The sequence below is a fragment of the Streptomyces sp. NPDC002032 genome (assembly GCF_042890765.1).
GTDB lineage: Bacteria > Actinomycetota > Actinomycetes > Streptomycetales > Streptomycetaceae > Streptomyces.
Genome location: NZ_JBIASM010000019.1, coordinates 1 through 54943, shown reverse-complemented (window position 1 = coordinate 54943; position 54943 = coordinate 1). Strand labels below are relative to the sequence as shown.

Here is a 54943-nt window from a genome sequence, read left to right as displayed (position 1 = left end):
ACGCGGGGGTCGCCCGCGCGCAGCACCACCGTCAGGACGCCGGGGCGGCCCATGTCCTCGCCCTGGTGGAGGGTGAGGACGGCCTCGTCGGGGACCAGGCCGAGCTCCCGCGCGTACGCCCCGAAGGCGGCCGCGGCCGCTCCGGTGGCGGCGTCCTCGACGACGCCGCCGACGGGGAAGGGGTTGCGCACGTGGAAGAGCTCCGGGCCGGCCCGCCACACGAGCTGGAGGGTGGTGAGGTCCAGCCGCCGCATCAGCGCCTCCAGCCGGCCGAAGTCGTAGTCGAGGGCGGCCAGCCGCTCCCGGCTGCCGGCGCCGAGCACCAGGTGCCGGGCCCCGGCGTAGGCGATGCGGGGCGCCAGGGCGGGGTCCAGGTCGGCGGCGGGCCAGCGCAGCGCGGCCAGGGCCTCGGCGAGGTCGGCCCCGGAGATCTCCTCGCTGTGCGGGGCGACGCTGGTCAGGGTGGCGCGCAGGACGCCGTCGTCCGCGGCCACCGTGACCGGTACGGGACCGGCCGGGGTCGCGAAGAGGAGCTCGCCGGGGCCGATCCGCTCGGCCAGCGCCACGGAGGCGGCGACGGTGGCGTGCCCGCAGAAGGTGACCTCCGCCTTGGGGCTGAAGAACCGCAGGGTGAAGGACCGCCCGGGGATTCCGCCCAACTCCGCCGGCGGGGCGGTCAGGAAGGCCGTCTCGCTGTAGCCCAGCTCCGCCGCGACGGCCAGCATCGCGGGGTCGTCCAGGGCGCTCGCGTCGAGGACGACGCCGGCGGGGTTGCCGCCTTCGGGGTCGCGGGAGAAGGCGGTGTAGCGCAGCACGGCGGGGCGGGCGTCAGTGGTCATGCCCGGCACAACCGGGGTGCCGCCGACGGCATTCCCCCGGGCCGCCCCGGGCCGCCCCGGCGACCCGCGCACGCGGCCGGGCCGGCCACGGCCTCGGACCCAGACCCGGCCACGGCCTCGGACCCGGCCACGGCCCCGGACCCCGGACCCGGCCCCGGACCCGGCCTCGGGGCCGGCCTCGGACCCGACCCGGCCACGGCCTCGGACCCCGGACCCGGACCCAGCCCCGGCCCCGGCCCCGGCCGCGCTCTCAGCCGCGCCCGATGTACGGCATCGACGTGGCCATCACCGTCGCGAACTGGACGTTGGCCTCCAGCGGCAGCTGCGCCATGTGCAGGACCGTGCGCGCGACGTCGGCGGCGTCCATGACCGGCTCCACCGCCAGTTGCCCGTTGGCCTGGAGGATCCCCGTCTGCATGCGCTCGGTCATCTCGGTGGCCGCGTTGCCGATGTCGATCTGGCCGCAGGCGATCCGGTACGGGCGCCCGTCGAGCGACAGGGACTTCGTCAGGCCCGTCATGGCGTGCTTGGTCGCGGTGTAGGCGATGGAGTTCGGCCGGGGCACGTGGGCCGAGATGGAGCCGTTGTTGATGATCCGGCCGCCCTGCGGGTCCTGGGCCTTCATCGCCCGGAAGGCCGCCTGCGCGCAGAGGAAGGACCCGGTCAGGTTGACGTCGACGACCTGCCGCCAGGCCTCGGGGGTGATGTCCTCCAGCGCGACCCCGGCCGGGCCGAAGGTGCCGGCGTTGTTGAAGAGCAGGTCGAGCCGCCCGTAGCGCGCGCGGACGGCGGCGAAGAGCGCGGCCACCTCGTCGGCGTCGCTCACGTCCGCCCGTACGGGCAGCACGTCCGCGCCCTCCCCGGCGGCCGCGGCGGTCTCCTCCAGGGGCCCGGTCCGCCGTCCGGCCACGGCCACCGACCAGCCGGCCCCGGCGAGGGCGAGGGCCACGGAACGGCCGATCCCGGAGCCGGCTCCCGTCACAACAGCGATCTTCTTCAGAGGAGCGTTCATGGGGCCGCAGGCTACGTCACGGCGCAGATCCGTCCGCGGACGTTCCGACAGCTGAGAGCATGGGTCGGTCAGGGGTGCGTAAAGCAGATGAAAAGACTGGAGATCCGATGTCGGAGAGAGGCCCCTCGACGGCCCCCTCGCAGGGCCCCGGGCCCGATTCCCCCTCCCCCTCCCCTATCCCCGCTCCCGATTCCGCCCCGGCCGTCCCCCTGACGGCCGCACGCCGCACCGGCCTGCTCGTCACCTTCATCCTGGGCGGGCTCACCGCCCTCCCCCCGCTGTCCATGGACATGTACCTGCCGGCCCTGCCAGAGGTCACGAACGCCCTGCACAGCCCCGCCGCGACCATCCAGCTCACCCTCACCGCCTGCCTCGCCGGCATGGCCCTGGGGCAGCTCGTGATCGGTCCGATGAGCGACAAGTGGGGGCGCCGCCGGCCGCTGCTCGCGGGCATGGCCGTCTACGTCCTCGCCACCGCCATCTGCGCCCTGGCCCCGACCGCCGAGCTGCTGATCGCCTTCCGGCTGCTCCAGGGCCTGGCCGGGGCGGCCGCGATCGTCATCGCGCGGGCCGTCGTGCGCGACCTGTACGACGGGGTCGAGATGGCCCGCTTCTTCTCCTCCCTGATGCTCATATCCGGGGTCGCCCCGATCATCGCCCCGCTCATCGGCGGCCAGGTGCTGCGCTTCGCGGACTGGCGGGGGGTCTTCGTCGTGCTCACGGCCGTCGGCCTCGCGCTCACCCTGGTGGTGTGGCGCGGTCTCGGGGAGACGCTGCCGCCCGAGCGCCGGCACACCGGCGGCGTGGGCTCCGCGCTGCGGACCATGCGGGGGCTACTGGGCGACCGGGTCTTCGCCGGGTACATGCTGGCGGGCGGCTTCTCCTTCGCCGTGCTGTTCTCCTACATCTCCGCGTCCCCGTTCGTGGTGCAGGAGATCTACGGGGCCTCCCCGCAGGCCTTCAGCCTGCTGTTCGGCCTCAATTCCGTCGGGCTGATCATCGTCGGGCAGGTCAACGGCAAGCTGCTGGTCGGCCGGGTCAGCCTGGACCGGGTCCTCGCGGCCGGTCTCGCCGTCATCACGGCGGCGTCCGTCGCCCTGCTGCTGATGTCCTCCGGGGTGTTCGGCGAGGCCGGGCTGGTCCCCGTCGCCGCCGGGCTGTTCGTCCTGATGTCGGCGATGGGCCTGGTCCTGCCGAACACCAACGCGCAGGCCCTGATGCGCACCCCGCACGCCGCCGGTTCGGCGTCCGCGCTGCTGGGCACCTCCTCCTTCCTGGTCGGAGCGGTGGCCTCGCCGCTGGTCGGGATCGCGGGAGAGCACACGGCGGTGCCGATGGCAGTGGTCCAGCTGAGCTGCTCCCTCCTCGCGGTGGGCTGCTTCCTCGGCATGTGCCGCCCCTGGCTCCCCCGGGAGCCGCAGCCCAAGTGACCGGGGCGGCCCGAGCCGCGGCCGGCGGCCGCTGCCGCCCGCGGCCCGAGCCGGGGCCGGGCCGCCGTAAACTTCGCTGGTGAACGCCACCGCCCCCACCACCGCCGAGACCCTCCGCAGCGCCCTCGCCGGGCTGCTCGACGGGCTCCCGCCGAAGCAGGCCACGGCCGCCGTCGAGCGGCTGATCGCCAACTACCGGGGCACCATCCCCACCGACGCCCCCGTCCTGCGCGACCGCTCCGACGTGGCGGCGTACGCGGCCTACCGGATGCCGGCCACCTTCGAGGCCGTCCGCTCCGCCCTCGACGGGCTCGCCGCGGCCGCGCCGGACTGGGTGCCGGGCTCGCACGTGGACGTCGGCGGCGGCACGGGCGCGGCGGCCTGGGCGGCCTGTGCCACCTGGGACGGCCCCCGCACCACGGCCGTACTGGACTGGGCGGAGCCGGCGCTGGCCCTCGGCCGGGAGCTGGCGGGCCGTGCGCACGCGGAGGCGCTGCGCGGGGCGCAGTGGCGCCGGGCGGTCATCGGCACCGGGATCAGCCTCCCGGACGCGGACCTGGTGACGGTCTCGTACGTGCTCGGCGAGCTGACGCCGCAGGCCCGCCGCGCGGTGGTCGCCGAGTCGGCCCGCGCCGGGCAGGCCGTGGTGCTGATCGAGCCGGGCACCCCGGAGGGCTACCTGCGCATCCGCGAGGCCCGCGACCAGCTGATCGAGGCCGGGCTGAAGGTCGCCGCGCCCTGCCCGCACGACGGGACCTGCCCGATCGAGCCCGGCAAGGACTGGTGTCACTTCTCGGCGCGGGTCAGCCGTTCCTCCCTGCACCGGCAGGTCAAGGGCGGCTCCCTGCCGTACGAGGACGAGAAGTTCAGCTACGTGGCCGCCACCCGGTTCCCGGTGACGCCGGTCCCCTCCCGGATCACGCGGAGGCCGCAGATCCGGAAGGGGCTCGTCCAGCTGGAGCTGTGCGGTCCGCAGGACGAGGGCCTGACGCGGGCCACCGTCACCAAGCGCCACGGTGACCTCTACAAGGCCGCCCGCGACGCGGACTGGGGTCGCCAGTGGCCGCCCGCGGAGGCCCCGTAGAGCGGGCCCGCTAGGGGCGCAGCTCCTGGGTGCAGCACTTCACGCTGCCGCCGCCCTTGAGCAGTTCGCCCAGGTCCATCGGCACCGGTTCGAAGCCGCGCTCGCGCAGCGGCTCCAGGAGCCCGGACGCGGCCTGCGGGAGCAGCACGTGCCGCCCGTCGGAGACCGAGTTCAGGCCGAAGGCCGCCGCGTCGCCGGAATCCACGAGCAGGGCGTCGGGGAAGAGCCTGCGCAGGACGGCCTGGCTGCCCGGCGAGAAGGCCGGCGGGTGGTACATGATCTCGTCGCCGTCGAGCACGCACAGCGCCGTGTCCAGGTGGTAGTACCGCGGGTCCACCAGGTCGAGTCCGATGACGGGGCGGCCGAAGAACTCCTGCGCCTCGTCGTGGGAGAGCGGGCTGGAGCGGAAGCCCCGGCCGGCCAGGATGTAGGTGGCGGTGACGGCGAAGTCGCCCTCGCCCTCGTTGACGTGGGACGGTTCGTGGATGTCGGTGAAGCCGTGGTCCCGGAACCAGTCGAGGTGGATCTCCGCCTCGGCGGTGCGTTCCGGGTAGGCGAACCGGGCCCCGAGGACCCGGCCGTCCACGACGAGGGCGCCGTTGGCGGCATAGACCATGTCGGGCAGGTCCGGGTGCGGCACGAGGGTCTCGACGGTGTGGCCGAGGGAGCGGTAGCGGTCTCTCAGGTCCTCCCACTGGGCTTGGGCGAGGGGCAGGTCCACCGGTTTCGTGGGATCCATCCACGGGTTGATGGAGTACGTGACCTTGAAGTGTGCCGGTGGGCACATCAGGTAGCGCCGGGGTGTGGCGTCTCTGCGCAAAGAAGGCTCCTCACGACTCGTCTGTGAAGAGAATCGTCTCTCCTCGACGGGAACCGCGCAGTGAACTGACCGGGTGGTTCAGCGGATGACTGGAAGACGAGACGTCTCGCATTGGTACGTTGGGCCCCATGAGCAAGCCCCTCGACACCGCGTCCTCCCAGGCCAAGGCCCCCGACGCCACCCGCCGCAGCGACCGTTCGCGGCGCGCCATCCTCGACGCCGCGCTCGCCCTGGTGGGCGAGGTCGGCTACAACAAGCTGACCATCGAGGCCATCGCCGCCCGCGCGGGCGTCGGCAAGCAGACCATCTACCGCTGGTGGCCCTCGAAGGCGGCCGTCCTGCTGGACGCCTCGCTGGCGCTGGCCGGGGAGGCGCCGGAGGGCGGCGCGTGGGCCTTCCCCGACACCGGGGACCTGGCGGCCGACCTCAAGACGGTCCTGCGGGCCACGGTGGACGAGTTCGCCGACGAACGGTACGCGGCCCCCGCGCGGGCGCTCGCCGCCGCCGGGGCGACCGACCCCGAGCTGGGGGCCCGCTTCACCGAACGGCTCCTCGAACCGCAGCTCGCCCTCTACGAAACCCGGCTGCGCGGCGCGCGGGACGCCAGCCTGCTCCCGGCGGACACCGACCTGCGCCTGGTGGTGGAGATGCTGGTGGGCCCGCTGACGTACCGGTGGCTGATGCGCACCGGACCGCTCGCGCACGCGCACGCGGACGCCCTGGTCGACGCGGTGCTGCACGGGGTGGGATACGTCACCGGCCGGCGGCCGCCGGCCGGGGCCTGACCCGGCGGCCGGGAACGTATGGCCGAATTCTATCGTTATGGGGGCACCCCTTTCGGGGGGTGCGGTCACCCGGGACCCAGGATGGTGGGACCATGTGAAGGTCTTCCGGGACAACGGTTCAAGGTGAGGGGATAGATGGGGTCTGAGTCCGGCCGCGTCAAACGCGGCGAGCAGAGCAGGATCTCCCAGTGGCTGCGCCGCCGCCCGAAACCCGCTCCCGAAGACCCCGCCGCGGCACGGGAGGAGCTCCTGCTGGCCGTGGCCGCCGCCGGACTCCCCATCGCCCCCGCCGCCCATCCCGTCGGCTACCGGTGTTCGTGCGACCGCGTCGGCTGTCCCACCCCCGCGCGCCACCCGGTCTCGTTCGCCTGGCAGACCCAGTCGACCACCGACCGCGCGCAGATCGAGCGCTGGACCCGCGACCAGCCCCAGGCCAACTTCATCACCGCCACCGGCATGGTCCACGACGTCCTGGACGTCCCGCTGGAAGCCGGCTGCAGCGCGCTGGAGCGGCTGCTCGCCGCCGGCATCGAGGTCGGACCGGTCGCCGAGTCGGGCGGCACGGACGACCAGGCGCGGATGCTCTTCTTCACGGCGACCCGGGGAACGCCCGAGGACGAGGACGAGTGGTGGCCCTGTGAACTGGACTGCCACCCCGAGACGATGGACGAGCACCCCGGCCTGCGCTGGCACTGCCGCGGCAGCTACGTGCTCCTCCCGCCGGCGGCCCTCCCGGGCGACTTCGCGGTGAGCTGGCTGCGGGACGTCAGCCAGCCGCTGCCGGACCCGCTGACCCTGCTGGAAACCCTCACGGACGCCTGCGCGGCCTACGCGGGCACCGCCGCCCGGACCCCGGCGGCCGTCGCCTGGCCCCTGGGCCGCTGACCCCCGCCGCCGCCCCGCGCCCCGGTCAGCCGGGAGCGCGGGCGGCGCGCCGGGCGGGCCCTCAGTGGATCTGGCTGACCACCACGTCCAGCGACCAGGCCTTCGCCGGCTTGGCCGGGGCTTCGGCCTCGACCGTGTAGCCGAGGTCGCGCAGGGCCGTCAGCAGTTCCGCAGGAGAGCCCGGGACCGCGCCGGCCAGCAGCAGGTCCCGTACCAGCCGGCCCTTGGTGGCCTTGTTGAAGTGGCTGACCACCGACCGCTTCTCGACGCCGTCGACGACCTGCGCGTGCAGCACCCGTACCGTCGCCGTCCGGCCCGCCGTCTCCCCCTTCGGCTTCCACGCGGAGGCGTACGCCGAGGACCGCAGGTCCAGCACCAGCCCGTCCCCCGCCGCCTGCGGCATCACCGAGGCCATCGGGGTGCGCCAGTAGGCGCCCAGCGCGCCGAGCCCGGGCAGCTTGACCCCCATCGAGCAGCGGTACGACGGGATCCGGTCCGTCACCCGCACCGCACCCCACAGCCCCGAGAACACCAGCAGCGACCGATCGGCGAGCGCCCGCGCCGCAGCGGGCAACTCCGCCAGGCCGAGGGCGTCGTAGAGCACCCCGGTGTAGACCTCCCCCGCCGGGCGGGCCACCGCGCCGCGCAGGGCCGCGTTCTTGGCGACCTCGCCGCGCAGCCCCTCGCTCAGCCCCAGCACCTCGCGCGCCTTCAGCTCGTCCCCGGAGCACAGCTCGACGAGTTCCTCCAGTACGGCGGCCCGCGCCCCGGCCAGCCCCGGCAGCGACAGGGACCCCGGCTCCAGCGGTGCGCCGGAGCCGCCGGCGGCCTTTCCCTCGGAGGGCGGCAGCAGCACGAGCACGGTGGTTCTCCTTCGACAAGACGCGGCGCAGGGGGTGCGGCCCCCCGGCCAGGGTAGACGGCTCGCCGTGCCGCCACGGCCCGCCGGTCATACGCTCGACCCATGCCACGCCGCCTCCTGCACATGACCGGCGCGGACGGCGGCGCCCTCCGGGCCGCGCTGTCCGCCCTGCGCACCCGTCTCGGCGTGCCGGGGGCGTTCCCTCCCGGGGTGCTCGCCGAGGCCGAGCGGGCCGCCGCCGCCCCGCGCCTCCCGGAGCTCGACGCCACCGACGTCCCGCTGTTCACCATCGACCCCCCGGGCTCCGTCGACCTCGACCAGGCCATGCACCTGGCGAAGCGGCCGGGCGGCGGCTACCGCGTGCACTACGCCATCGCCGACGTCGCCGCCTTCGTCACCCCCGGCGGCGCCCTCGACGCCGAGGCCCACCGCCGGGTCACCACCCTCTACTTCCCCGACGAACGCGTCCCCCTGCACCCGGCCGTGCTGTCCGAGGACGCCGCCAGCCTGCTGCCCGACCGGACCCGGCCCGCCCTGCTGTGGCGCCTCGACCTGGACTCCGACGGCCGCGTCGGGGCCGCCGAGGTCCGCCGGGCGCTGGTCCGCAGCCGGGCGAGGCTCGACTACGAGGGGGTCCAGAAGGCCATCGACTCCGCCACCGCCGATCCCGCCCTGGCCCTGCTCAAGGAGATCGGGACGCTGCGCGAGGCACTGGAGACCGAGCGCGGCGGGATCTCCCTGAACGTCCCCGAACAGGAGGTCGTCGAGCGGGAGGACGACTCGTACGCCCTCGTCTACCGGGCCCCGCTGCCCGCCGACGGCTGGAACGCCCAGATCTCCCTGATGACCGGCATGGCCGCCGCCGATCTGATGATCGCCTCCGGCACCGGCATCCTGCGCACCCTGCCCGCCGCCCCCGACGGCGCGGTCGGCCGGCTGCGGCGCACGGCCACCGCCCTGCGGATCGACTGGCCGCACCACGTCCCGTACGCGCGGCTCGTGCGCTCCCTCGACCCGCGCCTGCCCGCCCACGCCGCCTTCCTCCAGGAGTGCACAGCCCTGCTGCGCGGCGCCGGGTACACGGTCTTCAGCGGCGGCCACACCCCGGACCCGGCGCTGCACGCGGCGGTCGCGGCCCCGTACGCCCACTGCACGGCGCCGCTGCGCCGCCTCGTCGACCGGTACACCGGCGAGCTGTGCCTCGCCGCCGTCGCCGGGGCCGCGCCGCCCGAGTGGGTGACGGCCGCGCTGGAGGCGCTGCCGCGCGAGATGGCGGAGGGGACCCGGCTGGCGAACACCGTGGAGCGGGAGTGCGTGGACCTGGTGGAGGCGGCCCTGCTCCAGGGCCGGGTCGGGGAGACCTTCGAGGCGACGGTCGTCGACGTCAGGGAACAGGACCCGACGGTGGGCACCGTCCACCTGGAGGAGCCGGCGGTCGTCGGCCGCATCGAATCCCCCTCGCGGAACCTGCCACTGGGCGACCGCATCCGGGTCCGCCTCACGCACGCCGACCCGGGCACCTCCAAGATCCTCTTCGCCCCGGCCTGAGCCCGCCGGAGCCCTGGTCACCCGCCCCGGCGCCTGTCATCATCTGCGCAGCGACACCCGGGGAGGCGGTGCGCATGGGGCACACCGGCACGCCCGCGCGGCCGGCGTCCGCCGCGCCGGACGGGGCCGCGGGAGCCACGGGAGCCACCGGGGCCGACGGGGCCCGGCGCCGGCCCGCCGCCGAGCTGCGCCCGCACGTCGTCGGCTACACCGGCTTCCACACCCGCTTCCCGGCCCCCCGCCGCCGCCTGGAGCTGCCCACCGGCTACGTCACCCTCGTCTTCGCCTTCGGCGAGGGCCTGTGGGTGACCCGCACCGGCGAGCTCGCCGGAGCCCGGCCGCGCCCCGCGCCCGTCTCCCGCGCCCTCGTCGCCGGGCCCCGCACCGTCCCGGCGATCGGGGTGCACGCGGGCGCGGTGCACGGGCTGGAGGTGAACATGAGCCCGCTCGGCGCGTACCGGCTCTTCGGGGTGCCGATGGCGCACTTCGAGGAGAGCCTGGTGGACCTCGCCGACGTGCTCGGGCCCGCCGGGCGGCACCTGCCCGAGCGGCTGCGGGCGCTGGACGGCTGGGACGCGCGCTTCGACCTCCTCGACTCCGTCCTCGCCGCCCGCCTGGACCGGGGCCCGGCCGTCACCCCGGGCGTGCGGGGCGCGCTGGCCCTGCTGTGGGCGGACACCGGCCCCGGCTCGCTGGCGCGCGCCACCGCCGCCACCGGCTGGAGCCCCCGCCACCTGCGCGCCCGCTTCCGGGAGGAGGTCGGGCTGGCGCCCAAGGCGGTGGCCCGGGTGTTCCGGCTCCAGCACGCCCTGCGCGCGCTCGCGGCCGGTACGGCGCCCGCCGAGGTGGCGGCCGCCTGCGGCTACCACGACCAGGCGCACTTCGGCCGGGACGTGAAGGCCATGACGGGCCTGCCGCCCGCCCGGTTCGCGGCCCTGCGCGGCGGCCTGCCGCCGGGCTCGGCGCTGGACCGGATGCCGGACCGGATCACCAGCGTGCTGCTCCCGCCGGAGCCGGGCCGGCCCGGCTGAGGCCGGGGGGGCCGGCCGTGGCCGCCGATTTCTGCAAGACAGGCCGGTCCGCGCTTGTCACGCTCGGCGTACGACTCCTCCTCCCCCCGGAGAGTCCCCACGCAGTGCGGCAGCCCGCCACGGGGGTGCGGGTTGCCGTACCGCTGCGGCACGGCGGAACGCTTACACAGTGCGGGTAACATGGCCACCACGACAGACGAGTCGGCCGGGCGGCCGCGTCGGGATCCTCGGATCCCGCCGAGGAACGTCCGGGCTCCACAGGGCAGGGTGGTGGCTAACGGCCACCCGGGGTGACCCGCGGGACAGTGCCACAGAAAACAGACCGCCGGGGACTTCGGTTCCCGGTAAGGGTGAAACGGTGGTGTAAGAGACCACCAGCGCCTGAGGTGACTCAGGCGGCTAGGTAAACCCCACCCGGAGCAAGGTCAAGAGGATCCGTCCCCGGACGGGTCTGCGCGGACGATCGAGGGCTGCCCGCCCGATGTCCGCGGGTAGACCGCACGAGGCCGGCGGCAACGCCGGCCCTAGATGGATGGCCGTCTCCCCGGCGACCGCGAGGTCTCCGGGCGACAGAACCCGGCGTACAGGCCGGCTCGTCTGCCGTTCCGTACGACGCGAAGGCCCCCGCCGCCCGATGGGCTGCGGGGGCCTTCGCACGTCCGGGCTAGCGCAGGTGCGAGGTGTCGTTGAGGAGCCGGAGCGAGGCGTTCCCGTCGGCGTAGTAGGCCACCGCCGACAGGGAGGCCGCGGACAGCTCCATCTTGAACAGGGCCTCGGGCGGCGCGCCCAGCGCGAGGCGTACCAGCGTCTTGACCGGGGTCACGTGCGTGACCAGCAGTACGGTGCGGCCCGCGTGGGCGCTCAGCAGCCGGTCGCGCGCCGCGCTGACCCGGCGGGTGACGGCGCTGAAGCTCTCGCCGCCGCCGGTGGGGGCCGCCCGCGGGGAGTCCAGCCAGGCCTGGAGGTCGTCCGGGAAGCGCTCGCGCACCTCGGCGAAGGTCAGGCCCTCCCAGGCGCCGAAGTCCGTCTCGCGCAGGCCCTCCTCGATCGCCACGGGCAGCCCGAGACGGTCCGCGACGGCCTGGGCGGTCTCGCGGCAGCGGCGCAGCGGGGAGCTGACGACGGCCTGTACGGTGCCCCGCGCGGCCAGCGCCCCGGCGACGGCGGCGGCCTGGCGGCGGCCGGCCGGGGACAGCTCGGGGTCGGTGCCGCCACTGCCGGAGAAACGCTTCTGCGGGGTGAGCGCGGTCTCCCCGTGCCGCAGCAGCACGAAGGTGGCGGGCGCCCCCATGTCGGGACCCCATCCACTGCCCCCGGCGGGAGCGGCGGCGGCCGCCAAGCCGGCGGCGGCCCGCAGCTCGGCACCGCCAGTGTCGCGGGCGTCGGCGGTGTCGCGGGCGCCGCCGGTCGCGCGGGCGCCGCCGGTCGCGCGGGTGCCGCCGGTCGCGCGGGTGCCGCCGGTCGCGCGGGTGTCGGCGGTGGCGCGGGCGCCGCCCGTGGCGCCCGTCGCGCTCGTGCCGCCCGCGCCGCCGGAGGCGCCGGTGGCGCCCGTGCCGCCGGTGGCGCCCGTGCCGCCGGTGGCGCCCGTGCCGCCGGTGGCGCCGGTGGCGCCGGTGGCGCCGAACAGCGTGTCGGCGGGGCGGCCGGTGTCGCGAATGCCGCCCGTGGCGCCGAACAGCGTGTCGGTGGGGGCGGGGGCGGGCGGTGCGGGCGCGGGGGTTCCCGTAGCGCCGCCGGAGGCAAGGGCGGCGCGGACCGCCGCCGCGCCCTTCGCCGCGTCGCCGGGCGGGCCGGACGGTGCGAAGACGGCCGTGGACCGCGAGGCCTCCCACCGCTCGCCGCGCTTGCCCGCGTCCATCGCCTCGTTCGCGAGCCGGTCCGCGTGCTTGTTGCGCTCGCGCGGGATCCACTCGTAGCTGACCTGCGCCCGCGGCAGGACCTTCGCCGCCGCCGCCGCGAGCGGCTTCATGTCCGGGTGCTTGATCTTCCAGCGGCCCGACATCTGCTCCACCACGAGCTTGGAGTCCATGCGGACCAGCACCACCGCGTCAGGAGCCAGGGCGCGGGCCGCTTCCAGGCCCGCGATGAGGCCCTTGTACTCGGCGACGTTGTTCGTCGCGACGCCGATGAACTCGGCGCTTTCGGCCAGGGTCTCCCCCGTCGCCGGGTCGAGGACGACCGCGCCGTAGCCGGCGGGGCCCGGGTTGCCCCGGGATCCGCCGTCCGCCTCCACGACGAAACGCGGCATCAGATGCCCGAGTCCGCCGTACGGACCAGGATGCGGCCGCAGTTCTCGTGGCGGACGACCTGGTTGCGGGCCGCGGCCTTGATCTCGTTGACCTCGGCCATGTCCAGCTCCAGCCGGCAGCCCTCGCAGCGGCGCTGGTACAGGCGCGCGGCGCCGACCCCGCCCTGCTTGACGCGGATCTTCTCGTACAGGGCCATCAGGTCGGCCGGCATGGAGCCGACGATGACCTCGCGGTCCTTGCCGATCTTCGCGACCTCGGTGTCGATCTCACCGGTGGCGGCGTCGCGGCGCGCGGTGGCGTCGACGAGCTTGGCCTCCAGCGCGGCGACCCGCTCGGTCAGCTCGGTGACGCGCTCCTGCGCGGCCTCCAGGCGCTCCATGACCTCCAGGACCACGTCCTCCAGGTCACCCTGGCGCTTGGCGAGGGAGACGACCTCGCTCTGCAGGTTGGCCAGGTCCCGCGCCGAGATGCCGACGCCGGTGTCCAGGCGCTGCTGGTCACGGGCCGCGCGCTGGCGGACCTGGTCGACGTCCTGCTCCGCCTTGGTCTGCTCGCGGGCGGCGTCGCTGGCCTGCGTCTGCGCGGCGACGAGCAGGTCGCGCTGCTGGCTGAGGTCCTTGGTCAGGGAGTCGACCTCGGTGTGCTCGGGGAGCGACTTGCGCTTGTGGGCGAGCTGAGACAGCCGGACGTCCAGGGCCTGGATGTCGAGAAGTCGGATCTGGTCGGCGGGCTCGGCGTTCAGTTGGGGGCTCCAGAGGTAGAGGGGGAGGTGACGGACGGCGCGTGCGCCGTCCACGGGTCGGTGACCGTGCGCGAGACGTGGGTCCGCAGACCCCAGCCGTGGCGCTCGGAGATCGCGTCGAGCTGCGCGGCGGCCTGCTCGCACCAGGGCCACTCGGTGGCCCAGTGGGCGGCGTCGACGAGGGCGAGCGGGTTCTGCTCGCGGGCCTCGGACGCCGGGTGGTGGCGCAGGTCTGCGGTCAGGTAGGCGTCCACGCCCGCCGCCCGGACCTGCGCGAAGAGGCTGTCGCCGGAGCCGCCGCTGACGGCGACGGTGTGGATCAGCGCGTCGGGGTCGCCCGCGACCCGGATGCCCTGGGCGGTCGGCGGGAGCCAGGCGGCGGCCCGGGCGGCGAACTCGCGCAGGGTCTCGGGCCGGTCCAGCTCGCAGATCCGGCCGAGGCCGCGACGGCCCGCCGGGTCGGTGGGGTCGGGCACCAGCGGGCCGGTGACGCGCAGGTCGAGGGCGCCGGCGAGGGCGTCGGAGACGCCGGGGTCGGCGGTGTCGGCGTTGGTGTGGGCGACGTGCAGCGCGATGTCGTTCTTGATCAGCGTGTGCACGGCGCGGCCCTTGAAGGTCCCGGCCGCGACGGTGGTGGTGCCGCGCAGGTAGAGGGGGTGGTGGGTGACGAGCAGGTCGGCACCCAGCTTCACGGCCTCGTCGACGATCTCCTGGACCGGGTCCACGGCGAACAGCACCCGGGAGACCTCGGCGTCGGGGTCGCCGCAGACGGTGCCGACGGCGTCCCACTCCTCGGCCCGCGAGGGGGGCCACAGAGCGTCCAGCGCGGCGATGACTTCAGAGAGACGGGGCACAGGCCAAGGCTACCGTCCCTTTCTCAGGCGCTCCTTCGCCCGCTGCCCCTCCCCGCTGCCCGGGAGCCCCGGGCGGGCCGTGGGGGGTTCCGGCGCGGGAGGTGCGCGGACCTCGGGCGGCCCCCACCACCCTCTGACCCCAAACGCCCCGGTATGCCACAGCACAATCGCACCTCCCTCCACCGGCGAATCAACAGGTGGCCACCCTTACGTGTGAAGCGTGCCGAGTCGTGCGGGACGGGGGAGGGCCCGAAAACTAGCTTCCTCATCCGGAGGTGACGGCCCGGATGACTGTCTGCGCCATCGAGATCACGACGACCGCCCGCTTCACGATCGCCGCCGACGGGGCGTATGCCGCACGGCTGGCCGGGGAGGGGCAGGCCCGCTACCCCGAACGCTGGACGCTGGGGGGACCCGAGCCGTACGCGGTGCCGTTGCCGCTCGGGCAGCCCGAGGAGGCCGACAGCGAGGTGCTGCCGCTGGCCGACGGGCGGGTGCTGATCCACCGCCGGGTCGCCGACCGGCACGCCTTCGCCCTGCTCTACCCCTCGGGCGCTGCCGGCGGCCCGCGCACCGGGGAGCTCCCGCTCGGCTCGGTCGCCGCCGAGGAGGGCGTACGGGTGCGCCTGCTGCCGCCCTCCCCCGACGGGCACGGGGCCTTCGCCCTGGCCGTGGGGCCCGGGCGGAGCACCCTGTGGCAGGTGGCCGGGATCCCGGGCGGACCGCGCCGGGCGGCCACGCTGCCGGGCCGCTGCTCCGGCGGCGTGTGGCTGGACCGGGTCGGCCGGCTGCTGGCCCTGGACCACGAGCTGGACGGGCGCACCAAGGCCGTCGCCGTGGACCTGGCGCGGGGCGGCGAGGTCAGCCCGCTGCTCCAGATCGCCGAGGACAGCGACGACCGGCTGCTGCTCGCCGCCCCCGACAGCGGGCTGCTGCTGATCCGCTCCGACGCCCCGGGCGAGCCCCGGCTCGGCTGGGGGGTGCTGGGCAGCACCCGCCCGGTCCGCTTCCCGGAGTGCCTGCGCATCGAGGACGCGCACCCGTTCGCGGTGCAGCCCGGCCAGGCGCTGATGCCGGAGACCTGCGGGGTGGCGCTGCGGGTCGGCGAGAGCGGCCTGGCCCTGTGGCGCCCCGGAGACCGGTACGTGTTCCGGCTCGGCACTCCGGTGGGCTGGCTCGGGACCGGCCTGTGGAGCGCAGAGGGCCGCCTGCACCTCCCGTACACCACCCCGGAGGTGCCGTGCGGGCTGGTCGGCCTGACCCCGCCGGCCGCCCCGCCCCCGCAGGCGCGCCCGTGGCCGCCCGCCGGCCAGGCCCCCGCGGGCCGGGACCCCGCAGGCGCGGACCCGGCCGGTCCGGATCCGTGCCTGCGGGCGGAGCCGGCCCTGCGCCCGGTGCCGCTGCAACAAGCCCCGCTGGGCTGAGCCCTGAGCGGGGGGTGATAGGCAGGCGGGGTGATCACCTCCCCCGCCCCCGGCGCGACGACCCGGCCCTTCGACGCGGTCCTGTGCGACCTGGACAACGTCATCCGCTTCTACGACTCCTCCCGGGTCGGCGCCCTCGAACGCGCCGCCGGGCTCCGTGAGGGGACCACGGCCGAGGTGGCCTTCGCCCCCGCGCTCGACGGCCCCCTGATGCTCGGCCGCATCACCCCCGGCCAGTGGGCCCGGAAGGTGGCCGACGCGCTGCGCAGCACCACCCGGGTGTCCGGAGAGCGGGCGCGGGAGCTGGCGGGCGCGCTGGCCGGGACCCCCTTCGCGGCCGACGCCGAGGTGGTCTCGGTCCTGCGGGCCGCGCGGGCGTCCGGGATGACCCTGGTGCTGGTCACCAACGCCACCCTGGACCTGGAGGCGGACCTGGCGGAGATGGGGCTCACCGATCTCGCCGACCACGTCGTCAGCAGCGCCCTGGTGGGTGTGGCCAAGCCGGACCGGGAGATCTACGAGATCGCCGTCAAGCGGGCGGGCGCGGACCCCGGGCGCTGCCTGTTCGTGGACGACCAGCGGGAGAACGTCGAGGCGGCGCGGGCCCTCGGGATGACGGGCGTGCACTACGGCGGACCCGACGACCTGCGCGCGGCCCTCGGCTTCCCCGGGTAGCCGCCGCGGGCGTCCGGCGGCCGGGGGCTCCCCGGGCCGTCGGCCGCCTCAGCCCCCTCAGCCTCCCCGGCCGCCTCAGGGCGCGGACGTCCAGCCCTGGGCGTGGAGCCGTTCGAATCCGTCCAGGAGAAGGTCCAGCGCGAACTCGAACTCGAAGCGGTCGTCGCAGCCCTGGCCGATGACCGTCCGCCGGTCGTGGGCCACCGCCCCGGCCAGCTCGGTGACGTGGGGATACCGGCGGGCCATCGCCTCGTACGCGGCCCGCCGCGCCCGTTCGTCCTGCGGCGGTGCGCTCGCCGAGGCGTCGAACAGCTCCTCGGTGAAGCCCAGCACGCGGCTGCCGAGGGCGTGCATCACGTGGTGGGTGAGGTCGAGGGAGAAGCCCCCGGCACGGAAGATGCCGATCACCGAGTCCAGGTAGGCCAGTACGGCCGGCGTCGCACTGCTGCGGGACCGGATCACGGGAGCGGCCCAGGTGTGGGCCAGGAGGGCGCCGCGCGCTCCGAGGATCCGGGCGCGGACCGCGCTCTTCCAGCCGGCTCCGGGGGCCTGGCCCCCGATCTCCGCGACGACGATCTCCACCATGCCGTCCAGGAGCTCTTCCTTGTTGGCCACGTGCTTGTAGAGCGCCATCGGCACGACGCCGAGTTCCTGCGCGAGCCGGCGCATGCTCAGCGCCTCGATCCCGGCTCCGTCCGCGAACGCGACGGCGGCGCGCAGCACCCGGTCCCGGTTCAGGGGGGTCCGGCGCTGTTCCTGCGGCTGCTCGGGCATGCGGGGCTTCTTCCTCGTTCCGGTGGACGGCTCTGGCCTTGACGAGTGTACGGCGTACACCTACGGTGAGCGCCAACCGTAAGGTGTACGCCGTACACCTCGTTGAGGGGGTCTGTTCCGCATGAGCTCAGCCAGGAGAAGCGCGGTCGTCGTCGGTGTGCTGTTCCTCGTCACCGAAGTCGCGGCGGTCGGCGGCCTCGCGCTCTACGGGCCCGCCCTGCACGACACCGGGTACGTCCTCGGCGCCGGCCGGGACACCCGGGTGTTCCTGGGGGCGTTGTGCGAGTTCGTGCTCGCGCTGGCCGTCACGGGCACCGGGGCCGTCCTGTACCCGGTGCTGCGGAGGCGCAGCGAGGGGGCGGCGCTCGGCTACGTCTGCGGGCGCCTGCTGGAAGCCGCCGTCATCCTCGTCGGCATCGTCAGCGTGCTGTCGGTCGTGACGCTCAGGCAGCAGGGCCAGGGCGCGGCGGCCGCCGCCGACCCCTCCCTGGTGACGGCCGCCAGGGCCCTGGTGGCGTTCCACGACTGGACGTTCCTGTTCGGGCCGAACTTCGTCCTGGGAGCCAACACCCTGGTGCTGGCCGCCCTGATGTACACCTCGCGGCTCGTGCCGCGGCCCATCGCCGTCCTGGGACTCGTCGGCGGGGCGCTGATCTGCGCCTCGGCGACCGCCGTGCTGTTCGGGGTCTACGAGCAGGTCTCCCTGCCCGGGTCACTCGCGGCCCTTCCCGTCTTCGCCTGGGAAGTGACGCTGGCCGTCCGGCTGCTCGCCAAGGGCTTCGGCGAGGGCGCCGGCACCCCCGTGGGCGCCGGCACCCCCCTGGGCGCCGACGCCGGGTGACTGCGCCACCACGAAAGACGGCCTAGTCGTGCTTGAGGCCCAGGACCTCGGCCGCCGCGAAGGTCTCGTTCGGCGGCCGGGAGTCGTAGTGCGGGGTGAGGAGCGCGTCCAGCTCCTCGTAGGAGAAGACCTCCTTGGCCGTGTCGAACTTGGCGGCCACCTTCGGGCGTTCCATCACGGCCACGATCCCGCCGTGGACGACGAACAGCTGGCCGTTCGCCTTCGCCGAGGCGGGCGAGGCCAGGTAGCCGACGAGCGGGGCGACGTGCTCGGGGGCGAGGGCGTCGAGCCGGCCCTCCTGCGGCACCTGGAAGCCCGCGAAGACGTCCTCGGTCATCCGGGTGCGGGCGCGCGGGCAGATGGCGTTCGCGGTGACCCCGTACTTGGCCAGGGCCAGGGCGGTGGAGGTGGTCAGGCCCACGATGCCGCCCTTGGCGGCCGCGTAGTTGGGCTGGCCGGCCGAGCCGCCGAGGAAGGCCTCGGAGGAGGTGTTGACGATGCGGCCGTAGACCGGGCCGCCCGCCGCCTTGGAGCGTTCCCGCCAGTGCGCGGAGGCGAAGTGGGTGGTGTTGAAGTGGCCCTTGAGGTGGACCCGGATCACCGAGTCCCACTCCTCCTCCGACATCGAGAAGACCATCCGGTCCCGCAGGATGCCCGCGTTGTTGACGAGGACGTCCAGCTTGCCGAAGCGGGAGACCGCGAGCGCGACCAGTTCCCGCGCCTGCTCGAAGTCGGCCACGTCACCGAGGTGCGCCACCGCCTGCCCGCCCGCCGCGCGGATCTCGGCGGCGACCTCCTGCGCCGGGGCGGCCGAGGCCTCCCCCGATCCGTCGCGGCCGCTCTGCCCGAAGTCGTTGACGACGACGCTCGCGCCGAGCCGGGCCAGTTCCAGCGCCTCGGCCCGGCCGAGCCCGCGGCCGGCGCCGGTGACGATGGCGCTGAGCCCCTCAAGTGGCAGTGACATCTACCGGTTTCCTCTCAGAGCGGGTCGGGGTCAGATCTCTATGCAGGTGCGCAGCGCGATGCCGGTGCGCATCTGGTCGAGGGCGTCGTTGATCTCGGCGAGCCGCACGCGGTGGGTGATCAGTCCGGCCAGGTCGACCCGGCCGGCCCGCCACAGGGCGATGGTGCGCTCGTAGGAGCGGAGCACGTCCCCGCCCCCGTACATCGACGGCAGGATCTTCTTCTCGTCGAAGAAGAGCGAGAACATGTCGACCTGGAAGCTGTCGTCGAGGGCGCCCGCGCCGACGATGACGACGTTGCCGCCGCGCCGGGTCATCTTGTAGGCGGTCTGCGCGGTGACGGATTTGCCGACGACCTCGAAGACGTAGTCGAACCCCTCCCCGGCGGTGATCCGGTTCTTGGCGTCGTCGAAGGCGTCGGGGGCCACCGCCTCCGTCGCGCCGAAGCGCAGCGCCGCCTCGCGGCGGGACTCGACGGGGTCGATGGCGATGATCTGCGCGGCGCCCTGGAGCTTGGCGCCCTGGATGACGGAGATGCCGACGCCGCCGCAGCCGATGACGGCGACCGAGGAGCCGGCTTCCACCTTCGCCGTGTTGATCGCCGCGCCGAGACCGGTGGTGACTCCGCAGCCGATGAGGGCGGCGATGTCGAAGGGCACGTCGTCGGGGATCGGGACGGCGCACTTGGCGTCGACGACGAGTTCCTCGGCGAAGGTGCCGGTGGCGGCGAAGCCGAAGATCTCCCCGCCCGCCCGCCGGAAGTTGGGGGTGCCCGCGTTGACGAGGCTCTCCAGACAGAGGTGGCCCTGGCCGCGCTTGCAGGCCGCGCAGTGCCCGCAGGGCGGCAGCCAGCAGACCAGGACCCGGTCGCCCTGCTTGAGGTGGGTGACGCCGTCACCGACGTCGGCGATCACCCCGGAGCCCTCGTGGCCCGGGACGAAGGGCGCGGGCTGGGGCAGTACGCCGCTCATCGCGGACAGGTCGGAGTGGCACAGGCCGGTGGCCTTGATCCGGATCCTGACCTTGCCGGGGCCCAGGCCCACGGCTTCCATGTCGTCGACGACCTCCAGCTTGTCCTGGCCTATCTCGCTCTGCAGTGCTGCGCGCACGGTGCGGCTCCTTCGGTGGGCGGGCTGTCTTACGCGTGTTCGACGACGGTGTCGGCGAGGACCGGCGCGTCGTCCCGTTCGACGGCGGTCACCGCGACGAGGACGCGGCCGGGCTCCCGCCACATCCGGATGCGGAGCGTCTCGCCGGGGAAGACGATCCCGGCGAAGCGCGTGCGGTAGGCCCGGACCCGGGAGACGTCGCCGCCCAGCTCGGTGTCGACGACGGCCTTGAGCGTCATCCCGTACGAGCACAGGCCGTGCAGGATCGGCCGGTCGAAGCCGGCGAGCTTGGCGAACTCCGGGTCGGCGTGCAGCGGGTTCCAGTCCCCCGAGAGCCGGTAGAGGAGGGCCTGTTCCTCGCGGATGGCGCGCTCCTCGACGCGGTCGGGGGCCCGCTCGGGCAGCTCGGTGCGCACGGAGGGGCCGCGCTCCCCGCCGAAGCCGCCCTCTCCCCGGACGAAGAGCTGCGCGTCGCTGGTCCACAGCGGCCCGTCGGCGTCCGCGACCTCGGAGCGCAGCACGATGACGGCGGCCTTGCCCTTGTCGTGGACGGCGACGACCCGGGAGGTGGAGGTGGCCCGCCCCGTGACGGGGATCGGGCGGTGCAGCTCGATGGAGTGCCCGCCGTGCAGGACGTGGGCGAGGTTGACCTCGATGCCGGGTGCGGCGAGGCCGCCCAGCATGGCCATGCCGGCGCCGGCGACGGTGGCGAAGCTGGGGAGGACGTGGAGCTTGGACTCCAGGGTGTAGCGCAGCTCGTCGGGGTCGGTGGCGGGGAGCCCGGCACCGAGGCCGAGGTGGTAGAGCTGGACGTCCTTGTGGTCCCAGCCGATCTCCCCCCGGCGGGGTTCGGCGGCGAGGGCCTTGGCGGCATCGATCGGCATGGGGAGCTGCTCCCTGTCTCGGGGCGCCGCGGCCTGCGCGAGCACCGCTGCCTTGGAAGACCTCGGTGCGGCCGTCCGCACCGTCAGCCGCACCGAGGTCGTACGCGGAACCGGTTCTAGAACGCGTTCTAGCAGGCCGGTCGAAGGCATGTATAACGCACGCCCGATCACTTGGGAAGACTCCTGACCTCACGTCAGATGAGCCCAACGAGTGGCGTGTTGCCTTCGGGCCGGGAGGCCGGACGTTACGCTGCGCCGGTGGACGAAATGCCCGTGACGCACCGCCCCGCCCGTTCCCTGCGCGTCCTGCTGGAGCCGCCGGACCGGGCCCTCGCGATCCTCCTGGGCCTCCAGCCGGACATCGAGGTGGTGGCCTCGGCGGCGGCCCGGCCGGCGGTGGCGCTGGTGGAGGAGCTCGACGCCGTACGGGCCGTACTGGCGGACGAGCCGGAGTGCCGGGTGCTGGTGACCGCCGGGTCGGCGCGGCCGGGGCTGCGCGAGGCGGCGCTGGCGGCGGGCGCGGCGGGGCTGGTCCTGCGCGACGGCCCGGTCGAGGAGCTGGCGGAGTGCCTGCGGCGGGCGTCGACGGGCGAGACGGTGGTGGACCCGGCCCTCGCGGGCCCGTAGCGCGGCGGGCTGAACGCGGCCGGAGTACGGCGCCCGGCGCCCGTAGCGCGGCGGCCGGAGCGCCGCGGCCGGAGCGCCGCGGCCGGAGCGCCGCGGCCGGAGCGCCGCGGCCGGAGCGCCGCGGCCGGAGCGCCGCGGCCGTGCGGAAGCCCCCCGCCGGGGGGCCGGCGGAGGGCTGGGGCCCGGGCGGGGTACCGCTAGGCGGTCGGCGCGGCCGGGTCCGTCCAGTCGTCCACCGTCCGCGAGGGGTCCAGGGCCACCGGCAGCCGCTCCAGCCCCCGGAAGGCCGGGAAGGGCCCCTTCAGCCAGTCCCCCTCCTCCGACTCGGGCATCGCCAGCACCATGTCGGGGAAGCGGTCGATCAGCGCGGTGAGGCAGATCTCCAGCTCCAGCCGGGCCAGCGGGGCGCCCAGGCAGAAGTGCGGGCCGAAGCCGAAACCGACGTGGGTGCGCTGGAGGTGTTCGCGGGTGATGTCCAGGGTGTCGGGGTCGGTGAACTTCTCCGGGTCGCGGTTCGCGGCGGTCAGGGCGATCTGCACGATCGCGCCCTGCGGAATGACCGTCCCGCCGATTTCCACGTCCTCCAGCGCGTACCGGAAGGTGGAGGTTTCCACGCTCCCCTCGTACCGCAGGAGTTCCTCGATGGCCTGCGGCAAAAGTTCGCGGTTCTCCTTCAGCGCCCTGAACTGTTCGGGGTGCGTGAGCAGGTTGAAGACGGAATTGCCGATCTGGAGGGTCGTCGTCTTGTGCCCGGCGAAGAGCAGCACCCACATCATCGAGACGAGTTCGTGGTCGGTCAGCGGCTCTTCCTCGTGGTGCGTCTGCACCAGCATGGTCAGGAAGTCGTCCGTGGGGTTCTCGCGGGTGCGCCGGATGTGGCCGGTGAAGTAGTCCCGCAGCCAGTGTTCCGCCCGGACGAGGTCGTCCTTCATGTCCTTGCTGAACCGCGAGCGCGTCACGACGGAGAACCACTTCAGGACCTCGGTGCGCTCCTCGCCGACGATGCCGAGCAGCTCGCAGATGACCATGACGGGCAGCGGCAGCGCGAAGGCCTTCATCAGGTCGACGGGCTCGTCGGTGGGGCACCGGTCCAGCAGCCCGTTCGCGAGCTCCTCGATGTGCGGGCGCAGGTCCCTGACGTGGCGCGGGGTGAAGGCGGTCTTCGCGATGTGGCGCAGCCGGGTGTGCCGGGGCGGGTCCGCGAAGAGGAGGTTGTCGTCGAGCGTCTCGCACGCGTCCCCGAAGAGCGCGTGGTAGAGGTCGATGCCCTCGTGCATGTCCTTGCCGATGCGCGGGTCGGCGAGGGCGGCGTGGGCGTCCTCGTACCGGGTGATCAGGTACGTGTCGACGCCGTGCCGGGGGGTGAGGCGGGCGATCGGGGCCTGTTCGCGCAGGACCTTGTAATAGGGATGGGGGCACTGCCGGTATTCCGGCGTGCTCAGGGTCGCCGCTTTCACCGCTTCGTCCAGCGCGATGCCGTCGTTGACCGCCGCAGTCGGTTCAGTCGTCACGCGCCAGACCTTTCGTCCATCCCGGAATTGACGTCTCGCTCTTTTCCCGGACGGTGTGCGGGACAAAACCTCATTGGGCCGTTCGGAGTCCGCTGGACGCGCCGGGCGATGTCCGCCGCGCTGCGGCCGGAGCCCGCCCTAGGGTGTGCGGTGATCCGGTCCTCGGCCCGACGGAAGGGAATGCGGACATGCCGGAATACGGTACGAGCGGAATCACCGCCGGCGGGGCGCCGCGGCCCGGAGCGGGCCTGCCGGGCGCGGCGGCCGGGGACGACGACGGCAGCGGTGCGGTGATCGACGTCCACCACCACTTCTGCGCCCCGGCCTGGCGCGCGTGGGCCGAGGAGCAGGGGCTCGTACACCCGAAGGCGCTGCCGCCGTGGTCGCGCTGGGACGCGCGCGAGGCCCTCGCCCTGATGGACCGGGCCGGGATCGCCACCGCCGTGCTCAAGCCGATGCTGCCCGCCCGCTACACGAGCTCCGCGCAGTTGCGCGAGGCGGTCACGGTGACGCTGGCGGCGGCCGTGGAGGTGTGCGAGGCGCATCCGGGGCGGTTCTTCTTCCACGCCCCGCTGTTCCTGGACGACCTTGAGGTGTCCTCGTGGACGCTGCGCCGGGGTCTGGACGAGCTGGGCGCGGTCGGGGTGAACCTGACCGCGAACTACGGGGGCGTCTACCTCGGCGACCCGTCCTACGACGGGATCTTCGCCGAGCTGGACGAACGGTCGGCGGTCGTCGACACGCATCCGCACAACCTGCCGGGCGGCCCGCCCGGGGCCGGGCCCGGCGGGGCGACCGTGCCGGGGGTGCCGAACTTCCTGTGCGACTTCCTCCTCGACACCACCCGGGCCGCCGCGAACATGATCCGCAACCGGACGCTGGACCGCTTCCCGAACCTGTCGGTGATCCTGCCGCACGGCGGCGGCTTCCTGCCGCACATCGCGACCCGGCTGGAGGCGTTCGCGCACGCCTTCGACCCGCCGGTGGAACCCGCGGCCGTACGGGACCACCTGCGGCGCTTCTACTACGACACCGCCGGCCCGCTGTCCCCGGCGGGCACCCTGCTGGCGACGGCGGCCCCGGACCGGATCCTCTTCGGCAGCGACTGGCCGGCCTGCCCGGCCCCGATGGTCACCGACGTCGCCCTGCCCGCCCTGGCCGCCGATCCGGCCTTCACCCCGCAGCTGCGCCGGGCGGTCAACCGGGAGAACGCGCTGCGCCTGATGCCGCGCCTGGTGCCCGCCTGAGACGCGGCCGCGCCTCGGCGGGGGCGGGATCCGGCGCCCCGCCCCTCAGCGGCGCAGCAGGGTGACCACCGCCGCGCCGCCGAGCCCGATGTTGTGCGCGAGGCCGACCCCGGCGCCGGGGACCTGGCGGGCTCCGGCCTCGCCGCGCAGCTGCCAGACCAGTTCGGCGGCCTGCGCGAGGCCCGTGGCGCCGAGGGGGTGGCCCTTGGAGATCAGCCCGCCCGACGGGTTGACCACCCAGCGCCCGCCGTAGGTGGTGGCGCCGCTCTCGACGAGCTCGCCGGAGGCCCCGTCGGCGCACATGCCGAGCGCCTCGTAGGTCAGCAGTTCGTTGACGGAGAAGCAGTCGTGCAGCTCGATGACGTCGACGTCCTCGATGCCGAGCCCGGAGGCCTCGTACACCCGGCGGGCGGCGGCCGCGGTCATCGGCTTGCCGACGACGTCGATGCAGGAGCCGGCGAAGCTGGCGCCGGTGTCGGTGGTCATGGCCTGGGCGGCGATCTCCACGGCCTTGTCGTGCAGGCCGTGGCGGACGACGAAGCGTTCGGAGACGACGAGGGCGGCCGCCGCGCCGTCCGAGGTGGGCGAGCACTGGAGTTTGGTCAGGGGCTCGTGGATGGTCTTGGCGGCGAGCACCTCCTCCACCGTGTACACGTCCTGGAACTGCGCGTTGGGGTTGTTCGCGGAGTGCCGGTGGTTCTTGGCGCCCACCGCCGCCAGCTGGGCGGGGGTGGTCCCGTAGCGCTCCATGTGCTCGCGGGCGGCGTTCCCGAAGATCTGCGCGGTGGGCGGGGACATCTCGAAGCCGTGCGCGGCGGCCATGATCCCGTAGTGGCGGGCGACCGGCGAGGTGCTGAAGTCGCCGCCGTCGGCGCCGCCGCCCAGGGCGCCGCGCTTCATCTTCTCGAAGCCGAGCGCGAGGACGCAGTCGTTGATCCCGCCCGCCACGAACTGGCGGGCCATCATCAGGGCCGTGGAGCCGGTGGCGCAGTTGTTGTTGACGTTGTAGACGGGGACGCCGGTGAGCCCCAGTTCGTACGCGGCCCGCTGGCCGGCGGTGGAGGGCTGGAAGCAGTAGCCGACGGGCACCTGCTCGACGAGCCCGTAGTCCACCCCCGCGTCGGCCAGGGCCGCCGTGCCCGCTTCCCGCACCATGTCCCAGTACTGCCAGTCGCGCGATTCCGGCTTCTCGAACTTCGTCATGCCGACGCCGACGATGTAGGCCTTCATGGCTGGATTCCCTTCCCCTTCAGTCCCGCGGGAGGCCGAGGATGCGCTCGGCGACGACGTTGAGCTGGACCTGCGTGGTGCCCCCGGCGATGGTCAGGCAGCGGGACATGAGCATCCCGTGCACGGCCCGCTCCCCCGCCCCCTCCCGTACCGCGCCCGCCGGGCCCAGCAGTTCGAGCGCGAGCTCGGCGATCCGCTGCTGGTGGGGGGTCTGCACGAGCTTGCGTATGGAGGCGCCCGCGCCGGGCTCCAGCCCGGACACCTGCTGGAGGGTGGTGCGCAGGCCGATGCAGGCCAGGGCGTGGGCCTCGGCGGCCAGGGCGCCGACGCGGGCCCGGTAGGAGCCGTCGAGGCCGGCGCAGCGGGCGATGAGCGCTTCGAGGCCGGTGTCGAAGGTCATCTGGTCGGCCATGTGGACGCGTTCGTTGCCGAGGGTGTTGCGGGCGACCTTCCAGCCCTCGTCGGCCGCCCCGACCAGGGCGTCGGCGGGCAGGACGACGTCGTCGAAGTACACCTCGTTGAAGAGGGCCTCGCCGGTGATCTCCTTGAGCGGGCGGACCTCGATGCCCGGGGTGTTCTTCATGTCGACGACGAAGTAGCCGAGGCCCCGGTGCTTGGGGGCGTCCGGGTCCGTGCGGGCGAGCAGGATCCCGAAGTCGGCCGTGTGCGCGGAACTCGTCCAGACCTTCTGTCCGTTGACCTGCCAGGAGCCGTCCGGCCGCCGTACGGCCTTGGTCCGCAGGGAGGCCAGGTCGGAGCCGGCGCCCGGCTCGGAGAAGAGCTGGCACCAGGTCGTGTCCCCGCGCAGCGTCGGCAGGACGTACGCCGCGCGCTGCGCGTCGGTGCCGTAGGCCAGCAGCGAGGGCACGACCCAGGTGGCGATGCCGAGGTCGGCGAGGACGACCCCGGCCTCCTTCAGCTCCTGCTGCACCACCAGCTGTTCGGCGGGCCCGGCGCCGAGCCCGTAGGGGCGGGGCAGGTACGGGGCCGCGTATCCGGTCGGGGCCAGCACCCGGCGGGCGGCGGCCGGGTCGAGGCCCCGCGCGTCCAGGGCGGCGGCGCGGGCGGCGGGGCGGTGGGCCTCGGCGCTCGCGGGCAGCCGCAGGCGCAGTTCGCGGCGGGCGCCGTCCGCCGCGAGGCGCGCGGCGCGGATGCGGTGGCCGTCGCCGGGGCCGAGGAGCTGGCGGGCGACGAGCGCCCGGCGCAGGTGGATGTGGGCGTCGTGTTCCCAGGTGAAGCCGATGCCGCCGAGGATCTGGATGCAGTCCTTGGCGCAGGAGTGGGCCGCGTCGAGTGCGGTCCCGGCGGCGAGCGCGGCGACCAGGGAGCGGACCCGTGGGTCCTCGCCGGCGCTGTTCGCGGCGTCCCAGGCGAGGGCGCGGGCCTGTTCCAGCCGGACCAGCATGTCGGCGCACAGGTGCTTGACGCCCTGGAACCGTCCGATGGGCCGCCCGAACTGTTCGCGCACCTTGGCGTACTCGGCGGCGGTGTGCACGGCCCAGGCGGCGGTGCCGCAGGCGTCGGCGGCGAACAGGACGCAGGCCAGGTCCCGCACCAGCGCGGCGTCCAGCTCCAGCAGCCGGCCCGGCGGCACGACGGCCCCGCGGGCGCGCACCTCGGCGGTGGGGCGGGTGGGGTCCGCGCTCTCGTGGGTGCGGACGTCCAGCGCGGCGGCGTCCACGGCGAACCAGCGGGTGCCGTGCGCGGTTTCGGCGGCGAGCAGGACCAGGTCGGCCTCGCCGGCGCCGAGCACGGGGGGCGCGAGCCCGTCCAGCAGGTGGCCGCCGCCTTCGACGGCGACGGCGGTGAGACTGCCGGGGCCCAGTGCGACGGCCCCGATCCGGCCGTCCAGGGGCTCGGCCCCGGCCCGGTCCAGGAGTACGGAGGCCAGCGCACTCGGCAGGAAGGGCCCGGGCAGCGCCGCCCGGGCGGCCTCCTCCACCACGACGGCCAGGTCCAGCAGCGTCCCGCCCTCCAGGTGGGGCGCCAGCAGTCCGGCCGCCGCGAGGCCGTCCCAGTAGGCGGGCCGCACCCCGGTCCGGGGCGGGGTGTCGAGCAGCTTGCGCACCTCCTCGGGCGGCACGGCCCGCCCGGCCCAGCCGCGTACGGCGTCGGCCAACTCCCGCTGTTCTTGCGTGATTCCGATGCCCATGCGCGGCAGACTAGAACACGTTCCATTCCGACGGAAGGTCAGAATGGAACGTGTTCTCGTGCGCGACCGGCGGGCGGACGGCTCAGGAGCGCGCGTAGTAGTACCCGTCGCCGTGCGCGGGCCCCACGTTGTGCTGGAGGCCCGACGGCTCGCTCCTCGTGAAGAACGAAGCGTCGAGCGTCCCGCAGAAGGTGCTGTTGGACCTGCTCCTGTCCACCGTGGCCGCACCGACGTTGATCCGGGAGCCGCCGGAGCCCACCGAGGTCACCTTGGCGGTGTTCTCGCAGTGGCCCATGTTGGAGTCACTGATCAGGCGGACCGCCCCGGACCGCGCGATGGTCACCGTCACCGGCTGGTCGATGTTGAGCGGGGCCGTGTAGTTCCAGGCGCCCACGAAGTACGCGGGCACCGCGTCCCCGCCCGACGAACCGCCGCCGCTCGGCGTACCGGAGCCGCCGGGGGTGGCGCCGGAGCCGCCGCCCTGGGCGCCACCGGCCGCGGCTCCGCCCGCCGCCGCGCCGGAGCCCTTGGTCGGGCCGGTGCCCGTACCGCCCGCTCCACCGGGGTTTGCGGAACCGCCTCCCGGATTGCCGGAGCCCCCGCCGGGCGCCCCGCCGCCACCCACGGCCGCACCACCCGCCGCCGCGCCGCCGCCGGGGGCGCCACCGGCCGGGGCGCCGCCCTGAGCGCCGCCTTGCGCGCCACCCTGGCCGCCCCCCTGTGCGGCAGCGCCGCCCGGGTCCGCCGCCCCGCCGGCCTGGCCCTGCTGCCCGGGGCCTGCGGGACTCGGAGCGCCGGAGGCCCCCGGGGGCAGCGCACCGCCGCCCGGCCCGGACGGCGTACCGCTCGCGCCGCCGGGGCTGAGGGGCCCGCTCGCCGCCGGGGGCGAGGCGTGCCCGGCGTCCCCGCCGCCGCCGAACGGCTGGATCAGGGCCACCGTGCCGCCGCCGACCGCGAACACGAGGACGACCGGCACCGCGACGGTCCAGCGACGCCGCTCGCGCCGCTCGTTCCCGGAGGTGGCGGCGCCCCCGGCCAGCGGACCCACCGCCGGCCCGCCGGGCGCCCCGGCCTTCCCGCGCAGGTCCAGCGTCGCCCGGTCGGTGGCGACGGCCGGCCCGGATCCGCCCTCCGCCGCGTCCTGCGCCTCCGGGGCGGCCTCCGCGTCCAGCAGCCGCGCCGCCTGCCGGGCCAGCCGCGCCACCACCTTGGGCGGCAGCCACGCCCCGCCGCGCTGCGCCGGACGGACCCGCTCGGGGTCCGCCAAGAGGTCCTGGACACCGGGCCGCTCGTCGACGTCCTTGATCAGGCAGCGCCGGATGAACGCCCGCAGGGCCTCGTCCCCGACCTTCTCCAGGTCCGGCTCGCCCTCCACGATCTGGAACATCACGGCGTGCTGGTTGCTGGCCCCGTGCCCGAACGGCAGCTCGCCCGTGGCCGCGTACATCAGGACGCAGCCGAGCGTGAACACGTCGCTCTTCGCCCCGGCCCGCTGCCCTCGGACCTGCTCGGGCGACATGAACCCCGGCGAGCCGACGACCATGCCGGTGCTGGTGAGCAGCGACTCCACGGAGGTCTCCAGCGCGCGCGAGATGCCGAAGTCGATGACACGGGTGCCCTCGACGGTCAGCATCACGTTCGACGGCTTGAGGTCGCGGTGCACGATCCCCGCCGCGTGGATGTCCTCCAGGGCCCGCAGCAGCCCGTCGGCGAGGGCGTGCACGGACTCCACGGGCAGGGGCCCGTACCGGCGCACGATCTGCTCCAGCGAGAGCCCCGGTACGTATCCCGTGGCCACCCAGGGCCGGTCCGCGTCGGGGTCCGCGTCGAGGACGGGCGCGGTGTAGCGCTCGCCGACCCGCCGGGCGGCGTCGATCTCGCGCCGGAAACGGGCCCGGAACTGCGCGTTCGAGACGTGCTCCTCGTGCACCACCTTCACGGCGACCGTGCGCCCGCTGCCGGACCGCGCCAGATACACCCGCCCCATGCCCCCGGCGCCGAGCCGCCCGAGCAGCAGGTACGGCCCGATCCGGACCGGATCCCCGGCCGCGAGCGGCTTCACTCCCCCGTCGACGTTGTCGTCGTCACCTAACGCACCGCTCATCCCGACCGCCCCCCGGTGATCCCCTGTGGTCGCCCGAACCGGCCACACGGCCGGTCGAACCCGCCACAGGATAAGGGCACTTGAGTGCAGGCTGAAGGCAAGGGCGGACCGGGGGCAGGGGTTCCGGACGCCGTCGGGCCGCGCACCTGCGGAGCCCCGCCTGACACAATCCGGGGAGGGGTACGAACGTGGAGGTCGGGGACATGATCCTTCTGGTACTGCTCGGCGTGCTGGCGCTCGCCGCCGGCGGCTGTGTGTGCGTGGTGTGGGCCCAGCGGGGCGGCCCGCGCTGGACCCGCGCCGTCGCGGCGGTCACCCTCGGCGCGGGCGAACTCCTGCGCCGCTCCGACAAGCGCCGCCGCCGCGGCGGCATCCTCGGCGGCGGCAACAGTGACGGTGACGGCGGCGACTAGCGCTGCTCCGCGAACGCATGGTTCAGCGGGCGATCAGCGAGTATGCCGGCAGCGGCATGTTGCCATGACACTTCGCCAGGTGTCGGAGCACATCCGCCTGGCTCAGCACCAGGTCCTGTACGGTTTGCGGCAGTTCAGCCATCCGGTTCGCGTCGTCGAGCAGGGTCACGCAGGCGTCCACCTCCCAGTCGCCGTCCTGGAGTGCGGTTGTGTCGACGGCCTGTCCCGGGACGGGGTTCCAGCCTGCTGCCGGGAGGATCCGGAGCAGGCTCTCGCGCGAGAACGGCGTGCGCACATTGCCTTCGCCCCGCGATCCGCCCGCCTCGATCTGGCCCTGGATCAGAACGGCCAGCAGGTGGGGCAGTTGCTCGACCGACCTGGGTGCGAGGTCCCACTCGGCACAGCACAGGTTCCGTGCCCAGCGGCGGAGCCGAGTGAGGGTTGCCCCCAGCTGGTCCAGGGACTCGAAATACCAGGCGCAGTGTGCCAGGACCGCGTAGTCGAACCCGTTGTCGGGGAAGGTGACCGCCTCGTCGAGGACGTCCAGACCGAAGCGGAAATCGATGCGGGAGCCCAGCGGCGTCGCCTTGAGGTGCTTCGCCGACTGCCCCAGGGTGATCGGGGCACCGTACGACGGATCCGCGATGTCGACGGCGACCACCCGGCCCTGCGGGCCGACGGCCTCGGCCAGGGCAGCCGTCATGTCGCCCTGTCCGCAGCCGACCTCCAGGACCGACGCTCCGGCTGGGACGCCCCAACTGGAGACGAGTGCGGTCCGGTACCGGGTCTGGGTCAGCTGGATTTCGGGGGACACGCCGGCGGCGGCCATGTCGGCCGCGATCGAAGGTGCCTTCGCCATCAGTTCGGTCTCGTCCACAGAATCCTTCATCCTGCCTGCGGGTGCGGCACCGGCGTCCAGTCCCGGGCGAGGAGCCCGAGGAGCACCTCGTCCAGGAACTCCCCCATCACCCAGGCCGAGGAGCGCAGTACGCCCTCGCGGACGAAGCCGTTGAGCTCGGCGGCGCGCAGCATCGCCGGGTTGTCGGCGAGCGTGTCGACCTGTAGCCGGTGCAGGCCGCGCACGACGAAGCCGTAGTGGCACAGCACCGCCACCACGTCGGTGCCGTACCCCTTGCCGCGGGCGGACGGCAGCAGCCCCAGCCCGATGTGCGCGGACCGGTTGTGGGTGTCGAGGCCCCACACGTTCGCGATGCCGATCAGCGTGCCGCCGTCCAGCTCCACCACGGAGAAGGGGACGCTGTCCTGCTCCGCGGCGTCCAGCACGAGCCGGGGGTCCTTCGACCCGGCCGAGACCGGCCGCCACGGCCCGCTCTCGGCGCGCGAGGCGTTGACCACGTCGTTGTAGAGCTCGGCCCGCAGGACCGGGATGTCGTCCTCGTGCCGGGCCCTGAGCCCGACCTTGGCGCCAGTAAGCATGCGAGCTTCCTATCGACCCGGCCCGGCCGACGGCAACCGGATTAACCGTTCAGAGGCCGCGCACGAATTCCGCGAAGGCGGCGGGGTTCACGGTGAAGACTGGCCCGTGGGGGTTCTTGGAATCCCGCACGGCGACGAAGCGGGGATGGGCGGCGACCTCGACGCACTCGCCGCCGTTGGTTCCGCTGTACGAGGACTTACGCCACCGCATGCCCGTCAGGGGCTGGGTGCTGTCCATAACGCTCCTCCATTACGCGGGCGATCCTCGCCGCCGAGTCCTCTACGGAAAGCGCGGCGGCCTGCAAGTGATCGTAGCGGAGGGAACTTTCCCTGAGTTCGTGTGGATTGGCCGTCAAACGGCCCTGCACAAAGTCCTCCGTATAGACAATGTCCGGGCCCTCGTCGAAGCGCAGGATGGTGAACGTCCCGTCCAGCCCGACGTGGGCACCCGCCTCAAAGGGGAGGATCTGCACCCGCACCCACTTCAGCCTCCGCAGGGACAACAAGTGGGCGAGTTGCTTCCGCATGACCTCCCGGCCACCGATCTCCTGATGCAGCACGGCTTCGCTCAGCACCACCCACATCGGTGGCGGGTTCTCGCGGTCGAGGATCCGCTGTCGTTCCATGCGGGCCGCCACTTGCCCCTCGACCCCACCATTCCCCCGGACCCCGAGTACCGCCCGCGCGTACGCTTCCGTTTGGACCAACCCATAGACCAGTTGCGCCTGGAAGGTTGAGACGTAGGCCGCCTTCGCCTCCATCTCCGCATATGCCTGGAACCACGCCGGGAGCTGGCTGCGCAACACCAGCCCCACCAGCCGTGAGAACACCCCGCCCGTTCCCAGGGCCGCGTCGACCCGTTCGGAGAAGTCCCGAGCAGGGACCCTCCTCCCGTTCTCGATCTGCCCGATCAGGGAGCCCGTGCAGAACACGATGGCTCCCAACTGCTCCTGCGTCAGATCGGCTGCCTCCCGAAGGCGACGGAGTTCGGAGCCGAAGTAGTCCAACGGCGATGCGCTGGGGTCGAGCTCTCGGATGTTGGCCACGGGTGGTACCCCCAACCGTACGGGTGCGATGTTGTGTTCCATCCGTAGCCGAGCGTAATCACGCGAGCGCAGCCTGATGGCATGAATCAAGCAACTGGTCACCCCAGCACGGAAATCGGCGCCACCTACCGGATGGGCTTCACCGTCGGTGAGCATTCGGCCGGGCACATGCGGCGGATTCTGCTGTGGTTCCTCGTCCGCTGGGGCCTCGCCGAAACGGCGGACACCGCCGGGCTGGCGCTGACCGAGCTGGTCGCCAACGTCGTGCGGCACGTGCCCGGCCGGGGCTGTTCGGTACTGATCCAGCGCAGGCCGCACGGGCTGCGGGTGGAGGTGTCCGACGGGTGCCCCGCCCTCCCGCGCCTCGCGCCGGGCTGCGATCCCCTCAGCGAGGGCGGGCGGGGGCTGCTGCTGGTGCAGGCCGTCACCGACCGCTGGGGCGTGCTGTCCCGGCCGGACGGGAAGACGGTGTGGTTCGAGTGCGACGGGTGACCCCCGCCCGCCCCGCTCGGCGATAATGCCCCGGCGAGGGGACGATCAAGGGGCGACGGGGGCCGAGCGGCGTGCGGGAGACCATCGAGGGGCGTTACGAGCTCGACGAGTTGCTCGGCCGGGGCGGCTTCGGCGAGGTCTGGCGGGCCAAGGACTCCCGGGTGGGCCGCTGGGTCGCGGTGAAGATCGGCCATCCGCAGACCCCGGAGGAGACCCGCCGGTTCGAGCGGGAGGCCAGCCTCGCCGGGAACCTCGCCCATCCCCACATCGCCACCATCCACGACTTCGGCCGCACCGAACGGGGCGGCCGCGACGCCGTGTTCCTCGTCATGGAGCTGCTCCAGGGCCGCAGCCTGGCCGAGGTCCTGGAGGGCGGGGTGCCGCCGCTCGGCGACGCCCTGGAGTGGGCCGCGCGGATCGCGGACGCGCTCGGGGCCGCGCACGACGCCGGGATCGTCCACCGGGACGTCAAGCCGGCCAACGTGATGGTCACCGAGAGCGGCGTGGTCAAGGTCCTCGATTTCGGGATCGCCAAGTCCTCGGGCGCCCCGGGCACGGAGCTGACGGCCACCGGGATGATCATCGGTTCCTTCCCGTACATGGCGCCGGAGCGCTGGACCGGCGGCGCGGGCGGGGTCCCCGTCGACGGGCGGGCCGATCTGTACGCCCTCGGGTGCGTGCTGACGGAGCTGCTGACCGGGCGGCGGCCCTTCCCCGCACGCGAGATGCACGAACTGCTCGCCCACCACCTGACCACCGAGCCCCCCGCGCCCGGTGCGCTGCGCGAGGGGATCCCGGCCGCGCTGGACGAGCTGGTGCTGGGCCTGCTGGCGAAGGACCCGCGCGAACGGCCCGCGCAGGCCCGGGAGGTGAGCCGCAGGCTCACCGAGATCGCCCGGGGAGCCCTCCCGCCCGCGCCGGCCGTCCCCGCCGCGGCCTTCCCGCCGCCGCCCGCCTACTCCCCCACCGTGCACACGGCCGCCGGGGACCCCGTCCGGTCGATGCTGGAGCGGCGCCTCGCGCAGGTGCTGGACGACGCCCCGGCGGACCGGCTCGTACGGCTGGACATGCTGGTCGCCGACCTCACGGAGGAGCTGGGCGCCCAGGACGCGCTGACCGTGCGGGCCGCCTACCACCGGGCCATGACCGTACGCGGGCACTCCCCCACCGACCTGGAGCGCATCCTGCCGAAGATGGTGCGGGTGCTCGGCCTGGAGCACCCCGACACCATCGCCGCGCGCGCCGCGTACGTCGGCGAGGCCGCGGCCTACGGGCCCGGCGACGGCCGCCGCCACGAGGCGGAGCTGCGCGAGGTCATCGAGCAGGCCGGGCGGGTGCTCGGCGCCGACGACCCCGTCACGCTGACCGCCCGCTACCACCTGGCCGGGGCCCTCCAGCGCGGGGAGGCCGCCCGCGAGGGCCGGTGGGGCTCGCAGACCCCCCAGCAGGCGCACGCCGAGCGCGGCTGGCTGGCGCCGCTCCTGCCCGACATGGAACGGCGGCTGCCCGCCGACAGCCCGGTCCTGCTCGACGTACGCCGCCGGCTCGCCCACGACGCCTGGCTGCTCGGCGACTTCGCCGCCGCCGCGCCCCTGTACCTGTGCCTGTACCCGGACCTCGCGGCGCTGGCGGAGCGCGGCGACCCGGAGACCGCGTACCGGGTGCTGCGCAGCGTCGGCGGCGCCGGGGCGCCCGGGCGGGCGCTGCCCCACCTGAAGGCGCTGCTGCACCGGCTGCACCTCACCGCCGGGAACACGCACTGGCTGACCCAGAAGGTGACGGAGGTCCGCGACGTGTTCCGGCGGGCCCTGCGCGAGGACCGGCTCACGGAGCTCGGCGGCGGTCTGTCCCGGCTCTTCGGCCGCTGAGGAAGCGCCGGGGCCCGGCGGAACCGACCCGGGCATGGCGTCCTACCCATCGGTAGGGCAGCATGGCCCGGCACCGACCCGCAGCTCAGCAGGAGGAACGACATGGCCACCCCCAAGCCGGAGACCCTGGCCGCCTTCGAGGCCGCCAAGGGGTTCATGCCCGTGGGCGAGGGCCTCGCGCTGTACGAGGCGGCCGTGGCGGCGGCGGCGCTCGGGTTGCCGCTGCTGGAGGTCGGCACGTACTGCGGGCGCTCCACCATCCTGCTGGCCGACGCCGCCCGCGGGGCGGGGGTGCCCGCGCTGACCGTGGACCACCACCGGGGCAGCGAGGAGCAGCAGCCGGGCTGGGAGTACCACGACCCGACGGTGGTGGACCCGGAGGTCGGGCTGATGGACACGCTGCCGACCTTCCGCCGCACCCTGCACCGGGCGGGGCTGGAGGAGCACGTCATCGCGCTGGTGGGCCGCTCCCCGCAGGTGGCCGCGGCCTGGGGCGGGCCGCTGGGCCTCGTCTTCATCGACGGGGGCCACACCGACGAGCACGCGACCGGCGACTACGAGGGCTGGGCCCCGCACCTGGCCCCGGGCGGGACCCTGGTGATCCACGACGTGTTCCCGGACCCGGCCGACGGCGGGCAGGCCCCGTACCGGATCTACCTGCGGGCGCTGGAGTCGGGCGCCTTCGAGGAGGTGTCCGTGACGGACTCCCTGCGCGTCCTGCGCCGCGTCGGCAGCGGTATCTGAGCCGGCGGCCGGGGTCCGGCGCCCGATGTCCGGTGTCCGGTGTCCGGGCATATGAACGGGTCATCGCACCACGCCCCCGGATGGAGCAGGGTCCGTACGGCTCCCGGTCGCCCGTTCTAGCATCGCGAGGTGCCCTACGACGACAGTTCCCCGGCCCCCGAGTCCCGTGACTCCATCGACCCCGACCGGCCCTGGTACACGCGCCGCTCCACCCTGGCGGTGGCGGTCGCGGTGCTGGCCCCGACCCTCCTCGCGGGCTGGGTCCTGACCCAGGTGGTGACGGGGACGGGCGCGGACGCCAAGCGGCCCGCCGCGCTCTCCCCCCTCCCGGCCTCGCACGCGGCGGCGGGGGACGCGAAGTCCAGCGCGTCCCCGTCTCCGTCCCCGTCTCCGTCCGCGTCCTCGTCTCCGACCGCCAGCGCGAGCCCGCAGGCCCCGGCCCCCGCCAAGGGTCCGCTCGCGGGCAAGACGGTGGTGATCGACCCGGGCCACAACACGGGCAACTTCAAGCACACCGACGAGATCGAGCGCCAGGTGGACATCGGCACCAACCGCAAGGAGTGCGACACCACCGGCACCACCACCAACTCCGGTTATATGGAGGCCGAGTTCAGCATGGACGTGTCGCGCCGGCTGCGCGCGGTCCTGGAGGAGCGCGGGGTGAAGGTCGTACTGACCCACGAGGCGGGCACCGCCCGGCCCTGGGGCCCCTGCATCGACGAGCGGGCCCGGATCGGCAACGAGGCGCGCGCCGACGCCGTCGTCTCCGTCCACGCGGACGGGGTTTCGGCGGGCAACCGCGGGTACCACGTCATCCTCCCCGCGCGGGTCAAGGCGGGCAGCGCCGACACGGCCGCGATCGTCGGCCCCTCCCGTCAGCTGGGCGAACGCATCGGCAGCAACTTCTCCCGCACCACCGGCTCGGCACCCGCCAACTACCTGGGATCCGGCACCGGGCTGGTCGTCCGCGACGATCTGGGCGGACTCAATCTCTCGACTCGGCCCAAGGTGTTCATCGAATGCGGCAACATGCGTGACGGCAAGGACGCGGCGCAGCTGATGAGTGCGGAGTGGCGTCAGAAGGCAGCGCAGGGCATCGCGGACGGCATCGTCGGATTCCTCGGGGGCTGAGTCCCCGGGGGCGGGCCGCCGCCCCGATCCTCTCGGCCTCGGGAAACTCCGTACCATGGTGCCGCCACCCCGCTCCAGCCCCGGTCCGCCTCCGCGCGACCGCGGCGCCACGAGACGACCGAGACCGAGAAGGACACCAGAGACGTGAACATCCGCTCCCTCACTCGAGGCGACGGCGTGGTGATCGGAGCAGCGGCGCTGCTGTTCATCGCCTCGTTCCTCGACTTCTACTCCGCCACCAACCTGGACATGCCCAGCGCGTGGGAGACGGACGCCTACGGGCTGGCGCTGCCCTCGATCTTCCTGACCGGCTTCATCGCCGCCGGTCTGCTGATCGCAGCGCGGTTCCAGCCCGAGGGCCGCAAGCTCGCCGGGCTGCCGCTGACGGGCTGGGGCACGGTGCTCGCGGTCGCCGCCGCCTGGAGCGCGCTGTGGTCGCTCATCACCACCCCGAGCCGGCTGGACCTGGGCGCCGGCTGCATCCTCGCCTTCCTCGCCACGCTGGCGCTGGCCGGTGTCGCGGTCGCCGGTTCGAAGATCCCCGCGCTGGCCGGGCCGCTCGTGCCGGAGGCCCGGCCGGTCGCGCCCGCGCCCTACGGCGGCCACCAGCCGCAGCAGCCGGGCACGGGCTACGGCTACCCGGGCGGCCCGCAGCAGCAGAGCCCGTACGGCGGCACCCCGCAGCCGGTCCCGCCGTACGGCGGCGGCCCCGCCGCGGGCGGACCGCAGGACTCTGCGGCGCAGCAGCCGCAGCCCCAGCCCGCCGCCGATTTCACGCCGTTCTGGTTCGCGGTGCCGGTGGCCCGCCCGCTCTTCGGCGAGGACGGCTCCCCCACCCCGATCGCGGAGCTCGCGCCCGGGACCTGGTACCTGGCCGTCGACCAGCGCGGCCCGGCCTCGCTGATCGCCCAGACCCAGGACGGCCGCCGCGGCGTGCTGAACGACACCTCGGGCATCCAGCGCGGCTGACCCCGCCGCCCGGACCCGCGCGAAGGCCCCCCGCCCCTCCCGGCGGGGGGCCTTCGCCGTCCGGGCCACGGCCGGCGGGCGGACGTCGCCGCCGCGAGGGGGGCAGGGTCGCCGCCGGTTCCCTTCCCGGCGCGGCGCGGGTGCCCTAGAGTCGCCTGACGCCACCTGACGAGCCGTCAGATACGGGGACGGCCGCGCAGGCCTCTCGGAGGGGAACCCATGCGCCTCGGACTCGCACTCGGCTACTGGGGCCGCGGGCCCAGCCCGGCCCACCTCGGCCTCGCCACCGAGGCGGAGCGCCTCGGCTACGACTCGGTGTGGACCGCCGAGGCCTGGGGTTCCGACGCCTTCACCCCGCTGACCTGGATCGCCGCCCACACCTCGCGCATCCGGCTCGGCACCGCCATCGCCCAGATGGCCGCCCGCACCCCCACCGCCACCGCCATGCACGCCCTGACCCTGGACCACCTCTCCGGCGGCCGGATGATGCTGGGCCTCGGCCTGTCCGGGCCCCAGGTGGTGGAGGGCTGGTACGGGCGCCCCTTCCCCGCGAGCCCGCTCACCGCCACCCGCGAGTACGTCGACGTCATCCGGCAGGTGCTGCGCCGCGAGGGCCCCGTCGCCCTCGACGGCCGCTTCCACCGCCACCCGTACCACGGCGAGGACGGCACCGGCCTCGGCAAACCCCTGAAGCCCATCACCCACCCGCTGCGCCCGGACCTGCCCGTCCTGCTCGGCGCGGAGGGCCCGAAGAACATCGCCCAGACCACCCGGATCGCGGACGGCTGGCTCCCCCTCTACTGGTCGCCGACCCGCACCGACGCCTACCGGGCCTCGCTGGACGGCCTCCCCGAGGGGTTCATGATCGCCCCGATGGCCCGCGCCCACGTCTGCGAGGACGTCGCCGAGGGGCTGCTCCCCGTCAAGGCGATGCTGGGCTTCTACATCGGCGGCATGGGCCACGCGGCCCGCAACTTCCACGCCGACCTCATGGGGCGCATGGGCTACGCGGAAGAGGCCCGGCGCATCCAGGAGCTGTTCCTCGCCGGGCGCAGGCAGGAAGCGGTACTCGCCGTCCCGGACGCGTTCGCCGACGAGATCTCCCTGGTCGGCCCCCGCGCACGCATCGCCGAACGCCTGGAGCTGTGGCGCACGGGCCCCGTCACGGACCTCCTGGTCACCGCCCCCGACCCGCACACCCTGCGCGTCCTGGCGGAGCTGAACACCTAGCGGAGACCCGCTAGGGGGCCGCCGCCTCCGGGACCGCTTCCAGGAACTCGCGCAGGTCCAGGGGCATCACGGCGACCTCGATGTCCGGGCCGCCGTCGGCGGCGGCGCAGGTCACGATGCGCGAGCCCGGGTTGATGGAGATGCCCTCCCGGACGGAGGGGAGCCGGACGGTGCCGGCCCGGGCCTCGGCCAGCGGGACGGCCGGACCCCGGCCGGGCTGCCAGCGGGGCGCGCCCCGGTCCGCGTACACCCGGCCGCTGCGCCAGCGGCCGGCCCCGGCCGGACGGCGGGCCATCGACGGGATCCCCTCGGGGGGCCCGGCCGCCCGCCGCCGATGGTGCTTGCGGCGCACGAGCCAGCCGGCGGCAGCGGCCACGAGGGCGAACAGCAGGAACTCGATCACACCGGCCATTGAATCAGGTCCCCGGCAAAACCGGCCACGACGGCTGAAACCCGCCCACCGGAGGACCGGTGGGCGGGAGCCGGGTGCGCTCGGTGGGGCCGGCCGTCAGCCGCCGCTGAGCTGGGAGGCGCTCGGGACCTTGTCGGTCACCGTGGCGCCCGCGCTCTGGCCCGCTTGCTTCACGCCGTTGATGACGTCCTGGAAGGAGCTGATGTCGGCGTCGCCCGCCTGGCCCTTGCGGAGCTTGGAGCCGAGGCCCTTGAGGGAGGCGATGCCCGCCGTCAGCGGACCCATCGCCTTGGAGAGCAGCGGGTCGCCCTTGGCGTTCTCGGACGCGGCCTTCAGCCGGTTGTACGCGAAGGCGCCCGCCAGGCCCGCCTTGACGAGCGCGAAGGTGCGGCCCTTGGCGCCCTTCTTGAACTTGCCCGCCTGGTACGGCTTGATGATCCACTGGTAGGTGGCCCCGGCCGCGAGACCGGCGTTGGCCACGAAACGGGTCTTGGCGAACTTCTGCTTCTCGGCCTCGGTGCTGGGGGAGGGCGTCGCGGCGGCCAGGTCGTCCTCCTCGGCCGCCGCCGGTTCGGCGGCGGCGAGGGCGGCCAGATCGGCCACGGCGGCCGAGGAGATCTCCTCCTGCCGGCCCTGGCCGGCGCTCGCGCCACCACAGGCGGTGGCGCCGGCCAGCAGCGCGGTGGACAGGGCCACCGCCGTCAGGGCGCGGCGGAATCGGACGGTCGTGGGTAGGGACACGGTTGCCTCCGGGGACTGAGGTGTCCTCCGCAGCCTCACCCGGGCCCGGCAGCTGCGCCACTTGGGGGACCCGTTCGGGTTTGGCCCGGCCCGGCGCGGCAACACGCATGACATGTCCCCTTACACCCGAGCACACTCCCGCGCATACGCCGGTGGCGGCAATCCGGTGGCCAGGGCCATCGCCCTGGTGGCGGACGTCGCCGCCTTCCTGATCGTCCTGTGGATCGCACTGTGGCTGCTGGACGCCAACCAGGGCAACGCCCTGGTCTCCTTCGTGCACGATGCGGCCGACTGGCTCGCCGGCTGGTCGTACGACCTGTTCACCTTCGACCACGACTGGGTGCAGGTGGTCGTCGGCTACGGCCTGGCCGCCGTCGTCTACCTGCTCGTCGGCCACGCCGTGGCCGGCCGCCTCGCCCGGCGCTGAACCACCGGCCGCCGGGCCCGCCACCGGGCCGTCGCCGGGCGACGTCCGGTGGCGGTCCGGCGGCGGTTCAGCGGCGGTTCAGCGGCAGCAGTCCGGCTCCAGGCCGCGCGGCAGCGCGAGTCCGCCGAACACCTCGCCCGTGGCCTCGTCCCCGCCCAGCGCCGCCACGGCGAGCAGCAGGGAGCCGGCCGTCCAGGTCGTCTGCTCGACCGGCCACACCGCGCGGTCCTCGAAGACGTAGCCCGTCCAGTACATGCCGTTCTCGGCGCGCAGGTGCCCGATCGAGCGCAGGATCTCCAGCGCCCGGTCCGACTCGCCCATCACCCAGAGCGCGATGGCCAGTTCGCAGGACTCCCCGCCGGTCACCCACGGATTCGGCAGGACGCACCGCACCCCGAGGTCCGGGACGACGAACTCGTCCCAGCGCTCCTCGACGCGCGCCTTCGCCTCCGGCCCGGACAGGGCCCCGCCGAGGACGGGGTAGTACCAGTCCATCGAGTAGCGGGACTTGTCGAGGAAGCGCTCCGGGTGGTGGCGCACGGCGTGCGCGAGCGCTCCCGTCGCCAGCTCCCAATCGGGCTGCGGGTCCCCCCGGTGGTCGGCGATGGCCAGGGCGCAGCGCAGGGCCTGGTGGATGGAGGAGGAGCCGGTCAGCAGCGCGTCGGTGACGGCTGCGCCGTCGGGTTCCCGCTTCCAGCCGATCTCGCCGCCCGGCTGCTGGAGGCCGAGGACGAACTCGACGGCCGCGTGCACCGCGGGCCACATCCGGTCCAGGAAGGGGTCGTCGCCGGTGGCGAGGTAGTGGTGCCAGACGCCGACGGCTATGTACGCGACGAAGTTGGACTCCCGGCTCGCGTCCTGCGGGGCGGCGGTGTCCACGCCGTCGGGCCGGTCGGCGTAGGCGGCGTACCAGGAGCCGTCGTCGTTCTGGTGGCGGACCAGCCAGTCGTACGCCCGTTCCGCGGCCTCGTGCTCGCCCGCCGCGTCCAGGGCCATCGCGGCCTCGGTGTGGTCCCACGGGTCGAGGTGGTGGCCGCGGAACCAGGGTATGGCGCCGTCGGCGCGCTGCGCGGCGAGGATCCCCGCGACGGTGGCGGCGGCCTCCGCGGCGGTCAGGACGCCGTCGAGGACGAGGTGGTGGGGCACCTCGGGCACCGTGCGCCCGGGGGAGGTCACTGGGCCGCGCCCACGGGGAGGTGCGGCTTCGTCGCGTAGGCCACGAAGCTCTTGCCGATGACCGGGTTGAGGGCCTGCTCGGCGAGCCGGGTCGCGAGGGGCTTCTTCATGATGTCCCAGACCAGCAGCTTGTGGTACGCCTTCACCGGCAGCGCCTGGTCGTTGTCGACGCCGAAGGCGCACTTGAGCCACCAGTACGGGGAGTGCAGCCCGTGCGCGTGGTGGGTGCCGTACGGCTTGAGGCCCGCGGCCTCCATCTTGCCGAGGAGTTCGTCCGCCTTGTAGATGCGGATGTGACCGCCCTCGACCTCGTGGTAGGCGTCGGAGAGCGTCCAGCAGATCTTCTCCGGGCCGTAGCGGGGCACGGTGATGGCGATGCGGCCGCCGGGCTTGAGGACGCGGACCATCTCGGCGAGGACGCCCTTGTCGTCGGGGATGTGTTCCATCACCTCGGAGATGATGACGACGTCGAAGGAGTCGTCGGGGAAGGGCAGGGCGAGGGCGTCGCCCTCCATCGCGGTGGCGGTGGCGCCCGCGGGGGCCTCGCCGGCCTCCTTCATGGCGGCGAACCACTTGGCGACCTCGCGGATCTCCTCGCCGTTGCGGTCGACGGCGACCACCTGGGCGCCGCGCCGGTAGCACTCGAAGGCGTGCCGGCCTGCGCCGCAGCCCAGGTCGAGTACGCGGTCGCCGGCGGCGAGCGGGAACCGGGAGAAATCGACGGTCAGCACGGGGTCCTGCCTTCGCGGTCGCGGGGGTGAAGGGTGTTGCGCATGGGACGGGGATGCCTGGGGAGCGGGGAGGCGCGGCAGGTTCGCCAGGTCACCGCGCGGCGCGGCGGCCGCTGACGGCCCCGGCCTGCTCGATGGCGGCTCTGTAGTGCCGGACCGTGCCCTCGGCGGCCTTGGCCCAGGTGAACCGGGCCAGGACCCGCTCCCGTCCGGCCGCGCCCAGGCGGGCGCGCAGGGCGGCGTCGCCGAGCAGCCGGCCCAGCGCGGCGGCCAGGGCCCCCGCGTCGCCGGGCGGCACGGCCAGGCAGGTCTCGCCGTCGGGGCCGGCCACCTCGGGGATGGCCCCGCCGGTGGTGGCGACGAGCGGGGTGCCGGTGGCCATGGCCTCGGCGGCCGGGAGGGAGAAGCCTTCGTAGAGGGAGGGCACGCAGGCGACCTCGGCGCTGCGCACCAGGTCGACGAGCTCGGCGTCGGTGATCCCCTTGACGAAGCGCACCGCGTCCCGGAGGTCGTACTTCTCGATCGCCCGGGCGACCGGCCCGCTCTCGGCCCGCTTGCCGACGACGACGACGTGCGCGTCGGGCCGCTCGGTACGGAGCTTGGCGAGCGCCTCGACGAGGTGGACGAGGCCCTTGAGGGGGACGTCCGCACTGGAGGTGGTGACGATCCGTCCGGGCACCTCGGCCACGGAGGCGTCGGGCGACCACAGGTCGGTGTCGGCGCCGATGTGCACGACGTGGATGCGCTCGTCGCGCACGCCCAGGTGCTCGGCGATCTCCTGCCGCGAGGAGCCCGAGACGGTCAGGACGGAGGGCAGCCGGCGGGCGACGCGGCCCTGCATGCGCGTGAACCCGTACCAACGCCGCACCGAGAGGCGCTTCTTGCGGTCCTTGGCGGCGGCGAGGTCGAGCCGCCGGTCGACGGTGATGGGGTGGTGGACCGTCGTCACCAGGGGTGCGCCGAGTCCGCCCAGCAGTCCGTAGCCGAGGGTCTGGTTGTCGTGGATGACGTCGAACTCACCGGCCCGCGCGCGCAGGTGACGACGGGCGCGCAGCGAGAAGGTCAGCGGCTCGGGGAAGCCGCCGGTCCACATGGTGGCGACTTCCAGGGCGTCGATCCAGTCCCGGTACTCGTCGCGCTTGGGGGTGCGGAAGGGGTCCGGGCTGCGGTACAGGTCCAGGCTCGCCAGTTCGGTGAGCGTGGCACCGGTGTCGAGGACCGGATAGGGCTGCGCGCCGATGACCTCGACGCTGTGGCCCAGCTTCACGAGCTCGCGCGAGAGGTGGCGGACGTAGACGCCCTGACCGCCGCAGAACGGGTTCCCCTTATAAGTGAGGAGCGCGATGCGCAACGGGCGGTCGCCGTCGGTGGCGGAACCCGCGAAAGGGCTCGTCACCATGGCCTCTGCGGTCACTCTCGGCCCCCTTCTCCCTGCACTTTCGCCGGAGCGTAACCGCTCGGATAATGTAGAACAAGTTTCAGACTTGATCCGTCGAAGACCATTGAATCTACCGGCCGGAAACCACACCGTAAGAGGCGGAGCAGGTGATTCGCGCCACGGCTCGGACGCCTGAGATGCTGGCTCCGGACCATCCCGGAATCAGCTCCCCCGCCACGACACGGAACGCCAGGAACGGGACACATGACAGCGGAAGCGAAGGCGGTCGCGAAGCCGGCGGCCACACCGGCGACCACGCCGGCGTCCCCTCCCCTGACGGAGCGCCAGGAGGCCAGGCGCCGCCGGATCCTGCACGCCAGCGCGCAGCTGGCGAGCCGGGGCGGCTTCGACGCGGTCCAGATGCGGGAGGTCGCGGAGGCCGCCGGCGTGGCGCTGGGCACCCTGTACCGGTACTTCCCCTCCAAGGTGCACCTGCTGGTGGCCACCATGCAGGACCAGCTCCAGCACATGCACACGACGCTGCGCAAGCGTCCCCCGGCGGGCGAGGAGCCCGCGGCGCGGGTCGCGGAGACCCTGATGCGCGCCTTCCGCGCGCTCCAGCGCGAACCGCACCTGGCCGACGCCATGGTGCGGGCCCTGACCTTCGCCGACCGCAGCGTCAGCCCGGAGGTCGACACGGTCTCCCGCCTGACCACGGCCATCATCCTGGACGCGATGGGGCTGGAGGCCCCGCCGACGGCGGAGCAGCTCTCGGCGGTCCGCGTCATCGAGCACACCTGGCACTCGGCGCTGATCACCTGGCTCTCGGGCCGCGCCTCGATCGCGCAGGTGAAAATCGACATCGAGACGGTCTGCCGGCTCATCGACCTGACGGCCCCGGAAAAGGCCTGATCGCGCCGTCCGTACGGGGGGGTGCTCACCCCGGCTCCCCGCGCGACTCCCGCTCCCGGCGCAGGAGTTCCGCGCAGGCCGGGGTGGAGCGCACGGCCACCAGGGAGAGCCGCTCCAGCAGGCCGCCGTCGCTGACGGTGAGCCGCCAGGCCCCTCTGGTCAGCGAGGACCGGGTGGCGGGACCCCGGCCGCGCGACACCACGCGCCAGCCCCGCGCGGTCAGCGCCGTCTCCAGGGCGGCGATCCGGTCCCGGCCGGCGGGACCGGCGCCCGTCCAGCCCGCGAGGCAGTCGGCCAGGGGCCCCTCCTCGGTGGTGGCCGGGGGCGCGGCGGGCAGCCCCTCGGTGGCGGCGGCGAGGTCCGCGAGGACGGCGGAGCGCGCGGGTCCGGCCCCCGCCGGGCCGGCCGCGCCGTCCCCGCCGCCGGAGGGGCGCAGCGCGAGGCCGGCCGCGAGGAGCGCCGCCAGGGCGGCCACCCCGGCCGCCGTGGCCACCCACTGCCGGGCGCCCCTGCGCGACCCCGACCCCGTATCCGTATCCGTATCCGTATCCGTACTCGTACTCGTACTCGTACGCACGTTCACGCCCGTCATTCCCCGCACACCCCGTCGGCCGGCCGCCGCGGCGGTCCGTTCCGGCGGCGGGGCACAGGCTAGTCCTCCGGGGGGAAGACCGGTTCGCCGGTGGGGTACAGGGTGATCATGATGGCTTCCACCGGGCAGCCCTCGGCCGCCGTCAGGGCGGGTTCGTTGGCGTCGGTCTCCGCCGCGCGGGGGTGGGACTGGCGGGCCGAGTCGAGGGCGAAGGCGTCGGGGGCGTGGTTCACGCACATGCCCGAGCCGATGCACACCGCCCGGTCGACCTCGATCTGCCAGCGGTCCCCCATCACGCACCCGCCGGGAGGTGGATCATCTTGTGCTCCAGGTATTCGCTCAGCCCCTCCGGCCCGAACTCCCGCCCCAGGCCGCTGTTCTTGTAGCCGCCGAACGGGCCCAGCATGTCCAGGCTGAAGGTGTTCACGTTGAAGGTGCCCGTGCGCACCCGGCGCGCGAAGTCGACGCCGTGTTCCACGTCCCCGGTCCAGACGCTGCCGCTGAGCCCGAACTCCGAGTCGTTGGCTACCCGCAGGGCCTCCTCCTCGTCCCCGTACGGGATCAGGCAGACGACCGGGCCGAAGATCTCCTCGCGGGCGATCCGCATCGAGTTGTCGACGTCGCCGAAGAGGGTGGGCTCCACGTACCAGCCGCGGTCCAGGCCGGCCGGGCGGCCGCCGCCGGTGAGGACCTTGGCGCCCTCCTCCTGGCCGATGCGGATGTAGTCGAGCGAGCGCTGCCGCTGGCGCTCGGCGACGAGCGGTCCGAGCTGGGTGGCCGGGTCCAGCGGGTCGCCGACGACCAGGGCCCCGGCGGCGGCCGCGAAGGCGTCGGCGTACTCCTCGTAGCGGCTGCGCGGGGCCAGGATGCGGGTCTGCGCGACGCAGGCCTGGCCGTTGTTCATCCAGGCGGCGGGCACGATCCCGGCGACGGCGGCGGCCGGGTCGGCGTCGGGCAGGATCACGGCGGCGGACTTGCCGCCGAGTTCGAGGGTGACCCGGGTCAGGTTGCGGGCGGCGACCTCCATGACGCGCTTGCCGGCGGCGACGGATCCGGTGAAGGAGACCTTGTCGACGCCGGGGTGGCCCACCAGGTACTCGCTGACCTCCCGGTCGGCGGGCAGCACCGACAGCACGCCCTCCGGCAGCCCGGCCTCGCGGGCGATGGCGGCCAGGATGAAGGAGTCCAGCGGGGCCTCGGGCGAGGGCTTGAGGATCACGGCGCAGCCGCTGAGCAGCGCCGGGGCGAGCTTCGCCGCGGCCACGAACTGCGGGACGTTCCACGGGATGACGGCGGCGACGACGCCGACCGGCTCGCGGCGCACGAGGATCGGGCCGAGCGCGCCCTGCCGGCGTTCCTCGTACGGGTAGTCGGCGGCGACCTTGATCGCGGAGTCGTAGACCATCATCGCGCCGAGGGCCTGGGCGGGGACGCTCCAGGAGTACGGGGAGCCGTTCTGGGAGCTGATGGAGCGGGCGATCTCCTCGTGCCGGACGGCGATGGCGTCCTTGATCCGGCTGACGATCCCGGTCCGCTCCGCCAGGGACAGCCGGGGCCAGGGGCCCTCGTCGAAGGCCTTGCGCGCGGCGGCCACGGCCCGGTCCACATCGGCCCGGGAGGCGTGCGGGACGCTGCCGATGACCTGCTCGGTGTGGGGGGAGACGACGCGGATGGTGCCGGTGCCCAGCGGGTCCGTCCATTCGCCGCCGATGAACAGTTGTCCGTGTTCCACGAGCTCGGTCATCGCTGATGCCTCCCGGCGCTACCTGCTGCTTGGCGTTCCCGAACTGATACCAGTTCTAGTTCTAGGAGTCCACGGCCAGGACGGAACCGCGGGGAAGATCCACGCGGTGGCGGGGAAGATCCGACGACTAGCCAGAAACCGGCGGAGATGGTCGACTTGGGCGACTACTGAAACAGGTTCTCTTTCCAGGGAGTTCTCATGGCCCTCACCCCCGGGACGGCCCAGGTCACCGATCACGGCGGCGGCGTGTGGGGCATCAAGGTCCCCATCCCGGACAACCCGCTCGGGCACACCCTCGTCCACGTCCTCGACACCGACCGCGGCCCCGTCCTGATCGACACCGGCTGGGACGACCCCGCCTCCTGGGACGCCCTCGCCGCCGGGCTCGGCGCGCTCGGCACCGCCGTCGCCGAGGTGCACGGGGTGGTCATCACCCACCACCACCCCGACCACCACGGTCTGTCCGGGCAGGTCCGGGAGGCCTCCGGGGCATGGATCGCCATGCACGCCGCCGACACCGAGGTCGTCGTGCGGACCCGCTCCGCCGAGCCGGGCGTCTGGTACGACTACATGGGCGAGAAGCTGGCCGCCGCCGGAGCCCCCGAGGAACACCTCGCCCCGCTGCGGGCAGCCCGCCAGAGCGGCCGGCTGCGGACCCTGCCCGGGCTGCGGGCCGCCGTCCCCGACCGGGAGATCGTCCCCGGCGAGCTGCTGGCCCTGGCCGGGCGCCGGCTCCGCGCGATCTGGACCCCCGGCCACACCCCCGGCCACGTCTGCCTGCACCTGGAGGAACAGCACCCGGCGCGGCTGCCCGGCAACGGCCGCCTCTTCTCCGGCGACCACCTGCTGCCCGGGATCTCCCCGCACATCGGCCTGTACGAGGCCCCCGACGAGAACGGGGTCACCCGCGTCACCGACCCCCTCGGCGACTACCTCGACTCCCTCGAACGCATCGGCCGCCTGGAACCCGCCGAGGTGCTCCCGGCCCACCAGCACGCCTTCACCGACGCCCCCGGCCGGGTACGGGAACTCCTGGAGCACCACGAGGAACGGCTGACCGGGCTGTGGCGGCTGCTGGCCGAGCCGCTGACCCCGTGGGCGCTCGCGGAGCGGATGGAGTGGAACCGCCCCTGGGCGCAGATCCCGTACGGCTCCCGCAACATCGCCGTCTCCGAAGCGGAGGCGCACCTGCGGCGGCTGGTGAAGCAGGGCCGGGCGGAAGCGGTACCGGGCACGGACCCGGTGACGTACCGGGCGCTGTGACGGCCGGGGCCGGGCGGCGGCAGGGTGGCGGCGCGGCGGCCGGGCGGCGGCGGGGGCCGCCGGTAAGGGGCGCCGGGGGCCGGCGCCCCCGGGTCCGGGGGCTACGGGCCGGTAGAGTGGGCCCGTCGTCCACACCTCCGTACGGGGGGAAGCCGGTGCGAATCCGGCGCTGACCCGCAACCGTGAGCCGGCCCGCACCCCGCGGAACGGCGAGCCGGAATGCCCCGTACCGAAGGTGCGCGGCTCGTGCCGCCGGGGCCTCCGGCGGCCGGCACCGTCGAGGTAAACGGAGCCGGAGCCCGGTGCCTGCGCGTGCCTGCCTCCCGTTCCCCAGCACGAGAGGCACCCGCCCCCATGAACGTCCGCCGCAGCGCCGCCGCGCTCGCCGCCTCCGCCGTGCTCTGCGCGGGCGCCGCCCCCGCAGCCCTCGCCGACACCCCGCCGCCCTCCCCCTCAGCGCCCCCCGTCGTCCCCTCGGGCCTGTTCGGCAAGGCCGACCCCACGTACGACGGCGTCTGGCGCCAGTCGGTCGCGCTGCTCGCCCAGCGGACCGCCGGCGAGAAGTCCGCCGCGCCGGCCGTGGACTGGCTCACCGGCCAGCAGTGCGCCAATGGCGGCTTCGCCTCCTTCCGCGCGGACGCCGGCAAGGCCTGCGACGCGACGACCGTGTTCGACACCAACGCCACCGCCATCGCCGTACAGGCCCTCAAGGAACTCGGCGGCAAGGACGCGGCCGTCAAGAAGGGCGTGGACTGGCTGAAGTCCGTCCAGAACGAGGACGGCGGCTGGGCGTACGTCCCCGGCTCCCCCAGCGAGGGCAGCTCCACCTCGATCGTGATCAGCGCCCTCGCCGTGGCCGGCGAGAAGCCCGCCGAGGTCAGGTCGAAGGCGGGCAAGTCCGCGTACGACGGCCTGCTCGCCTTCCAGCTGGGCTGCTCCGCCGAGCCGGCCGCCGACCGGGGCGCCTTCGGCTACCAGGCCGCCGACGGCAAGCTCCCCGCCAACGCCGACGCCACGGCCGCCGCCGTCCTCGCCGCGCTCGGCAAGGGCGCGGTCGTCGACCCCGGCGCCGCCGACACCCCGGCCGCCGCGCTGCCCTGCCCGGCCGGCGCCGCCGACCCGGCGGGCGCCGCCCAGGGCGCGGCCGGCCACCTGGCCGAGGCCCTGAAGAAGGACGGCCACCTGACGGCCGTCACCCCCGGCGCGGACCAGCCCACCGCCGACACCGGCAACACCGCCGACGCCGTGCTCGCCCTGGTCGCGGCCGGGCACCGGCAGTCGGCCGCGGGCGCGCTGGAGTGGCTGAAAAAGAACTCCGCCGACTGGGCGAAGGGCAACCCGGCGGCGCTGGGCACCCTGGTCCTCGTCGCGCACGCCACCGGCACCGACCCCAAGGCCTTCGGCGCCACCGACCTGGTCGGCGCCCTGAACGCCACCGGCCCCGCCCCGCAGGCGGCGAACGCCGAGGCGGAGAAGGTCGAGAGCAAGGACGACGGCGGCTCCGGCAACCAGAACGTGTGGTGGATCGTCGCCGCGGGCGCCGCGGCCGGCCTGGGCATCGGCGTCCTGATGAGCGGCCGCCGGAAGAAGAACCAGCTGTGATCCGCCGCCGTCCGCGCACCTCGGCCGCCGTGCTCCTGGGCCTCCTGCTGACCCTGCTCGCCGCCTCCCCGGCCCTCGCGGCGGGCTACCGCTACTGGTCGTTCTGGGACGGCGCCGGCGGGCAGTGGGCCTACGCCGCCCAGGGCCCGTCGACGGCCCGCCCCGCGGACGGCACGGTCCTCGGCTTCCGCTTCTCGGTGAGCAAGGACGCCGCCGCCGAGGCCGCCAAGCCCCGTGCGGCCGCCGACTTCGAGGCCGTCTGCGCGGGCACCGCACCGGCGGCCGGCACGAAGCGCGTGGCCCTGGTCATCGACGCCGGCGTCCCCGGCGACGCGCCCTCCGGCGAGGCCCCGCCGCAGGACGCCCCGCGCACCGCCTGCGCCCAGGTCGCCCCCGAGGCGACCGCCGCCGAAGCCCTGGCCTCGGTGGCCAAGCCGCTGCGCTACAACAGCGCGGCCCTGCTGTGCGGGATCTCCGGCTACCCGAAGACGGGCTGCGGCGAGCCGATCGAGGACTCCGGGGCCGCAAAGCCCGCCCCGTCGGCCACGGCCTCGGCCACGGCGTCGGCCACGGCGTCCGGGGGCGGTGGCTCCGGGCCCTCGGCGGGCCTCGTCGCGGGCCTCGCCGCGGTGGCCGTGCTCGGCGCGGCCGGCGTCTGGCAGTCCCGCCGCCGCCGGCGATGACGCACGGCGCGGCAGGTACGGACGCACCCCCGGCCCGGCGCGGCCCCGGCCGGGCCGGTCGGGGGGTGCGCGGGACGACGTACAAGAGGAGCTGGCGGGCGCCCGAGGCGCGGCGCAGCAACGCCCTGCACGCGGGGGCCTGGTGGCTGTGGGCCCTCGGGCTCGCCACCGCCGCCTCCCGGACCACCAACCCGCTGCTGCTCGGACTGATCGTCGGCGTCGCCGGGTACGTGGTCGCCGCCCGCCGCACCGACGCGCCCTGGGCCCGCTCCTACCGTGCCTTCCTGAAGCTCGGCCTCTTCGTCATCGGGCTGCGGCTGCTGTTCTCCGTGCTGCTCGGCTCGCCCGTGCCCGGCGCGCACGTGCTGTTCGCCCTGCCCGAACTGCCGCTCCCCGGCTGGGCGCAGGGCATCCGCTTCGGCGGCCGGGTCAGCGCCGAACAGCTCGTCTTCGCCTTCTACGACGGGGCGAAGCTGGCGACGCTGCTGGTCTGCGTGGGCGCCGCGAACGCCCTCGCGAACCCGGCGCGGCTGCTGAAGTCCCTGCCCGCCGCCCTGTACGAGGCGGGGGTCGCGGTGGTCGTCGCCATGACCTTCGCGCCGAACATGGTCGCGGACGTGGCCCGGCTGCGCACCGCCCGGCGGCTGCGCGGGCGGCCCACCGGCGGGGTGAAGGCCGTCCTCCAGATCGGCCTGCCGGTCCTGGAGGGGGCGCTGGAGCGGTCGGTGGCCGTCGCCGCGTCGATGGACGCCCGCGGGTACGGGCGCACCGCGCAGGTCCCACCGGCCGTGCGGCACACCACGAACGCGCTCACCCTCGGCGGCCTGCTCGGCATGTGCGCCGGCACGTACGGGCTGCTCGCCGCCGAGGGCGCGGCGTACGGGCTGCCCGTGCTCGGCATCGGCCTCGTGCTGGCCCTGGCCGGGCTGCGCCTCGGCGGCCGGCGCAGCGTCCGCACCCGGTACCGGCCCGACCGGTGGGGGGCGCGGGCGTGGCTGGTCGCCGGGTCGGGGGCGGCGGTGGCGGCCCTGCTGATCCGCGCGGCGTCGGCGGACCCGGAGGCGCTGCTGCCGGGCGTGGTCCCGCTGGTCGCGCCGACGCTGCCGCTGTGGCCCGCTGCGGCGGTCCTGATCGGCCTGCTCCCCGCCTTCGTGGCACCCGTACCTACCCAGGAGTCCGCGCAGTGATCCGCTTCGAGCAGGTGTCGGTGACCTACGCCGACGCCGGGCGACCCTGCCTCCGGGACGCCGACTTCACCCTCCGGGAGGGGGAGCTGACGCTCCTCGTCGGCCCGTCGGGGGCCGGCAAGTCCACCCTGCTGGGGGCCGTGTCCGGGCTGGTCCCGCACTTCACGGGCGGGGTGCTGCGGGGGCGGGTGACGGTGGCGGGCCGCGACACCCGCACGCACCGGCCGCGGGAGCTGGCGGACGTGGTGGGCACGGTGGGGCAGGACCCGTCGGCGCACTTCGTGACGGACGTGGTGGAGGACGAGCTGGCCTACGGCATGGAGTCGCTCGGCCTGGCCCCTGCGGTGATGCGCCGCCGGGTGGAGGAGACCCTGGACCTGCTGGGCCTGGGCGAGCTGCGCGACCGCCCGATCGCCACCTTGTCCGGGGGCCAGCAGCAGCGGGTCGCGATCGGCTCGGTACTGACCGCGCACCCGAAGGTCCTGGTGCTGGACGAGCCGACGTCCGCGCTGGACCCGGCGGCGGCGGAGGAGGTGCTGGCGGTGCTGCAACGGCTGGTGCACGACCTGGGCACGACGGTCCTGATGGCGGAACACCGCCTGGAGCGGGTGGTCCAGTACGCGGACCGCGTCCTGCTCCTGCCCTCGCCCGGCGCGCCCCCGGTCCTCGGCACCCCGGCGGAGATCATGGCCGTCTCCCCCGTCCACCCGCCGGTCGTCGCCCTGGGCCGCCTCGCGGGCTGGTCCCCCCTCCCCCTCTCCATCCGCGACGCCCGCCACCAGGCCACCCCCCTCCGCACCCGCCTCGCCACCCCCCGGAACGCAAGCCCCACCCACCCGGCCCCGCCACCCGCCGCCGCCCGGGACACAAGCCCCACCCACCCCACCGCCGGGGCGCGGGACACAAGCCCCACCCACCCGACTGCCGAGACGCGGGGTGCGGGGCGGAGCCCCGGCGCCGCCGCCGCGGAGGCGGGGGGCCCTGCTGGGGCCACCCCTCCAGCCCCGCCGGCGTTTGAGGCGCGGGGGCCGGGGCGGAGCCCCGGTTTCGGGAAGGGGCGGGGTGGGGGAAGTGCCCCGCGCAGCGGCCCCGGCCTGCTCGCGCGCCTGCGCGGACGCCGCTCCGCCCCCGGCCCCGCCGCCCCGACCGCACCCGCACCCGACGCCCCCGCCGCCACCGTGAGGAACCTCGGCGTGCGCCGCGCCCGCACCGAAGTCCTCCGTGACATCACCCTCACCGTGGCCCCCGGCGAAACCATCGCCCTCATGGGCCGCAACGGCGCCGGCAAGTCCACCCTCCTCGCCGCCCTGGTCGGCACCCTCGCCCCCGCCACCGGCGAGGTGACCGTCGCCGGCCGCGCCCCCCACCGCACCCCGCCCGCGGACATGGTGCGTCGCGTCGGCCTGGTCCCCCAGGAACCCCGCGACCTCCTCTACGCCGACACCGTCGCCGCCGAGTGCGCCGCGGCCGACGCCGACGCCGGCGCCGCCCCCGGCACCTGCCGCGGCCTGGTCTCGGCCCTGCTGCCCGGCGTACCGGACGACACCCACCCCCGGGACCTGTCCGAGGGCCAGCGGCTGACCCTGGCCCTGGCCCTGGTGCTGACCGGCCGCCCCGCCCTGCTGCTCCTCGACGAGCCCACCCGCGGGCTGGACTACGCCGCCAAGGCCCGGCTGATCGGGCTCCTGCGGGACCTCGCCGCCGACGGCCACGCCATCGTGCTCGCCACCCACGACGTGGAGCTGGCCGCCGAGCTGGCGCACCGCGTGGTGATCCTGGCGGGCGGCGAGATCGTCGCGGACGGCCCGACGGCCGAGGTGGTGGTCTCCTCCCCCGCGTTCGCCCCGCAGGTGGCCAAGGTGCTGGCCCCGGGCCACTGGCTCACGGTGTCCCAGGTGGCCGCCGCCCTCGCCCGGGCGGGGGAAACCCCATGACCCGACCGGCCCGACCGGCCCGTCCCGCCCGCCCCGTCCGTCCCGCCCGACCCGTCCGCATCGGCCCCCGCGCCGCCGCGGCCCTGGTCCTCGTCACCCTCATCGGCATCGCCGCCTTCGGCTGGCCCCTGCTCGCCGACGCCGGGTCCGGCCTCGCCCACTCCCGGGACGCCCCCTGGCTCTTCGCCGCGCTGCTCCCGCTCCTCGTGGCCGTCGTCGTCGCGACCATCGCCGACCAGGGCATGGACGCCAAGGCGGTGGCGATGCTGGGCGTGCTCGCCGCCGTCGGGGCGGCCCTCAGACCCCTGGGGGCGGGTACGGCCGGCCTGGAGCCCATGTTCTTCCTGATGGTGCTGAGCGGCCGCGTCCTCGGTCCCGGATTCGGTTTCGTCCTCGGGTCGGTGACCATGTTCGCGTCGGCCCTGCTCACGGGCGGGGTCGGGCCGTGGATGCCGTTCCAGATGCTGGCTTTGGGCTGGTTCTCGCTGGGCGCCGGGCTGCTGCCCGGGGCGATGGGGGTCCCCCCTGCTCGAGCGAAGCCGAGAGCTTGGGGGAGGATCCGGGGCCGGGCCGAGCTGGCGATGCTCAGCGCGTACGGGTTCCTGGGCTCGTTCGCGTACGGGACGATCATGAACCTCCAGGGCTGGGTGCTCCTCCAGGGCATGGGCCAGGGGGTTTCGTTCCACCCCGGCGATCCGGTGCCCCAGAACCTCGCGCGCTTCGTGGCGTACTGCCTGGCCACCTCCCTGGGCTGGGACCTGGGGCGGGCGGTGCTGACCGTCGTCCTGACCCTCACCCTGGGCGCCACCCTGCTGAAGGCCCTGCGCCGGGCCACCCGGAAGGCTGCCTTCGAGGCGCCCGTCTCCTTCGACTCCGGGGCGGTCGCGCCCCCCGGCCCGCGCACCGAAGAGCGTTCACCTGCTCACCCTGGGTGAGATCCGGGGTCCCTCCCGGTGAGGCGGCCCACAGGACGCACGTCACATACGAACCGGGACCGTAGACCGCCCACCCCCCGCGCGGCCGCCGTGCACCGGGCCGGCCGGGGGGCCGGGGGCCTGTCCTGCGAGGGTGGCTAGTATCCGGGGTCTTTGCCAGGGCGGCGGGCCGTCTGTAGAACTGGATGAGTCGCCGGACGGCACGGGTGCTCCAC

Annotated in this window: 52 protein-coding genes, 1 other RNA gene, 1 pseudogene and 1 riboswitch (1 of these 55 cut by a window edge); of the genes and pseudogenes, 27 read left to right on the top strand and 27 right to left on the bottom strand. The window is 74.7% G+C overall.

Annotated elements, in window-relative coordinates:
• Both ACFYYT_RS31120 and ACFYYT_RS31115 read right to left on the bottom strand, forming a co-directional pair.
• On the bottom strand, positions 1-839 hold the 5' portion of the coding sequence (locus tag ACFYYT_RS31120; RefSeq protein WP_351826926.1) for a PhzF family phenazine biosynthesis isomerase. 34 nt of this gene lie to the left of the window's left edge; only the first 839 of its 873 coding nucleotides appear in the window; it begins with the start codon at positions 837-839; the stop codon falls past the left edge of the window.
• 250 nt (positions 840-1089) lie between these two features.
• A complete protein-coding gene (locus tag ACFYYT_RS31115) occupies positions 1090-1851 on the bottom strand; it encodes an SDR family oxidoreductase (RefSeq protein WP_351826925.1) in 762 nt (253 codons plus the stop codon).
• A 107-nt stretch (positions 1852-1958) separates the two neighbouring features.
• Between ACFYYT_RS31115 and ACFYYT_RS31110 the strand changes: the two genes are divergently transcribed.
• Together ACFYYT_RS31110 and ACFYYT_RS31105 are read left to right on the top strand one after the other, a co-directional pair.
• A complete protein-coding gene (locus tag ACFYYT_RS31110; RefSeq protein ID WP_351826923.1) occupies positions 1959-3281 on the top strand; it encodes a Bcr/CflA family multidrug efflux MFS transporter in 1323 nt (440 codons plus the stop codon).
• Positions 3282-3360: 79 nt separating this feature from the next.
• A complete protein-coding gene (locus tag ACFYYT_RS31105) occupies positions 3361-4365 on the top strand; it encodes a small ribosomal subunit Rsm22 family protein (protein WP_351826921.1) in 1005 nt (334 codons plus the stop codon).
• A gap of 10 nt (positions 4366-4375) precedes the next feature.
• Here ACFYYT_RS31105 and ddaH read toward each other — a convergent pair.
• Positions 4376-5215 (bottom strand): annotated as a pseudogene (ddaH, locus tag ACFYYT_RS31100) (dimethylargininase); the annotation flags it as partial.
• A 98-nt stretch (positions 5216-5313) separates the two neighbouring features.
• Here ddaH and ACFYYT_RS31095 point away from each other — a divergent pair.
• Both ACFYYT_RS31095 and ACFYYT_RS31090 read left to right on the top strand, forming a co-directional pair.
• Positions 5314-5970 (top strand): TetR/AcrR family transcriptional regulator, encoded by a 657-nt coding sequence (locus ACFYYT_RS31095; RefSeq protein ID WP_351826919.1) that lies wholly within the window; start codon positions 5314-5316, stop codon positions 5968-5970.
• 135 nt (positions 5971-6105) lie between these two features.
• The gene (locus ACFYYT_RS31090) at positions 6106-6855 is read left to right on the top strand and encodes a bifunctional DNA primase/polymerase (protein WP_351826917.1); all 750 of its coding nucleotides are present in this window, start codon (positions 6106-6108) and stop codon (positions 6853-6855) included.
• Between the two features lie 61 nt (positions 6856-6916).
• Here ACFYYT_RS31090 and yaaA read toward each other — a convergent pair whose 3' ends face one another.
• The gene (gene yaaA, locus ACFYYT_RS31085) at positions 6917-7717 is read right to left on the bottom strand and encodes a peroxide stress protein YaaA (protein ID WP_351826915.1); all 801 of its coding nucleotides are present in this window, start codon (positions 7715-7717) and stop codon (positions 6917-6919) included.
• 102 nt (positions 7718-7819) lie between these two features.
• On the opposite strand from yaaA, the gene ACFYYT_RS31080 reads away from it, so the two are divergent.
• The 3 genes from ACFYYT_RS31080 (at position 7820) to rnpB (ending at position 10896) form a co-directional block, all read left to right on the top strand.
• A complete protein-coding gene (locus ACFYYT_RS31080; protein ID WP_351826913.1) occupies positions 7820-9265 on the top strand; it encodes an RNB domain-containing ribonuclease in 1446 nt (481 codons plus the stop codon).
• Positions 9266-9339: 74 nt separating this feature from the next.
• Positions 9340-10296, top strand: a complete 957-nt coding sequence (locus ACFYYT_RS31075; RefSeq protein WP_351826911.1) for a helix-turn-helix domain-containing protein — start codon at positions 9340-9342, stop codon at positions 10294-10296.
• Positions 10297-10493: 197 nt separating this feature from the next.
• Positions 10494-10896: RNase P RNA component class A (gene rnpB / locus ACFYYT_RS31070), an RNA gene on the top strand.
• A 64-nt stretch (positions 10897-10960) separates the two neighbouring features.
• Here rnpB and ACFYYT_RS31065 read toward each other — a convergent pair.
• From ACFYYT_RS31065 to ACFYYT_RS31055, 3 genes are read right to left on the bottom strand one after another with little or no spacing between them, the layout of a single operon-like run.
• Positions 10961-12544, bottom strand: coding sequence for a histidine phosphatase family protein (locus ACFYYT_RS31065; protein WP_388610050.1), 1584 nt, complete (start codon positions 12542-12544; stop codon positions 10961-10963).
• Positions 12544-13287: a C4-type zinc ribbon domain-containing protein gene (locus ACFYYT_RS31060; protein WP_351830518.1), complete on the bottom strand. Its 744-nt coding sequence runs from the start codon at positions 13285-13287 to the stop codon at positions 12544-12546. The genes ACFYYT_RS31065 and ACFYYT_RS31060 overlap by 1 nt, the downstream gene beginning before the upstream one ends.
• A complete protein-coding gene (locus ACFYYT_RS31055; RefSeq protein WP_351830511.1) occupies positions 13284-14141 on the bottom strand; it encodes a Nif3-like dinuclear metal center hexameric protein in 858 nt (285 codons plus the stop codon). Before ACFYYT_RS31055 ends, ACFYYT_RS31060 begins: the two co-directional genes overlap by 4 nt.
• A 287-nt stretch (positions 14142-14428) precedes the next feature.
• On the opposite strand from ACFYYT_RS31055, the gene ACFYYT_RS31050 reads away from it, so the two are divergent.
• Positions 14429-15565, top strand: coding sequence for a hypothetical protein (locus ACFYYT_RS31050; protein ID WP_351830508.1), 1137 nt, complete (start codon positions 14429-14431; stop codon positions 15563-15565).
• Positions 15566-15595: 30 nt separating this feature from the next.
• Entirely contained in the window at positions 15596-16240 is a 645-nt protein-coding gene (locus tag ACFYYT_RS31045) for an HAD family hydrolase (RefSeq protein WP_388610045.1), read from the top strand.
• Between the two features lie 75 nt (positions 16241-16315).
• Here the strand turns inward: ACFYYT_RS31045 and ACFYYT_RS31040 are convergent, their stop codons facing one another.
• Positions 16316-17014, bottom strand: coding sequence for a TetR/AcrR family transcriptional regulator (locus tag ACFYYT_RS31040; RefSeq protein WP_351830506.1), 699 nt, complete (start codon positions 17012-17014; stop codon positions 16316-16318).
• Positions 17015-17135: 121 nt separating this feature from the next.
• Between ACFYYT_RS31040 and ACFYYT_RS31035 the strand changes: the two genes are divergently transcribed.
• Positions 17136-17855, top strand: coding sequence for a DUF4386 domain-containing protein (locus ACFYYT_RS31035; RefSeq protein ID WP_351830505.1), 720 nt, complete (start codon positions 17136-17138; stop codon positions 17853-17855).
• A gap of 22 nt (positions 17856-17877) precedes the next feature.
• Here the strand turns inward: ACFYYT_RS31035 and ACFYYT_RS31030 are convergent, their stop codons facing one another.
• Genes ACFYYT_RS31030 through ACFYYT_RS31020 form a run of 3 tightly spaced genes read right to left on the bottom strand, consistent with a single transcriptional unit; the run spans position 17878 to position 20810 of the window.
• The gene (locus ACFYYT_RS31030; RefSeq protein WP_351830502.1) at positions 17878-18819 is read right to left on the bottom strand and encodes a 3-oxoacyl-ACP reductase; all 942 of its coding nucleotides are present in this window, start codon (positions 18817-18819) and stop codon (positions 17878-17880) included.
• Positions 18820-18849: 30 nt separating this feature from the next.
• The gene (locus ACFYYT_RS31025; protein ID WP_351830500.1) at positions 18850-19926 is read right to left on the bottom strand and encodes a Zn-dependent alcohol dehydrogenase; all 1077 of its coding nucleotides are present in this window, start codon (positions 19924-19926) and stop codon (positions 18850-18852) included.
• A 29-nt stretch (positions 19927-19955) separates the two neighbouring features.
• Entirely contained in the window at positions 19956-20810 is an 855-nt protein-coding gene (locus ACFYYT_RS31020; protein ID WP_351830498.1) for a MaoC/PaaZ C-terminal domain-containing protein, read from the bottom strand.
• A 267-nt stretch (positions 20811-21077) separates the two neighbouring features.
• On the opposite strand from ACFYYT_RS31020, the gene ACFYYT_RS31015 reads away from it, so the two are divergent.
• The gene (locus ACFYYT_RS31015; RefSeq protein WP_351830513.1) at positions 21078-21437 is read left to right on the top strand and encodes a DNA-binding response regulator; all 360 of its coding nucleotides are present in this window, start codon (positions 21078-21080) and stop codon (positions 21435-21437) included.
• A 197-nt stretch (positions 21438-21634) separates the two neighbouring features.
• On the opposite strand, the gene ACFYYT_RS31010 is transcribed toward ACFYYT_RS31015, so the two are convergent.
• Positions 21635-22948: a cytochrome P450 gene (locus tag ACFYYT_RS31010; protein WP_351830495.1), complete on the bottom strand. Its 1314-nt coding sequence runs from the start codon at positions 22946-22948 to the stop codon at positions 21635-21637.
• A 188-nt stretch (positions 22949-23136) separates the two neighbouring features.
• Between ACFYYT_RS31010 and ACFYYT_RS31005 the strand changes: the two genes are divergently transcribed.
• Positions 23137-24195 (top strand): amidohydrolase family protein, encoded by a 1059-nt coding sequence (locus ACFYYT_RS31005; RefSeq protein ID WP_351830493.1) that lies wholly within the window; start codon positions 23137-23139, stop codon positions 24193-24195.
• 45 nt (positions 24196-24240) lie between these two features.
• On the opposite strand, the gene ACFYYT_RS31000 is transcribed toward ACFYYT_RS31005, so the two are convergent.
• The 3 genes from ACFYYT_RS31000 to ACFYYT_RS30990 form a co-directional block, all read right to left on the bottom strand.
• Positions 24241-25425 carry a lipid-transfer protein gene (locus ACFYYT_RS31000; protein ID WP_351830490.1) on the bottom strand — a complete coding sequence of 395 codons (1185 nt, stop codon included), beginning with the start codon at positions 25423-25425 and terminating at the stop codon, positions 24241-24243.
• A gap of 19 nt (positions 25426-25444) precedes the next feature.
• Positions 25445-27577 carry an acyl-CoA dehydrogenase gene (locus tag ACFYYT_RS30995; protein WP_388610037.1) on the bottom strand — a complete coding sequence of 711 codons (2133 nt, stop codon included), beginning with the start codon at positions 27575-27577 and terminating at the stop codon, positions 25445-25447.
• A gap of 82 nt (positions 27578-27659) precedes the next feature.
• Positions 27660-29681 carry a serine/threonine-protein kinase gene (locus ACFYYT_RS30990; RefSeq protein WP_351829858.1) on the bottom strand — a complete coding sequence of 674 codons (2022 nt, stop codon included), beginning with the start codon at positions 29679-29681 and terminating at the stop codon, positions 27660-27662.
• A 203-nt stretch (positions 29682-29884) separates the two neighbouring features.
• On the opposite strand from ACFYYT_RS30990, the gene ACFYYT_RS30985 reads away from it, so the two are divergent.
• Complete coding sequence (locus tag ACFYYT_RS30985; RefSeq protein ID WP_351829860.1) at positions 29885-30094, top strand: hypothetical protein; 210 nt, start codon at positions 29885-29887, stop codon at positions 30092-30094.
• 22 nt (positions 30095-30116) lie between these two features.
• Here ACFYYT_RS30985 and ACFYYT_RS30980 read toward each other — a convergent pair whose 3' ends face one another.
• The 4 genes from ACFYYT_RS30980 to ACFYYT_RS30965 are packed head-to-tail and all read right to left on the bottom strand — an operon-like array spanning position 30117 to position 32619.
• Positions 30117-30971 (bottom strand): class I SAM-dependent methyltransferase, encoded by an 855-nt coding sequence (locus ACFYYT_RS30980; protein ID WP_351829863.1) that lies wholly within the window; start codon positions 30969-30971, stop codon positions 30117-30119.
• 8 nt (positions 30972-30979) lie between these two features.
• Entirely contained in the window at positions 30980-31531 is a 552-nt protein-coding gene (locus ACFYYT_RS30975; protein WP_351829866.1) for a GNAT family protein, read from the bottom strand.
• Between the two features lie 49 nt (positions 31532-31580).
• A complete protein-coding gene (locus tag ACFYYT_RS30970) occupies positions 31581-31769 on the bottom strand; it encodes a DUF397 domain-containing protein (protein ID WP_351829871.1) in 189 nt (62 codons plus the stop codon).
• Entirely contained in the window at positions 31729-32619 is an 891-nt protein-coding gene (locus ACFYYT_RS30965) for a helix-turn-helix transcriptional regulator (RefSeq protein WP_351829874.1), read from the bottom strand. The genes ACFYYT_RS30970 and ACFYYT_RS30965 overlap by 41 nt, the downstream gene beginning before the upstream one ends.
• Before the next feature lie 39 nt (positions 32620-32658).
• Between ACFYYT_RS30965 and ACFYYT_RS30960 the strand changes: the two genes are divergently transcribed.
• The 6 genes from ACFYYT_RS30960 to ACFYYT_RS30935 all read left to right on the top strand — a co-directional run bounded on the left by ACFYYT_RS30960 (position 32659) and on the right by ACFYYT_RS30935 (position 39011).
• Positions 32659-33069 carry an ATP-binding protein gene (locus tag ACFYYT_RS30960; RefSeq protein WP_351829876.1) on the top strand — a complete coding sequence of 137 codons (411 nt, stop codon included), beginning with the start codon at positions 32659-32661 and terminating at the stop codon, positions 33067-33069.
• A 71-nt stretch (positions 33070-33140) separates the two neighbouring features.
• Positions 33141-34937, top strand: coding sequence for a serine/threonine-protein kinase (locus ACFYYT_RS30955; protein WP_351829878.1), 1797 nt, complete (start codon positions 33141-33143; stop codon positions 34935-34937).
• A 102-nt stretch (positions 34938-35039) separates the two neighbouring features.
• Positions 35040-35681 carry a class I SAM-dependent methyltransferase gene (locus tag ACFYYT_RS30950; protein WP_351829880.1) on the top strand — a complete coding sequence of 214 codons (642 nt, stop codon included), beginning with the start codon at positions 35040-35042 and terminating at the stop codon, positions 35679-35681.
• A gap of 129 nt (positions 35682-35810) precedes the next feature.
• The gene (locus ACFYYT_RS30945) at positions 35811-36812 is read left to right on the top strand and encodes an N-acetylmuramoyl-L-alanine amidase (protein WP_351829881.1); all 1002 of its coding nucleotides are present in this window, start codon (positions 35811-35813) and stop codon (positions 36810-36812) included.
• A 144-nt stretch (positions 36813-36956) separates the two neighbouring features.
• The gene (locus ACFYYT_RS30940) at positions 36957-37781 is read left to right on the top strand and encodes a hypothetical protein (RefSeq protein ID WP_351829883.1); all 825 of its coding nucleotides are present in this window, start codon (positions 36957-36959) and stop codon (positions 37779-37781) included.
• A 219-nt stretch (positions 37782-38000) separates the two neighbouring features.
• On the top strand, positions 38001-39011 hold the full coding sequence (locus tag ACFYYT_RS30935) for an LLM class F420-dependent oxidoreductase (protein ID WP_351829886.1): 1011 nt from the start codon (positions 38001-38003) through the stop codon (positions 39009-39011).
• Positions 39012-39021: 10 nt separating this feature from the next.
• Here ACFYYT_RS30935 and ACFYYT_RS30930 read toward each other — a convergent pair whose 3' ends face one another.
• Together ACFYYT_RS30930 and ACFYYT_RS30925 are read right to left on the bottom strand one after the other, a co-directional pair.
• Entirely contained in the window at positions 39022-39414 is a 393-nt protein-coding gene (locus ACFYYT_RS30930) for a hypothetical protein (RefSeq protein WP_351829888.1), read from the bottom strand.
• Between the two features lie 105 nt (positions 39415-39519).
• Positions 39520-40164, bottom strand: a complete 645-nt coding sequence (locus ACFYYT_RS30925) for a hypothetical protein (protein WP_351829890.1) — start codon at positions 40162-40164, stop codon at positions 39520-39522.
• A 112-nt stretch (positions 40165-40276) separates the two neighbouring features.
• On the opposite strand from ACFYYT_RS30925, the gene ACFYYT_RS30920 reads away from it, so the two are divergent.
• Positions 40277-40591, top strand: coding sequence for a hypothetical protein (locus ACFYYT_RS30920; RefSeq protein ID WP_351829892.1), 315 nt, complete (start codon positions 40277-40279; stop codon positions 40589-40591).
• A 78-nt stretch (positions 40592-40669) separates the two neighbouring features.
• On the opposite strand, the gene ACFYYT_RS30915 is transcribed toward ACFYYT_RS30920, so the two are convergent.
• The 3 genes from ACFYYT_RS30915 to ACFYYT_RS30905 all read right to left on the bottom strand — a co-directional run bounded on the left by ACFYYT_RS30915 (position 40670) and on the right by ACFYYT_RS30905 (position 43912).
• On the bottom strand, positions 40670-41767 hold the full coding sequence (locus ACFYYT_RS30915; RefSeq protein WP_351829895.1) for a prenyltransferase: 1098 nt from the start codon (positions 41765-41767) through the stop codon (positions 40670-40672).
• On the bottom strand, positions 41764-42498 hold the full coding sequence (locus tag ACFYYT_RS30910; protein WP_267725400.1) for a class I SAM-dependent methyltransferase: 735 nt from the start codon (positions 42496-42498) through the stop codon (positions 41764-41766). Before ACFYYT_RS30910 ends, ACFYYT_RS30915 begins: the two co-directional genes overlap by 4 nt.
• Before the next feature lie 91 nt (positions 42499-42589).
• Positions 42590-43912: a glycosyltransferase family 4 protein gene (locus tag ACFYYT_RS30905; protein WP_351829897.1), complete on the bottom strand. Its 1323-nt coding sequence runs from the start codon at positions 43910-43912 to the stop codon at positions 42590-42592.
• A 228-nt stretch (positions 43913-44140) separates the two neighbouring features.
• Here ACFYYT_RS30905 and ACFYYT_RS30900 point away from each other — a divergent pair, with 228 nt between their 5' ends.
• Positions 44141-44788: a TetR family transcriptional regulator gene (locus ACFYYT_RS30900; RefSeq protein ID WP_351829900.1), complete on the top strand. Its 648-nt coding sequence runs from the start codon at positions 44141-44143 to the stop codon at positions 44786-44788.
• 25 nt (positions 44789-44813) lie between these two features.
• On the opposite strand, the gene ACFYYT_RS30895 is transcribed toward ACFYYT_RS30900, so the two are convergent.
• From ACFYYT_RS30895 to ACFYYT_RS30885, 3 genes are all read right to left on the bottom strand, one after another.
• Positions 44814-45281, bottom strand: coding sequence for a hypothetical protein (locus ACFYYT_RS30895; protein ID WP_388610022.1), 468 nt, complete (start codon positions 45279-45281; stop codon positions 44814-44816).
• 158 nt (positions 45282-45439) lie between these two features.
• On the bottom strand, positions 45440-45673 hold the full coding sequence (locus ACFYYT_RS30890; protein WP_351830955.1) for a ferredoxin: 234 nt from the start codon (positions 45671-45673) through the stop codon (positions 45440-45442).
• A complete protein-coding gene (locus ACFYYT_RS30885; protein WP_351830952.1) occupies positions 45673-47124 on the bottom strand; it encodes an aldehyde dehydrogenase in 1452 nt (483 codons plus the stop codon). The genes ACFYYT_RS30890 and ACFYYT_RS30885 overlap by 1 nt, the downstream gene beginning before the upstream one ends.
• Positions 47125-47322: 198 nt before the next feature.
• Between ACFYYT_RS30885 and ACFYYT_RS30880 the strand changes: the two genes are divergently transcribed.
• The 6 genes from ACFYYT_RS30880 to ACFYYT_RS30855 all read left to right on the top strand — a co-directional run bounded on the left by ACFYYT_RS30880 (position 47323) and on the right by ACFYYT_RS30855 (position 54728).
• Entirely contained in the window at positions 47323-48387 is a 1065-nt protein-coding gene (locus ACFYYT_RS30880) for an MBL fold metallo-hydrolase (RefSeq protein WP_351830949.1), read from the top strand.
• 145 nt (positions 48388-48532) lie between these two features.
• A riboswitch (cobalamin riboswitch) is annotated at positions 48533-48612 on the top strand.
• 129 nt (positions 48613-48741) lie between these two features.
• Entirely contained in the window at positions 48742-49989 is a 1248-nt protein-coding gene (locus tag ACFYYT_RS30875) for a prenyltransferase/squalene oxidase repeat-containing protein (RefSeq protein ID WP_351830946.1), read from the top strand.
• Positions 49989-50672 (top strand): SCO2322 family protein, encoded by a 684-nt coding sequence (locus ACFYYT_RS30870; RefSeq protein WP_351830958.1) that lies wholly within the window; start codon positions 49989-49991, stop codon positions 50670-50672. The genes ACFYYT_RS30875 and ACFYYT_RS30870 overlap by 1 nt, the downstream gene beginning before the upstream one ends.
• Positions 50669-51859 carry an energy-coupling factor transporter transmembrane protein EcfT gene (locus ACFYYT_RS30865; protein ID WP_388610017.1) on the top strand — a complete coding sequence of 397 codons (1191 nt, stop codon included), beginning with the start codon at positions 50669-50671 and terminating at the stop codon, positions 51857-51859. The genes ACFYYT_RS30870 and ACFYYT_RS30865 overlap by 4 nt, the downstream gene beginning before the upstream one ends.
• Positions 51856-53793, top strand: a complete 1938-nt coding sequence (locus ACFYYT_RS30860) for an ATP-binding cassette domain-containing protein (protein ID WP_351830941.1) — start codon at positions 51856-51858, stop codon at positions 53791-53793. Before ACFYYT_RS30865 ends, ACFYYT_RS30860 begins: the two co-directional genes overlap by 4 nt.
• On the top strand, positions 53790-54728 hold the full coding sequence (locus ACFYYT_RS30855; RefSeq protein WP_351830938.1) for an ECF transporter S component: 939 nt from the start codon (positions 53790-53792) through the stop codon (positions 54726-54728). Before ACFYYT_RS30860 ends, ACFYYT_RS30855 begins: the two co-directional genes overlap by 4 nt.
• The last annotated feature ends 215 nt before the right edge of the window (positions 54729-54943 follow it).

Coding starts and splice junctions, on each gene's coding strand:
- ACFYYT_RS31115 (WP_351826925.1), bottom strand. CDS start 1,851: ATGAACGCTCCTCTGAAGAAGATCGCTGTTGTGACGGGAGCCGGCTCC.
- ACFYYT_RS31110 (WP_351826923.1), top strand. CDS start 1,959: ATGTCGGAGAGAGGCCCCTCGACGGCCCCCTCGCAGGGCCCCGGGCCC.
- ACFYYT_RS31095 (WP_351826919.1), top strand. CDS start 5,314: ATGAGCAAGCCCCTCGACACCGCGTCCTCCCAGGCCAAGGCCCCCGAC.
- ACFYYT_RS31090 (WP_351826917.1), top strand. CDS start 6,106: ATGGGGTCTGAGTCCGGCCGCGTCAAACGCGGCGAGCAGAGCAGGATC.
- ACFYYT_RS31080 (WP_351826913.1), top strand. CDS start 7,820: ATGCCACGCCGCCTCCTGCACATGACCGGCGCGGACGGCGGCGCCCTC.
- ACFYYT_RS31075 (WP_351826911.1), top strand. CDS start 9,340: ATGGGGCACACCGGCACGCCCGCGCGGCCGGCGTCCGCCGCGCCGGAC.
- ACFYYT_RS31065 (WP_388610050.1), bottom strand. CDS start 12,544: ATGCCGCGTTTCGTCGTGGAGGCGGACGGCGGATCCCGGGGCAACCCG.
- ACFYYT_RS31050 (WP_351830508.1), top strand. CDS start 14,429: ATGACTGTCTGCGCCATCGAGATCACGACGACCGCCCGCTTCACGATC.
- ACFYYT_RS31040 (WP_351830506.1), bottom strand. CDS start 17,014: ATGCCCGAGCAGCCGCAGGAACAGCGCCGGACCCCCCTGAACCGGGAC.
- ACFYYT_RS31035 (WP_351830505.1), top strand. CDS start 17,136: ATGAGCTCAGCCAGGAGAAGCGCGGTCGTCGTCGGTGTGCTGTTCCTC.
- ACFYYT_RS31030 (WP_351830502.1), bottom strand. CDS start 18,819: ATGTCACTGCCACTTGAGGGGCTCAGCGCCATCGTCACCGGCGCCGGC.
- ACFYYT_RS31020 (WP_351830498.1), bottom strand. CDS start 20,810: ATGCCGATCGATGCCGCCAAGGCCCTCGCCGCCGAACCCCGCCGGGGG.
- ACFYYT_RS31015 (WP_351830513.1), top strand. CDS start 21,078: ATGCCCGTGACGCACCGCCCCGCCCGTTCCCTGCGCGTCCTGCTGGAG.
- ACFYYT_RS31005 (WP_351830493.1), top strand. CDS start 23,137: ATGCCGGAATACGGTACGAGCGGAATCACCGCCGGCGGGGCGCCGCGG.
- ACFYYT_RS31000 (WP_351830490.1), bottom strand. CDS start 25,425: ATGAAGGCCTACATCGTCGGCGTCGGCATGACGAAGTTCGAGAAGCCG.
- ACFYYT_RS30995 (WP_388610037.1), bottom strand. CDS start 27,577: ATGGGCATCGGAATCACGCAAGAACAGCGGGAGTTGGCCGACGCCGTA.
- ACFYYT_RS30990 (WP_351829858.1), bottom strand. CDS start 29,681: ATGAGCGGTGCGTTAGGTGACGACGACAACGTCGACGGGGGAGTGAAG.
- ACFYYT_RS30985 (WP_351829860.1), top strand. CDS start 29,885: ATGATCCTTCTGGTACTGCTCGGCGTGCTGGCGCTCGCCGCCGGCGGC.
- ACFYYT_RS30975 (WP_351829866.1), bottom strand. CDS start 31,531: ATGCTTACTGGCGCCAAGGTCGGGCTCAGGGCCCGGCACGAGGACGAC.
- ACFYYT_RS30970 (WP_351829871.1), bottom strand. CDS start 31,769: ATGGACAGCACCCAGCCCCTGACGGGCATGCGGTGGCGTAAGTCCTCG.
- ACFYYT_RS30965 (WP_351829874.1), bottom strand. CDS start 32,619: ATGGAACACAACATCGCACCCGTACGGTTGGGGGTACCACCCGTGGCC.
- ACFYYT_RS30960 (WP_351829876.1), top strand. CDS start 32,659: ATGAATCAAGCAACTGGTCACCCCAGCACGGAAATCGGCGCCACCTAC.
- ACFYYT_RS30950 (WP_351829880.1), top strand. CDS start 35,040: ATGGCCACCCCCAAGCCGGAGACCCTGGCCGCCTTCGAGGCCGCCAAG.
- ACFYYT_RS30935 (WP_351829886.1), top strand. CDS start 38,001: ATGCGCCTCGGACTCGCACTCGGCTACTGGGGCCGCGGGCCCAGCCCG.
- ACFYYT_RS30920 (WP_351829892.1), top strand. CDS start 40,277: ATGTCCCCTTACACCCGAGCACACTCCCGCGCATACGCCGGTGGCGGC.
- ACFYYT_RS30900 (WP_351829900.1), top strand. CDS start 44,141: ATGACAGCGGAAGCGAAGGCGGTCGCGAAGCCGGCGGCCACACCGGCG.
- ACFYYT_RS30890 (WP_351830955.1), bottom strand. CDS start 45,673: ATGGGGGACCGCTGGCAGATCGAGGTCGACCGGGCGGTGTGCATCGGC.
- ACFYYT_RS30885 (WP_351830952.1), bottom strand. CDS start 47,124: ATGACCGAGCTCGTGGAACACGGACAACTGTTCATCGGCGGCGAATGG.
- ACFYYT_RS30880 (WP_351830949.1), top strand. CDS start 47,323: ATGGCCCTCACCCCCGGGACGGCCCAGGTCACCGATCACGGCGGCGGC.
- ACFYYT_RS30875 (WP_351830946.1), top strand. CDS start 48,742: ATGAACGTCCGCCGCAGCGCCGCCGCGCTCGCCGCCTCCGCCGTGCTC.
- ACFYYT_RS30865 (WP_388610017.1), top strand. CDS start 50,669: ATGACGCACGGCGCGGCAGGTACGGACGCACCCCCGGCCCGGCGCGGC.
- ACFYYT_RS30855 (WP_351830938.1), top strand. CDS start 53,790: ATGACCCGACCGGCCCGACCGGCCCGTCCCGCCCGCCCCGTCCGTCCC.